Genomic DNA, 57671 nt, shown 5'->3' on the forward strand with positions numbered 1-57671 from the left:
GAGGTTGAACAGGAAGCCCACCGACTCCTCGCGGATCTGGCCCATCATGCTCTGGAACAGCGCGTAGCCCTCTCGCTGGTACTCGACCAGCGGGTCGCGCTGCGCCATCGCCCGCAGACCGATCCCGTCTTTCAGGTAGTCCATCTCGTAGAGGTGGTCGCGCCAGCGGCGATCGATCACCGAGAGCACGACACGACGCTCGAGCTCGCGCATGGCCGCCTCGCCGAGGGTCGCCTCGCGGTTCTGGTAGGCCACCTTGGCGTCGGAGAGGATCTCCTGACCGAGGAACTCGCGCGTCGCCTTGCCCTTCGAGCCGGCCTCGGTGATGACCTCGTCGATCGTGATCGAGATCGGGTAGAGGGTGCGGAGCTCGGTCCACAGGGCATCGAGATCCCAGTCGTCGGGTCCGCCCTCGCCCGTGTGCTGATCGATGACCTCATTCACGACGTCGTCGAGGAACTTCGAGGCGCGGTCCTGGAGATCGTCGCCCTCGAGGATGTGCCGACGGTCGCCGTAGATCGCCTCGCGCTGCCGGTTGAGGACGTCGTCGTATTTGAGGACGTTCTTCCGGATCTCGGCGTTGCGGGACTCGACCTGCGACTGAGCGGAACGGATCGCCCGACCGACGATCTTGTTCTCGATGGCGAGGTCGTCGGGGACGTTGCCGCGGCCCATGAGCGACTCGGCGGCACCGGAGTTGAACAGACGCATGAGATCGTCGGTGAGCGACAGGTAGAAGCGGCTCTCGCCCGGGTCACCCTGACGACCGCTGCGGCCGCGGAGCTGGTTGTCGATGCGACGGGACTCGTGGCGCTCCGTGCCGAGCACGTAGAGCCCGCCCGCCTCGACGACCGCGGCGGCCTCCTCGGCGACGGCCTCCTTGTGGGAGGCGAACACGGCATCCCAGGCCGCCTCGTACTCGTCGGGCGTCTCGACCGGGCTGAGCCCCTTGGCGTTCATCTCGGCGACCGCGAGGAACTCCGCGTTGCCTCCGAGCATGATGTCCGTCCCACGGCCGGCCATGTTGGTGGCGACCGTGACGGCCCCGGCCCGACCGGCCTGTGCGACGATGGCCGCCTCGCGGGCGTGGTTCTTCGCGTTCAGCACCTCGTGCTTGACGCCCTTCTTGGCCAGCAGACGCGAGAGGTACTCGCTCTTCTCGACGCTCGTGGTGCCCACCAGGACGGGCTGCTTCTTGGCGTGCCGTTCGACGATGTCCTCGACCACCTGGTCGAACTTCGCCGTCTCGTTCTTGTAGACCAGGTCCGTCTGGTCGATGCGCTGCATCGGCCGGTTCGTGGGGATCGGGACGACGCCGAGCTTGTAGGTGCTCATGAACTCGGCGGCCTCGGTCTCGGCCGTTCCCGTCATGCCCGAGAGCTTCTTGTACAGACGGAAGTAGTTCTGCAGCGTCACCGTCGCGAGGGTCTGGTTCTCGGCCTTGACCTCGACGCCCTCCTTCGCCTCGATGGCCTGGTGGATGCCCTCGTTGTAGCGGCGCCCGCTGAGGATGCGACCGGTGTGCTCGTCGACGATCAGCACCTCGCCGTTGATGACGACGTAGTCCTTGTCGCGCTTGAACAGAGCGTCGGCCTTGATGGCGTTGTTGAGGAACGAGATGAGCGGCGTGTTGGCGGACTCGTACAGGTTGTCGATGCCGAGGTAGTCCTCGACCTTCTCGATGCCCGGCTCGAGCACCCCGACCGTGCGCTTCTTCTCGTCGACCTCGAAATCGACCCCCGACACCAGGCGACGCGCGATGGTGGCGAACTCCGCGAACCAGCGGTTGGCCTCTCCGCTGGCGGGCCCCGAGATGATGAGGGGCGTGCGGGCCTCGTCGATCAGGATGGAGTCGACCTCGTCGACGACGGCGAAGAAGTGTCCGCGCTGGACCATGTCCTGCGACTGCCAGGCCATGTTGTCGCGGAGGTAGTCGAAGCCGAACTCGTTGTTCGTGCCGTAGGTGATGTCGGCGGCGTACTGCTCGCGGCGCTGCGCCGGGGTCTGGCCTGCGAGGATGCACCCCGTGGTCATGCCCAGGGCGCGGAAGACGCGACCCATCAGCTCGGACTGGTAGCTCGCGAGGAAGTCGTTGACCGTGATCACGTGCACGCCGCGCGAGGCGATGGCGTTGAGGTAGGCGGCCGTGGTCGCCACGAGGGTCTTGCCCTCGCCGGTCTTCATCTCGGCGATGTTGCCGAGGTGGAGCGCCGCGCCGCCCATCAGCTGCACGTCGAAGTGCCGGAGACCGAGGGTGCGCTTGGAGGCCTCGCGGACGGCGGCGAACGCCTCGGGCAGCAGATCGTCGAGCGACTCGCCGCCGGCGTAGCGCTCGCGCAGCTCGACGGTCTCGTTCTTCAGCTCGTCGTCGGTGAGGGTGGTGAAGTCGTCCTCGAGCTCGTTGACGGCTTTGGCGTACGCCTTCAGCCTGCGGAGGGTGCGACCCTCGCCGACGCGAAGGACCTTCTCGAGAACGTTGGCCACCGGTTACTCCCTGTGTTTCGGTCGAGCGCACGACGAGAGCCGCGCGCCCCGTGAGGCGGGCCCGTGGGCCACGCCGAGATCGGCTCGACCCGCGGACGGACGAGCACGGAATGGTAACAAGACTAGCGGCCACGGCCCTGTGAACCGGCAAGCGATCACCTCGCCGCCTTCTCAGGACCGTGGCCGCCGAGGGACCGCGAGGGCGCCCGACCGGCTGCGCCGGATCGGACGCCCCGACGGTCAGTCGACGAGGCCGGCCCGGAGCGCCGTGGCGACCTCCTGCAGCTCGGGGGCCGACTGGTCGAGACCGATGACGCCGTAGTCCCAGCCCTTCCGTCGGTACACGACGCTCGGCCGATCGGTCCCCGAGTCGATGAACAGGTAGAAGTCGTGACCGACGAGCTCCATGTAGTAGAGCGCGTCGTCGACCGTCATGGGCGTGGAGGCGAAGACCTTCGACCGGATGACCACCGGGCTGTAGTCCTCCTCCGTCTCCTCCGCGTCGATCGAGGCGTCGTCGTCGACGACCGCGATCGACCCCGTCCGGACGGCGTCGAGGGTCTCGGCGGCGGCCGGTGTGACGCCGTGCGTGCTGAAGTCGGAGGTCGAGGCCTCACGCAGCGATGTGGGCCGGTGCTGACCGCGATGCACCTTCTTGCGGTCCTTGGCCCGACGGACGCGTTCGAGCAGCCGCGCGATGGCGAGGTCGAAGGCGACGTACTTGTCGCCGCCGGTCGACTCGGCGCGGACGAGGGGCCCGGGCCCGATCAGGGTGAGCTCGACGCGGTCGTCTCCTGCCTGACCGCTCGACTTCTCGTGGTGCCTCGAGACCTTGATCTCGAGCGCGAGGGCTTTCGTGGCGAGCTGCGCCACCTTGTCGGCCTTGTCAGTGGCGTAGTCGCGGAAACGATCGGTGATGCCGACGTTTCGACCCGTGACGGAAATTTCCATGACGACCTCCTTTGGCTATGACGTGCCGCCTGTCAGCCAGGCGGATGTGCTTTCACGCCTTTTGCCCCACCGTAACCGTGACGGCACCTCGGCGTAACCCCGCGTCCACCGTGTCGCGAGTCGCTCAGGCACCTCGGATGCTCCTCCCGGTCTCCGGAGTGGACGCCAGGCACGCCGCGGCGACGACCGCCGCACCCCGTGCCGCGAGCGCCCGCTCGGCCTCGAGGAGCGTCGACCCCGTCGTCACGACGTCGTCGACGAGCAGCACCCGGCGGCCCGTCAGGTCGGTCGTCGCCCTCAGCGTCCCCTGCCGCGCCCGCTGGCGCTGCACCCGGTCGAGCCTCTTCTGCGGACCGCCGGCCCCGGCGACCGACACGAGGAGGCGCGGTGCGAGGACCAGCCCGGCCTCGCGGGCGAGCAGACCCACGGGGTCGTACCCGCGCCTCCTGAGTCCGGACCTCGACGCGGGCACGGCCACGAGGAGGGGCGGCGACGGTCCCGGCGGACACGCGCGGTCGAGGGCGGCCGCGAGTGCGGGGGCGAGCCGGCGGGCGAGCCGCAGACGCCCCTGCTGCTTGAACGCGATGACGGCGCGGCGCACCTCGAACTCGTAGTCGAGCCCCGACACGACGACGAGCCCCGTGAGGAGCTCGCGCGAGCGGACCGTGGGATCGAGTCGCCTGCGGCAGTCGGGGCAGAGCTCGACGTCGGGGCTGCCGCAGCCGGCGCACTCGACCGGGGAGACCACGGAGAGCGCCTCGCGGAGCGCGGATCGTGCGGACATGACGACAGCCTGCCGCGGCGGCGCGGGCCGGCGCGAGCGGGACCGGCGTCGTCCACGCCGACGACGGGGAGCGCTCTGCTGGGGAGGGGAGGATGGTCCGCGGGTCAGCGCTGGGTGGCCAGCAGATCCGCGCGGATGCCGCTGTCCTGCCAGCTGCTCCCCCGGGGCTCGAGGACCATCCCGTCGGCCGTGCGCACCTGCAGCCGGCCCACCCCGTTGCCGCCCACGATGGACTCGGGATCGCCCGGCGGACGACCGCGGGACGTCGCGGGGCCGCCGACCTCGGAGACGGTGACCTGGGGCTCGTCCCCCGCCCGGGTGAGGACGGCCACCGACGACTGGTCTGCCCAGGTGGCGTCGACGGGCACCCCCGTCGCCGTGGCGAGTTCGAGGGCCGGCCCGAGTGCCGTGGGGACCCCCTCCGCGTCGCGGACCACCGCGGCGACCGTCAGACGGGCGTCGCCGTCGTCGTCGAGGAGCGCGAGCACCCGGCTGCCGTCGCGCGAGACGCGCAGGGTGACGACGTCGGCTCCGTCGGGCAGCGAGGAGGACACGGCGTGCACGACGCCGTCGCCGCCGATGACGAGGAGGTCGCCGGGGTCGCTCTCGGGGACGCTCCAGACGTATCCGCGGTCGTCGAGCGATGGAGGCGCGAGTCCCGGCCGGGCGTCGAGGAGGCGGCTGCTGCCGTCGGCTCGGACGAGCACTGCCCCCTCGGGGGTCGCGACCGCCGCACGGGTCTGATCGCCGGAGAGCTCGAGGGCGGTGGCCCCGAGGTCCGTCACGGTCGGCGAGAGCCCGGCCAGCTCGCTGACGGCGCTCCTCGACGCGAAGCCGAGCACGCCGTCGGCGACGACGAGAGGCCGGGCGTCGACGGTCGGGTCGCGCAGGGGCGAGTCCTGGCCGAGCTCCGGCACGTCGAGCGCCGTCGACTCGACGCTCAGCTCGACCGCCGTGATCGCGGCCACGCTCGAGAAGCTCGCCAGAAGCTGGGCCTGCATGCGGGCCCGGGCCGTCGGGTCCGCGCCGAGCGCATCGGCCGTGAGGTCGACCCTCGCCGTGCCGTCGTCGACGGTGATGGCGGTGAGCGAGAGCCGGGTGCCGTCGGGGAACGCCGACACCACGGCGCCCTGGAGCCACGACGACGGGCCCGCGAGGACCGCGGACGCGATGCGCGTGCTCGTCGACGACCGGGCGAGGAACCAGCGCTCGTCGGGCACGAGGTACGTGAAGGTCGGGTCGTAGAAGTAGATGGCGTGCGAGCGGAACACCGACTGGAACGTCGCCGGGGTCAGCACGATGCCGTCGGGGGCGTCGCTGATCCGCCACTGGCCGTCCTCCTGGACGAACCGGTAGCCCAGCGTCGTCGGGACGGAGGACGTGGCGGGCGTGTAGCGACCGGTGTCGTCGACGGTGGCCGAGTCGACGAACGTGTAGTCGAGACGGGTGTCCGAGACGCGGGTCGTCGTCCCGGTGCCCGGACGGACCATGACGCTGTCCCTCGGGTTCCAGCCGTCGGCGAACCCCGTCGAGAGGAACTGCCTGGCGACCGCGTAGTCGTTCTGGGGCCCGGTGCCGGCGGCGAGGAACCCGTTCAGCAGCTGCTCCTGGGAGCTGCCGACCGAGGGGCCGTTCGGCGTGTACACGACGTCGCTGTCGACGACGTCGCTGGTGATCGGGTCGCCCTGCTGGACGGACCCGCTGTCGGGGATGCCCGCGCAGCCGGCGAGCGCCGCGAGGAGGGATATCGCGACGGCGACGGCGGGGAGTCGTCTCGGGGTGGTCATGCGTCCTCCTCGGGTCGGACCGGCAGCGGGCGGGAGCGGACCTCGGCGCCCACCACGCGGGGCAGCGTCACGACGAAGCGGCTGCCCGAGCCCGGCCGCGACCAGACGTCGATGCGACCACCGTGCAGGACGGCGTCCTCGAGGCTGATGGCCAGACCGAGCCCCGTCCCGCCGATCGTCCGCCGACGGGACGGGTCGGCCCGCCAGAACCGGTCGAAGACCCGTTCGGCGTCGGCCTCGGTCATACCGACGCCGTGGTCGCGAACGGCGATGGCGACGGCGTCCGGGTCCGAGTCGACCTCGACGACGATGGGTCGCCCCTCGCCGTGCTCGATGGCGTTGCCGAGCAGGTTGCGGAAGATGCGTCGCAGCCGACGCGCGTCGACCTCGCTCTCGAAGTAGCCCCCGCGGGCGACGATCTCGATGGCGCTGCCCGTCTCGGCGGCCAGCGGCTCGTACTCGGCCACGCCGTCCTCGACGAGCCGCACGAGCGTGATGCGCTCGAGCTCCAGCTCGACCGCGCCCGCGTCGAAGCGCGAGATCTCGAGGAGATCGGCGAGGAGGAGCTCGAACCGGTCGACCTGCGTGTGCAGCAGTTCGGTGGTCCGCGCCGCGGACGGGCTGAACCCCTCGCGCTGGTCGTACAGGACGTCGCCGGCGAGCCGGATGGTGGTCAGCGGGGTCCGCAGCTCGTGCGAGACGTCGCTGACGAACCGCTGCTGCACGCGAGACAGCTCCGCGAGCTGCGTGATCTGCCGCTGCATGGCGTCGGCCATGCCGTTGAAGGACCGCCCGAGGGTCGCGACGACGTCGTCGCCCTTCTCGGGGATGCGCTCCTCGAGGTGCCCCGCGGCGATCTTCTGACTCGTCTCGGCGGCGACGCGGACGGGTGCGACGACCAGACGCACGACGGTGTACGTGATGAGCGCGATCAGGACGACGAGGGCCAGCGACCCGATCGCCAGGGTGCGCTGCATCAGGGCGAGGGTCTCCTCCGCGTCGCCGAGGTCGTACACGAGGTAGAGCTCGTACTGACCGGCGGTGGGCACCTGCAGGGTCGAGCCGACGGCGATCCCCGGCGCCGCGCCTCCTGAGGGGGACGCGAGGGACACGGACTGCAGGGCCAGCGATCCGGTGTCGGCCGCCACCTGCTCGCGCAGCTCGGGGCTGATGACGTCGGCCGGGAAGTCGGGGCTCGCGATGTTCTGGATCGTGCGCGCCGTCGTCTGGCCCGGTGTGCGGAGGATGGCGATCCGGGTCCCGCCGGGGCTCGAGGTCGACCCCAGGATGGCGCTCTGCGCCTCGTTCTGGAGCGAGTCGAGCTCGACCTGGTCGGCGTCCTCCGTCGCCGTCGCCGAGTCGAAGATGCTCTGCGCGAGCAGCGTCGCCCGGAGCGACTCGGACTGCACCTGATCACGCCGCTGGTCGTAGAGGTTCGCGCCGATGCTCACGGAGATCGACGCGGCGATGATCGAGGCGCCCACCCCGGCGAGCACGACGGTCAGTGCGACCGTGCGGAGCTCGAGGGACGACCGCCAGCCGTCGGCGAGACGACGCCACACGACCGCGAGGCGGCGAGCCGTCGCCCCGGGGAGCGCCAGCCTCGGCGACGTCATCGGACCGCGACGCTCGACGGCCGGCCGATCGCGCCGGGCACGGGGTCAGGCGCTCGCGCCGGCACGGTACCCCACGCCGCGCACGGTCGTGACGATGCGCGGGTTGTCGGGGTCGTGCTCGACCTTCGCCCGCAGACGCTGCACGTGCACGTTGACGAGCCGGGTGTCGGCCTTGTAGTGGTATCCCCAGACCTGCTCGAGCAGCATCTCGCGGGTGAACACCTGCTGCGGCTTCGACGCGAGAGCCAGCAGCAGCTCGAACTCGAGCGGCGTGAGCGCGATCGCGGTCTCGCCACGGCGGACCTCGTGCGCGGCCACGTCGACGCGGAGGTCGCCGACGGTCAGGACGTCGTTCGTCGGCTCGGTCGCGGGGCGCAGCCGGGTGCGGATGCGCGCCACGAGCTCCTTCGGGTTGAACGGCTTGACGACGTAGTCGTCGGCGCCGCTCTCGAGGCCCTTGACGACGTCGACGGTGTCGCCCTTGGCCGTCAGCATGATGATCGGGACGCCGCTCTCGGCACGGATCGCGCGGCACACCTCGAGGCCGTCCATCCCGGGCAGCATGAGGTCGAGCAGCACGAGGTCGGGCGACGAGTTGTGGAAGGCGTCGAGGGCGGCGCTGCCGTCGCTGCAGAAGTGGGGCTCGAAGTCGTCGGCTCGGAGCACGATGCCGATCATCTCGGCGAGAGCGGGGTCGTCGTCGACCACGAGGATGCGCGGGGTCATGGTCTCCGTCTTCGGCTGGGCCGCTCGGGCGGCGGCACGTCGGACCAGATTAGTGCAGGAGGCGCGCTCGGCTGGCACCCCGACCCGCGCTGTGGAAACATGGCAGCACCTGCGAGGACGACCTCGCCGGCGGACGACCCGGGGGAACGCATGACCGATCCGAACGGCTGGGCCGCCCCGGGCGGCGGCGACGCCCCCCGCTGGGGCGAACGCGTCGACACCGGGATCGGGGTCCCTCAGGGCCAGCACGCCCCGGCGGCGCCGCCGCAGGGCGCCGAAGCACCCGGAACGCCGGGGCAGCACCCCGGGGGCTGGACCCCGCCGCCGCGACCGGGTCTCGTCCCGCTGCGTCCGCTGACGTTCGGCGAGATCCTCGCCGGCTCGTTCCAGGTCTTCCGCCGCAACCCGCGCACGACCTTCGGCACGGCCCTCCTGGCGCAGGTCGTCATCGCCATCGTGACGGCCGGCGCCGTCGGCGCCGCCACCTTCGCCGCGATCGGGCGCATCGACTCGGCCCTCCCGTCGGACCTCGAGACGGTGACGGCGGGCGCCGTGGCCGTCGTGCTCCTCTCGGCGCTCGTCCCCGCGGCCCTCTCGCTCGTCGTCGGTTCGATCCTGCAGGGTCTGTTCGTCCTCGAGACCTCCCGGCAGATCCGCGGCGAGCGCCTCCGTCTCGGCGGTCTGCTCGCCCTGGCCAGGGGTCGTCTCGGCGCCCTCGTCGGCTGGTCGGCCCTCGTCGCCCTCGCCACCGTCATCGCTCTCGCGGTCGTCGCCGCCATCGTCACCCTCGGCGTCGTCATCGGCACGGGCCCGAGCATCGCCATCGGCATCGGCGCGGGTCTGCTCGCAGGGCTCGGCGCCACGGCCCTCGGAGTGTGGCTCACCGTGAAGCTCTGCCTCGTGCCGAGCGTCCTCATGCTCGAACGGACCACGCTCACGACGGCCGTGACCCGGTCGTGGGCGCTCGTCCGAGGCGGGTTCTGGCGCACTCTCGGCATCGTCGCCCTGGTGTTCGCGATGATCCAGGTCGCCGCGCAGGTCGTCGCCACGCCGTTCTCCCTCCTCTTCGGCGTCCTCGGCGGGACCCTCGCCCCCACCGGCGACGCCCTCGACCCCACCGCCCTGGTCGTGACGGGGGTGGGGTACCTGCTGACGATCCTCGTGACCTCCGTGGTGACGGCCATCGGCTCGGTCGTCCAGGCGGCCTCGGTCGGGCTCGTCTACGTCGACCGGCGCATGCGACTCGAGGGTCTCGACCTCGAGCTCGCGCGCTCGGCCGACCTGCGCGCCGCCGGCGCCACCGGTCCCGACCCCTACCGGACGCCGGGCGACGACGCCTCCGACCGCCCGGCGGAGACACCGGCGCGGTGACGATGCCGACGGCGTGGGCGGCGACCCCGCTGACGCCCGACCCCGACGAGGCGCGCCGTGAGCTGATCCGCGAGCTCACCGGCGCCGACTACGCGGCCGCACGACCGACCTGGCTGGATCGCGCCGCCCAGGGGTTCTGGGACTGGATCGCCGGCATCCGGTTCGGCGGCGCCGAGGGGGCTCCCGCCGCCGCGCTGCTCGTGGCCCTGCTCCTCGTCGTGGCGCTCGTCGTCGTCGTCTTCGCCGTCTACGGCCGACCCCGTCTCGATCGCCGCTCCGCTGCGGTCGGCCGGGTGTTCGGAGTCGATGACGACCGCGACGCCGACTCGCTGCGCGCCGCTGCTCGGGCCGCCGCCGACCGCGGGGACCACTCGACCGCGGTGGCCGAGTCGTTCCGGGCGCTGACCCGCGCCCTCGTGGACCGCGGCGCCATCACGACCTCCCCGGGCACGACCGCGAACGGGGTCGGCGACCGCGCCGGCCGCGTGTTCCCCGATCGGGCGACGGAGCTCAGGGGCGTCGCGCGGATCTTCGACGAGGTCCGGTATCTCGGACGGCCCGGCTCCGACGCCGACTACCGCGCCGTCGCCGAGCTGGACCGAGCCCTGACCGTCGACCGATCATCGGGCGGGTCGGCAGGCGACGACGCTCGCGAGGGGGTCGCCTCGTGACCGTCGTCACCCCCACGCCGCGAGCCCGCCTGCGTGGCGCCCGCGTGTGGATCGCCCTCGCGGCCGTCGCCCTCGGCGGGGCCGTCGTCGTCACGGTGCTCGGGGCCGGCGGCGGGACGGGGGGTCGGCCCCTCGGGCCGTCGAACCCCGCGCCGACGGGGGCCAAGGCGGTGGTCGAGGTGCTGCGCGACCAGGGTGTCGACGTGACGGTGACGACCTCCCTCGCGGACACACTCGCCGCGACCGGCGACGCCGACCGGACGTCCCTCGTCGTCGACGACGCCGACGGGTTCCTCACCGACGACCAGTGGGCCGATCTGGCCGGGGCACGGACCCGGCTCGTGCTCCTCGCCCCGTCGCAGACGGCCCTCGACGTCGTCGCACCCGGCGTCGCGCTCGTCGGCGCGGCCGACGACGGCGTCGTGGCCCCCGCCTGCGACCTCGCGGCCCTGTCCCGCGTCGAGCGGGTCGACGCGGGCGGCCTCGCCTACTCGGCCGACGACGTCGACGGGGCGGGCGACGGCACGGCCGTCGGGTGCCTCGCAAGCGACGGAGGCGACGGCCTCGTCGAGGTCGTCGGCGCCGATGCCCCGGTGACGGTCGTCGGTGCCACGACGGCCCTGACGAACGCGGCGATCGCCTCCGACGACAACGCCGCCTACGCCCTCTCGGTGCTCGGTCAGGCCCCGGAGGTCGTCTGGTACCTCCCCGGCGCCGCCGACCTGCCGGAGGGCGAGGGCACCCTCGCGACCCTGACTCCCTCGTGGGTGACGCCCGCCCTCGTCCTGCTGGTCCTCACCGGTGTCGCCGCGATGGCGTGGCGGGGTCGGCGGCTGGGCCCCCTCGTCGTCGAGCGGCTGCCCGTCACGGTGAAGGCGTCCGAGACCACCGAGGGACGCGCCCGCCTCTACGAGAGATCGGGCGACCGGCTCCATGCCCTCGATCAGCTCAGGATCGGCGCCCTCGGCCGCCTCGCGCGCACCGCCGGGCTCCCGGTCGGAGCCTCGGTCGACGAGATCATCGAGCGGGTCGCCCCGCTCGTCTCCGCTCCCCCGGCCGCCCTGCGTCACGTGCTCGTCGACGCCCGCCCCTCCAGCGACCGCGAGCTGCTGTCGCTCAGCGACTCGCTCCTCGACCTCGAGCGGGTCCTCCGGGCGGCGACGGCCCCCTCGTGACCGGCGCCGCGCCTCCTCGGCTCCCCCGCCGGCCCCGAACGCGAACCCCGACCGACAGCCACCACGACACACCGGAGACGAGCAGCACATGACCTCAGACCTGCAGCAGACCTTCTCGCGAGTCCGCGCCGAAGTCGGCAAGGCCGTCGTCGCGCAGGACGGCGCGGTGACCGGTCTCATCGTCACCCTGCTCGCCCAGGGCCACGTGCTGCTCGAGGGGGTGCCGGGGGTCGCGAAGACGCTGCTCGTCCGCGCCCTCGGGCACTCGATGTCGCTCGACACCTCGCGCGTGCAGTTCACCCCGGACCTCATGCCCGGCGACATCACCGGATCGCTCGTCTACGACGCCAAGGCGGGCGACTTCGAGTTCCGGCCCGGGCCCGTGTTCACGAACGTCCTCCTCGCCGACGAGATCAACCGGACGCCGCCCAAGACGCAGTCCGCCCTGCTCGAGGCGATGGAGGAGCGCCAGGTCTCGGTCGACGGGCTCTCGCGTCCCCTCCCGACCCCGTTCCTGGTGGCGGCGACCATGAACCCGATCGAGTACGAGGGCACCTACACGCTGCCCGAGGCGCAGCTCGATCGATTCCTCATGAAGCTGACCCTCGACCTCCCGCCGCGGGATGCCGAGGTCGAGGTGCTCGGACGCCACGCCGCCGGGTTCTCACCGCGCGATCTGCGCGCCGCCGGCGTCACGCCCGTCCTCGGGCCCGACGACCTGGCCCGAGCCCAGGCGGAGGTCGGGCGGGTGGGGGCCTCGCCCGACGTGCTCGCGTACATCGTCGACCTGGCGCGGGCGACGCGCGAGAGCCCCTCCGTCGTCGTCGGCGTCAGCCCCCGCGGCTCCACCGCGCTGCTCGCCGCGGCGAAGGCGTGGGCCTGGCTGACCGGGTTCGACCGCATCACCCCCGACCACGTGCAGGCGATGGCGCTGCCCGTCCTCCGCCACCGGCTGAAGCTGCGCCCCGAGGCCGAGCTGGAGGGCGTCGACGCCGACAGCGTCGTGCGATCCGTCCTCCAGCAGGTCCGGGTCCCGCTCTGACCATGGCCGTCACCGGTCTGTTCGTCGCGCTCGTCGCGCTCGGGGTCGTCCCCGTCATCGCGACGGGCAGCCCCTGGGCGCTCGTCGTGTGGCTCGTGGTCGTCGCCGTGCTGACGGGCCTCGACGTCGCACTCGCGGGCTCGCCCCGACAGCTCACCCTGCGGAGGCGGCTGCCGGGGGCCATCCGTCTCGGCGAGACCGCGGAGGCGCGGCTCACGATCGTCAACGACGGCCGTCGGACGATCCGCGGCGTCGTCCGCGACGCCTGGCAGCCCTCCGCCGGAGCATGGCCCACCCGTCGGGCGCTGACACTGCCCCCGGGAGGCGCGACGACGAACACGACAACCCTCACGCCCTTCCGTCGGGGCGTGCGCTCGGCCGACGCCGTCACCGTCCGCACGATCGGCCCCCTGCGACTCGCCGGGCGTCAGGCGACGCACGCTCTCCCCGGTGCGGTGACGGTCCTGCCGCGGTTCTCGTCACGCAAGCACCTGCCCTCGCGGCTGGCTCGTCTGCGCGAGCTGGACGGCCGCACGAGCGTGATGATCCGCGGGCAGGGCACCGAGTTCGACAGTCTCCGGGAGTACGTCCGGGGTGACGACGTCCGCTCCATCGACTGGCGCGCCACCGCGCGCCGCGACGAGGCGGTCGTCCGCACCTGGCGGCCCGAGCGCGATCGCCGCGTGGTCGTCGTCGTCGACAGCGGCCGCACCTCCGCCGCGCGGATCGACGACGAGCCCCGCCTCGACACGGCCTTCGAATCGGCCCTCCTGCTGGCGGCCCTGGCGTCGCAGGCGGGCGACCGGGTCGACGTCGTCGTCGTCGACAGCCGCGTCAGGGCCCGCGTGCAGGGGACGTCGGGCCCCGCGCTGCTGTCGTCGATGGTCGACGCGATGGCGCCGCTCGACCCCGAGCTCGTCGAGACCGACTGGGCCGCCGTGCCCGGCGTGGTGCGCTCGGTGACGACGCGACGCGCCCTGGTCGTCCTCGCGACCACGGTCGACAGCCCGGGGGCCTCCAGAGCCCTCCTGGCCGCCGTCCCCCAGCTCGCCCGCCGGCACCTCGTGGTCGTGGCCTCCGTCACGGACCCGACCCTCGAGGCGCTGAGCGTCGAGCGCTCCTCGCGCGACGCCGTGTACCGGGCCGCCTCGGCCGAACGGGCTCGACTCGACGCCGCGCGGGTCCGGGCCGCGCTCGTCCAGTCGGGGGCGGAGGTCGTCACGGGCGCACCGGCGGACCTGCCGCCCGCCCTGGCCGACCGCTACCTCGCCTTGAAGGCGGCGGGCCGGCTCTAGCCCGCCGCGGGGTCAGCCCGCGACGAGCCGGGTCGCCCCCGCCTCGAACTCGTCGAGGTCGCCGGTCTGCCCGGCTCGGCGCGCCCGACCGCCCAGGATCCACTGGTACGCGAGGAAACCGGCCAGCGCGACCGTCCCAATGCCGATCTTCACGGGCCAGGGCCACGCCTGCCGCGTGACGAAGCCCTCGATCACGCCCGAGACGAGCAGTGCCAGGACCAGGCCGATCGCGATGGTGACGAGGGCGCGACCGTCCTCGGCGAGGGCCTGACCGCGGGTCCGCGGGCCGGGGGCGACCCACGACCAGAAGATCATCAGACCGGCCGCCGCCGCGACGAAGATGCTGTACAGCTCGAGCTGCCCGTGCGGGGCGATGTACAGGAAGAAGTAGTCGAGACGGCCCTGATCGGCCATGATCCCCGCCGACACCCCGAGGTTCACGGCGTTGCCCATGATCACATACGGCACCCACACCCCCGTGATGCCGAAGGCGACGCACTGCGCGGCGATGTAGGCGTTGTTCGTCCAGACCTGGCCGGTGAACGACCCGGACGCGCTCTCGGAGTAGTACGCCACGAAGTCCTGCTCGGCGAACTGCCGCCGGAACTCCTCGCTGCCGAACGACGCCAGCACCGCGGGCTCCTGCGCGGCCCACACGGCGAAGACCGTCGCGACGATCGCGGTCGCCAGCGCCACGACGATCGACACCCAGCGGACCCGATGCAGGGCGGCCGGCAGCTGCGCGCCGAAGAACGTCGGAAGCTGCCGCAGCACGTCCCGCCCCGCGCCCGTGAAGCGGAGCCGGGCCCGCGAGAGGGTCATCGACAGGCGATCCGCCGTCGGGGAGTCCCCGGTGGCCGTCGTGAGCGCCGACAGCTGCCCCGCACCCGACTGGTAGAGCGACACGAGACGATCCGCCTCGTCGCCGGTCAGGGCCCGCCGGCGGGCCAGGCGATCGAGCTCGGCCCAGTCCTGGGCGTTGGCGGCGGCGTAGGCGTCGATGTCCATTCTGATTAGATACTAGGCATGCCTCGTCGCGAGTCGCCCCGCGCCTCCCCGGCGGTCCTCCGCGCCGATCAGGTCGAGGCCTTCAGCGCGGGCGGCGACGAGCTCGTCACCGGCGAGGCCGTCGCTCTCGATCTGCGTCCGACCAGCATCGTCCTCCGCGGCGCCGGGGTCGTCATCGACTACCTCGTCTACGCCGCCGGGGTCGTCGCCCTCATCATCCTCGTCGGCCTGCTGAACGACGCCGGAGCCCTCGACGACGCCCTCGCGCAGGCCCTCGTGATCGGCTCGGTCGCCTTCGGCCTCATCGTCGTCCCGGCGATCGTCGAGACGGCGACGCACGGGCGCTCGCTCGGCCGCCTCGCCGTCGGGGCCCGCATCGTGCGGATCGACGGCGGCGCCATCGGATTCCGGCACGCCCTCACCCGGTCGCTGGTCGGGCTGCTCGAGATCGTGCTCACCACGGGCGGACTCGCGGTCGTCGTCGGCCTGCTGAACGGGTCGTCCCGCCGACTCGGCGATCTGATGGCGGGCACCTACAGCCGCAACGAACGACTGGCCCGAGACACCCGCGTCGTCGCCGTGCTGCCGCCGGGGCTCGAGGGCTGGGCCGGCGTGGCGGACGTCGCGCGACTGCCCGACGGCACCGCCCGCCGCGTCGCGGCGTTCGTCCAGCAGGAGGCGCGGCTCACCCCGGCGAGTCGGCGCCGGGTCGCCGAGCAGCTCGCCGACGAGGTCCGCCCCTTCGTGTCGCCGCTGCCCGACGTCGACGCTCCCCTGCTCCTGACGGCGGTGGCGGTCCTCCGGCGCGATCGCGAGTCGACGGCGCTCGCTCGGGAGGCGGCGACCCTCGCCCGGCTGCAGCCCGCTCTCACGGGGACCGTGCCCGGCTTCCCGAGGCGCTGAGCGCCTCCGAATCGACCGCCCTACGAGCGGACGAGCCGGGCGATCGCCGCCGAGGCCTCGCGCACCTTCTGCTCCGCGACGTCTCCGCCCTCTCGGGCCGCCTCGGCCACGCAGTGCGCCAGATGGTCGTCGAGGAGCTGGAGGGCGACGGTCTCGAGCGCCTTCGTCGCCGCGCTGACCTGCGTCAGCACGTCGATGCAGTACGTGTCGTCGTCGACCATGCGCTGGATGCCGCGCACCTGGCCCTCCGCACGCCGCAGGCGCTTGAGGATCTGCTCCTTGTCGCCGCTGTAGCCGACGTGCGTCGTCGGCTGCGGCTCGTCGTGGTCGGTCACCGCGCCTCCTCGTGACTCCGGATCGGGAGGGAGGGGCGTCACGCCCCACCCACCCGTGGATACCCCCAGGGGGTACAGTTTAGCCCCGGATGAGCCCCAGCACGGCATCGCGCACCTGCACCATCTCGGCCTCGGTGGCCGCCTCGGCGTTCAGGCGCAGCAGCGGCTCGGTGTTCGAGGGGCGGACGTTGAACCACCAGAAGCCGCCGTTCTCGGAGGTGCCGCTCACGGTGAGGCCGTCGAGCTCGTCGAAGTCGCCCTGCGACGCGTAGGCGTCGACGATGCGGGCGTAAGCCGCGGGCACGTCGGTGACCGTCGAGTTGATCTCGCCGCTCGCCGAATACGGCGTGTAGCGATCCGTCAGCGTCGAGAGCGGCTCGGCCTGCGACCCGAACTCGGCCAGCACGTGCATCGCGGCCAGCATGCCGTTGTCGGCTCCCCAGAAGTCGCGGAAGTAGTAATGCGCCGAGTGCTCGCCGCCGAAGATCGCACCGGTCTCGCGCATCTCGTCCTTGATGAGCGAGTGCCCGACCCGCGTGCGGACCGCGCGGGCACCCGACGCCTCGATCGCCTCGGGCACGGCGCGCGAGGTGATGAGATTGTGGATGACGGCGATGTCGGCGTCGGGCTCGAGCGCCCGGACCCTCGCGATCTCGCGGACGGCGACGATGGCCGCCACGGCCGACGGGGTGACGGCGTCGCCGTTCTCGTCGACGACGAAGCAGCGGTCGGCGTCGCCGTCGAACGCGAGCCCGAGATCGGCGCCGTGCTCGACGACGGCCTTCTGCAGGTCGACCAGGTTGGCGGGCTCGAGGGGGTTGGCCTCGTGGTTCGGGAACGTGCCGTCGAGCTCGAAGTACATCGGGATGATCTCGATCGGCAGCTCGGGCAGACCGGCCGCGGAGCCCAGCACGGCGGGCACGGTGAGGCCGCCCATGCCGTTGCCCGCATCGACGACGACCTTGATGGGCCTGATGCCGGACAGGTCGACGAGGTGGCGGAGGTAGGCGGCGTAGTCGCCGAGCGCGTCGTAGTCGCGCTGCCCGCCGGGCTCGGCGACGGCCTCGATGCCGTCGGCGAGATACGAGGAGGCGCGGTCGCGGATCGAGGCGAGCCCGGTGTCGAGGCTGATGCCCTGGGCGCCCGCCCGGCTCATCTTGATGCCGTTGTAGCTGGCCGGATTGTGGCTCGCGGTGAACATGGCCGCCGGCGCCGACAACGAGCCGGAGGCGAAGTACGACTCGTCGGTCGAGCAGAGGCCGAGGGACACCACGTGGGCGCCCCGGGCACGGGCCCCGCGAGCGAAGGCGGCGGCGAAGGCGGGCGACGAGTCGCGCATGTCGTGGCCGACGACGAGCTCGGAGCCCGCGCCCTCGATCTCGTCGGCGAAGGCCGCACCGAAGGCCTCGACGACCTCGCCGGTGAGTTGGCTGCCGACCAGCCCCCTGACGTCGTAGGTCTTCACGAAGGCGGTGAGGTCGGGGCTCTCAGATGTCATTCCCCAAAACTACCCGGCGGAGGACCTCCCACCCCTGCGGAACCGACAACGACGACGCGTGTCGCTCGCAGAGGTCGTACCCGTGGGGCTCGACGACGCCGCTCAACGGCCCGACGACGACCATCTGGTCGGAGTAGACGTACGTCAGCGTCGCGACGGCCTCCTGGTGGCAGGTGACCTTGCTGCAGGGACGTGCGTTCATCGAGGACGAGACTAGCCCGTCGCCCCGGGGCGGCCGCCCCGGGGCGACTAGCATGACGGGATGGCCAGGCCCCGTCACGTCCGCGTCACCGACCGCTCGCGTCACCGCGATCGGCACGGCCGGGGTCTGCGGTCATCCGCCGCCGGGCCGCACCTGCCGTTCCTCCGCACCCGCGTCGACCTCTTCGACGACATCGTCGCGTCGACCGCCGACTACCTCCGGGAGCTCTGGCCCGATGAGCTCGAGGGCGTCGTCTTCGAGGTCGCCGGATTGCCCGCCGAGCCCGACCGCACCCGCGTCGAGCGGTGGCTCGTGGATCGTCAGGCCCGCAAGGTCCTGTTCTACCGGCTCCCGATCGAGCGCCTCGCACCCGCGCTCGAGCACCGATCCTCGCCCGACGGAGAATGGGACCACCGCGTGCTCGTCGAAGGGCACGTCTTCCGGGCCGTGGCCGAGCTGCTCGGCAAGGACCCCTGGGATCTCGCACCCGATCGATGGCGCGACCGCTGACCTGCCATCGGCGTCCGACCGACCGGCCCCGCGCCTCCTGAGGCTCCGTCGCGGGTCGGCGGGTCAGGGGTAGACGGTGACCGGTGACGAGGCCGGCAGAGGTGAGACGACGGGCCAGGCGGCCACGGCGCCGTCCGCCGAGAAGCTCATCGCGGCCCTCAGCCCGTCGGCGCCCGACAACCGGACGGAGTCGCCCGACGACACGCGGACCGCGAGGTTCGCGCCGGCAGGGACCTCGACCTCGCGCTCGTCGTCGCCGTCGATGGCGACGGTGGCCGTGACGGGCGCGTCCGTCGGATTCGCCAGCGTCAGCCGTGCGCCGTCGCCGTCGGGCACGGACACCAGGGTGTCGCCCGAGAGCGCGGGAGCCGACGACGCCCACGACAGGTCGACGGCGCCGTCGGCCGACAACGCCGACGTGCGGACGGCGGCGACGACGGGCACGTCGGAGGTGATGGTCGCCGTGTAGAGGCCGTCGGCGAGACCGTCGACCGGGACGTCGGTGACGAGACCGGACTCGATCCGCGTGTCGAAGGTCGTCCCCGTCCCGTCGTCGGCGGCCAGCGAGATGGAGACGCGTGCGGGCGAGTCGCCCGGCGCCAGGAGCCGCAGAGCGCTCTGCAGGTCGCCCGCGTCGGGGTCGGCCAGAGCCGTCTCGAGGGTCTCGCCGCCACGGACGATGATGCCCGGGACGACCGTCGTCCTGCTCGGGGCCGCGCCGCCGCTGATGACGTCGACGCCGCCCGGATCGAGTGTGCGGACGATCGACTCCTGCAGGGTGGCGACGATCTGCCCCCCGCGGCTCGTCACATGCACGACGGGCGAGAGCAGGCCGGTCTCGAATCCCGAGAGGGGGACGACGCGCTGGCTCCGCGGGCCGACGACGATGCCCTCGATGCCGGGGCCCTGCACGCGGCCGGTCTCGGCCGTGATGCCCAGGTCGACCGTGGCGTTGACGTCGCTCGGGTTGACGAGCGTGATCAGGGACACGCGACCGGTCTCGGTCGAGCCGCCGACGAGCCAGGTCGAGCTGCTCGGCTCGGCGCAGGAGGAGCTGGCGAATCCGACGAGCTCGTCGGAGGCGACGCTCTGACTCTGCGACGCGGCGATCAGGGGGACCTCGTCGCCCTGCAGCCCCGCCGTGACGAGCTGCGGCGACGAGCTGCTGCCGTCGGCGCCGGCCAGGGCCTCGGCGGACTCGGAGCCCGTGCTCGACGAGGTCGCGATCCGCGCCTCGCCGACGGCGCTGGCCGTCGTCGCCTGCTGCCCCTCGGCATCGGACAGGCGCAGCACGCTGCCGGCGCAGACGCGCTGCGGGTCGAGCGGCACGGGCGTGACGACCTGCCCTGCCGGGGTGGTCTCGAGACTCGGCAGCGGCAGGACGGTGGCCGCCGCGACGACGGCGGCCCCCACGGCGATGCCCACGACTCCGACGATGATGCGTCCGGTCGTGGAGGCGACGGATCTCTCAGTCATCTCGCTCCTCGTCGAAGGTGGTGGCGGGCTGCTCGGCCTCGGGCGTCCCCGCCCGGCTGCGTCGGCGACGCGGCGTCGTCGGGATGGCGAGCAGGAGCGCGGAGCCGAGCACGAGCGCCCAGGTGACCAGGACGATCACGCCGAGGGGGCCGCCGTCCGGGTGGGGCTCGCGCTGATCGGTCGAGTCGATGTACCGCCACAGCAGCCCGTTGGTCGTGTCGCCGACCGCCAGGAACGCGGCGTCGGCGTCGAGGGCCTCGCCCGCACGCTGACCCAGCGCGGCGGCGGCGTCGTCACCGGAGCCCTCGGTGAGCAGCACGAAGCCGATGCCCTGACGCGCCAGGTCGTCCGCGGGGTCGAAGCCGCTGCGGCTGACGAGGTTGCCCGCCAGGACGGTGAGGTCGTCGGTGCTCGACGACAGCGTCTGCGCCGTCGAGTCGAGGGTCGACTGGTCGTCGAGGGTGGCGCCCTGGCCGTGCTCGAGCGACACGGCCAGCGAGCCGTCGGGCTGCGGGGTCAGCACGAGCGTGCCGATCTCGGGCGACGCCTCGGCCTCCGCCGCGACGTAGGCGGAGAGGATGCGGCCCGGGCTCGAGCGGATGTCGGCGGCTCCGGAGAGGGAGCCGATGACCACCGGGACGGCGGCGGCGACGGCGAACACGGCGACGACGACGCCCGACGCGGGGGCGACGCGGGGCAGACGGTCGAGGGTGACGGCCGCCGCGCCGATCATGCCGAGCAGGTACAGGCTGAGCGCGCCTCCCGCCCAGACGGTCGTGCTCTCGCTCCCGACGCCGATGATCGAGAGCTGGGTCGCGACGACCGCGGTCAGATAGCCGGCCAGGGCGATGACGAGGGCCGGGACGGCGCGCGTCCTCGAGCCGACGAACGGGGACGCGAGTGCGAGCAGGGCGAGGGGCACGAGCCCCACGGCGACGATAAGGGCCAGGGTGCCGCCCTGGACGCCGACGCCGGCGAGGAGGGAGGTCCAGCCGTTCAGCCCCGTCTCGGGCGAGCCGAGCAGCAGCTGCAGGGGCGAGGCGGGGTCGGTGCGCGTGGGCGCGCCGGGGTCGGCGAGGATCGCCCACCACGTGCCCCGGCCGATCTGGACGACGGCGAGCGGCGCGAACAGCGCGACGGCCGGCAGCGGGATCGCCAGCATGCGGTGGATGCCCCGTGGCCGGGTCGCGAGGGATCCCACCCACAGGACGAGGAGGGCGGGCAGCAGGACCGGCGACCCGGCCGCCACCAGGGCGAACAGCAGCGACGCGGCGGCCCCGGACGCCCAGGAGCGCGCCGAGCCGATGAGGGCCCAGACGAAGAACGGCAGTGCGACGTGCGCGACGACGGAGCCGAGGTGCCCCGTCTGCAGCGACGAGAACAGAGGCGACGAGACGGCGTAGAGCGCGGCGGCGACCGCCGGGACCCACGGCCGCGACGTGATCCGACGGGCCGCGAAGAAGGTGCCGATCGCCGACACCGGCGCGGCGAGCAGGTACACGACCAGGATGGACGTCGACGGCGACCAGAACGTGAGCGTGCCGAGCAGGGCCACCACGAGGGCGAACGGGTCGGACGGCCCGACGAACCCGGCGCCGATCTCGCGCCAGCCCCAGCCGACGGACTTCCAGAGCTCGCCGACGCTGGTGCTGAGCGGAAGCAGACCCCCGCCCGTGAGCGCCGGCTCACGGAGCAGACGGAGGAACGCCACGACGCTGAGGACCGTCGTGCCGACGACGACCCACAGCCCGCCCGAGCCGATGAAGCTGGCACGGGGATCGGCGCTGTCCTCGCCGCGGGCGACGAGGGCGTCGCGTTCGTTGACGCGTCGCTCGCGGACCTGGTTGTACGAGGCCCGGAGCGGCTCGATCGCCGACCACGACGTCGTCCGGCTGCGGTGCAGCGCCCGGCGCGCCGCCGGGACCCTGCCTCCGCCGAAGGCCACGCGCAGCGCCGTCGAGAACTCGCCGACGACGGCGCCGGGGTTCTTCGTCAGCAGATGCCAGACGGAGCGGACGAACGCCAGGGGGACGAGACTGAGCCAGTGCAGCGGCACGGCGGCGAGGGGGGCGTAGACGAGTCGGCGATGCAGCTGCGCGGCCCGCCGGAGTCTCGCGCGGCGCGCATGCCCGCCGTTCCGCTGCCCGAAGTCCTCGGGGTTGCCGGCGCTGCTCACCTGCGCGCTCGGCACGGCGACGACCCGGTGGCCGGCGAGACGAGCCCGCACCGAGAGGTCGAGTGAGGCGTCGACGTGCGGGAGCCCCGGGTCGAAGCCGCCGAGGGACTCCCAGACGCTCCGCCGGATGAGCATCCCGCCGGCTGCGACGCCCAGGACGTCGTCGTGGAAGTCGTGCTGCCCCTGATCCAGCTCGTTCTCGACGAGGGGCATCGAGGCGCCGTAGCGCGTCATCGTCTCGCCGAACTCGGCGATGGTCCCGGGCTCGTCCCACCGCATCAGCTTCGGACCGGCGATCGCCACGGACGGGGCCACCTCGACGGTGGACATCAGACGCTCGAGCGCGTCGACGGCCGGGGCGTTGTCGTGCCCGAGGAACCACAGCCACTCGTCGTCACCGGAGCGCTCGCTCGCCGCGTCGGCCGACACGCGCACGCCGTGGGACACGGCCTCGCCGAAGGTCCGGGCGGAGGGCACGCTGGTGAGCTGCGCCGCGCCGCTCAGAGACAGGCGCCCGGCCGGCGAGTCGGGGCCGCCCGTGTCGACGACGACGAGCGCCTCGGGAGGTCGCGTCTGACGCGACAGACCCTCGAGGGTCCGGTCGAGATAGGTCGCCCCACCGGGGGCGACGAGGATCGCTGTGACTCTCGGATGCATGACCTGAGCAGCCTAGGTCGACGGCCGCTTGCCGAGGGTCCGCCGCGCCGGACCGACCGCACCTGTGAGGCACCTATGCCTGCAGACGACGACGACGCGCGACCCGTATCGGGGAGCACGCCGGAAGGCCGAGGAGGCGCGGGTCACGCCTGCTTGCGGAGCTTGCGTCGTTCCCGCTCGGACAGGCCGCCCCAGATGCCGAATCGCTCGTCGTTCTGGAGGGCGTACTCGAGGCACTGGGTCTTGACGTCGCACGACGCGCAGATCTTCTTGGCGTCGCGGGTCGAGCCGCCCTTCTCGGGGAAGAACGCCTCGGGGTCGGTCTGAGCGCAGAGCGAGTCGGCCTGCCAGGCGAGCTGGTTCTCGTCGTCCGACTGAGCCCTGCGGACGCCGGGGACGCCGAGCAGGACCGGGTCGACGTGCCAGTCGTCGGGTACTCCGACACGGGTGTCGTTCATCGTCACAGCACATCTCCCCTCGTCGTCGTCGCCCCCTGAACGGCTGCGATGGGGTCAATTACACCGGTGTAATTCGGCCACGTCAAGTCAGGGCCCAATAAACCCTGAACCCCTCATCGAGGGTCAAGCGGGCCCCGGCGTGTCGCGATGGACTCCACAGCGCCGAGGGTCCCCCGGGGCGTCAGACGCGAGGAGCGGCCGCCCAGGCGCTCGTGACCATGTCGAGCAGGCTGTGGCGCATGGTCCAGTCGAGGTCGCGGGCCGCGAGGGTCCCGTCGGCCACGATCCGGTCGGGGTCGCCTGCCCGCCGCGGCGCGATCTCGGGGGTGAAGTCGATGCCGGTCCCCTGCCGCATGGCGTCCATGATCTCGCGGACCGACACCCCGCCGCCGGAGCCGAGGTTGTACGCGGGCTCGACGGACTCCCCCGCGTCGAGCCGACGGGCGGCCGCGACGTGCGACACGGCCAGGTCGGCGACGTGGACGTAGTCGCGGACGCAGGTTCCGTCGGGCGTGGCGTAGTCGTCGCCGTTGATGCGGGGCGTCCGTCCGGCGGCGAGCGCGTCGAAGACCAGCGGGAAGAGATTGTGGGGGCTCGCGTCGTACAGGTCGGTGTGACCGGACCCGACCACGTTGAAGTAGCGGAGGCTGGTGTGTCGGAGCCCCGTCGCGACGGCCTGATCACGCAGCAGCCATTCGCCGATGAGCTTGCTCTCGCCGTACGGCGACGCGGGCGCCTTGGGGGTCGATTCGGTGACCAGCTCGGTGGGCGGCGTGCCGTACACGGCGGCGCTGGAGGAGAAGACGATGCGATCGACCCCATGGCCCGCCATCGCCTCGAGGAGGCGCTGCGTCCCCGTCACGTTCTGGTCGTAGGTGTGCAGGGGGCGCTGGACGGAGACTCCCGCGTACTTGTATCCCGCCACGTGCACGACTCCGGTCACGTCGTGCCGGGCGATGGTCTCGGAGACGAGGTCGCGGTCGAGGATGGACCCCCGGACGAACGGCACGCCCTCGGGGACGAACGACTCGATGCCCGACGAGAGGTCGTCGAGCACGACCGCGTCGATACCCGCCGACCCGAATTCGCGGACGACATGGGATCCGATGTAGCCGGCGCCGCCGGTGACCAACCAAGACATGGGGCAACTCTAGCCAGACGCCCGGGCCCGGCCCGCCGCCCTAGGCGGGGGTCGCGACGTAGAGCGTGCCGCCGCCCGTCACGGCCAGTCGGACCTCGTCGGGGGTCACGAAGGCGGACTCCCCCGTCGCCAGGCGGATCACGCCGTCCTGACCCTTGACCTGCACCTCGCCCTCGGTGACGAGCATGATGCTCGGTCCGCCGATCTGCACGACCGCGCCCGTGCCTCCGGCGTCCACCCGGAGGAGGGCGAAGCCCACGCCCGTCGGGTCGAAGCGCTCGACCCCGCGGGCCGTCTCGACCGGCCGGAGGTACGGGACGGGCAGGGGCGCGAACTCCAGGACCTCGAGGAGGGCCGGCACGTCGACGTGCTTCGGGGTCAGCCCTCCGCGCAGGACGTTGTCGGACGGGGCCATCAGCTCGACGCCGAGGCCGCCGAGGTAGGCGTGCACGTTGCCCGCCGGCAGGAAGAGCGCCTCGCCGCGCCGGAGGGTCACGTGGTTGAGCAGCAGCGAGATGACCACTCCGGGGTCGCCCGGGTAGCGGGAGGCGAGGTCGGCGACGGTGGAGATCGACGCCGAGGGCCCCTCCACCCCGCGGGCGAGCTCCGACACGTCGGCCACGAGGCGCGACGACTCGTCGGAGCCGTCGAACAGACGGGCGAGGGTGGTCTCGAGGGACGTCTCGACGAGGACGCGGAGCGGCGCGAGACGGCCGCTGCCGCCATCGAGCCGGTCGATGTCGGTCAGCGTCTCGTCGAGGGTGCGGAACCCGCAGAGCGCGTCGAAGGTCTCGCTGAGGGCGACGATGATCTCGGGCTTCGGGAACGGGTCCTTGTAGTTGCGCGTCGGCGAGTCGATCGGGACGCCCGCCTCGTTCTCCGCGGCGAAGCCGGCCCGCGCCTGCTCGGGCGTCGGGTGGGCCTGGATCGACAGCGGGGCGTCCGCCGCCAGGACCTTGAGGAGGAACGGCAGCTCGGAGCGCCCGCGTCCGAGAGCGCGATCGGGCTCGGCGGCGAACCAGTCGGCCAGCGTGTCGGCGCCGTCCACGACGGCCGGATTCACCACGACGCTCGGCGAGCCGGGGTGCGCCCCCAGCCAGAGCTCCGCCTCGGGGCGACCCGAGGGCCGTCGTCCGAGCAGCGTGGAGATGGCGGTGGTCGAGCCCCAGGCGTAGTCGCGGGGGGTGTTGGTGATGGCCAGGAACATGCTTTACCTGCTTGTCGGAGGGGGAGCTTGGGCCCCCTCTACAAAGAGGCGGGGGCGCCAGCCGGGAGGCGTTGGTCAAAACTACCAAGGCCATTGCCGACGACGGGAGGTGTGCCTAGGCTCGCCGAGCCCGGCGGCCCGGCCGCCCGGAACCCCGACACAGAGCAATGGAGCACGGATGTCCGCGACGACCCTCACCCCGTTCAGCACGCTGGCCAGCGACTTCTTCGGATTCGAGGACCAGCTATCGGATCGGGAGAAGGGCGTCCTGACCGACCTGCGCGCCTACCTCGAGACCGAGGTCAAGCCCGTCGTCAACCGCCACTGGGCCGACGCGACGTTCCCCCACGAGATCGTCAAGGGCCTCGCCGGTCTCGGGCTCTTCGGGATGCCGTGGGAGGAGACCCGGCCGTTCGAGAACAGCGCGGTCTTCCGCGGCTGGGTCGCCCTCGAGCTGGCCCGCGTCGACGCCTCCGTCGCGACCTTCGTGGGCGTCCAGAACGGTCTCGCCATGGGCTCGATCGGCGTCGGCGGATCTCCGGAGCAGCGGGCCGAGTGGCTCCCCCGGATGGCCAGCGGCGAGATCGTCGGGGCGTTCGGACTCACCGAGCCCCTCTCGGGCAGCGACTCGGCGCAGGGCCTTCGGACCGTCGCGACCCGCGACGGCGACGACTGGGTGCTCAACGGGTCCAAGCGCTGGATCGGCAACGCCACGTTCAGCGACATCACCGTCATCTGGGCCAAGAGCGCCGAGGACGGACAGGTCAAGGGCTTCATCGTGCCCACCTCCACCCCGGGCTACACGGCGACCAAGATAGAGGACAAGCAGAGTCTGCGCATCGTCCAGAACGCCGACATCACCCTGACGGACGTCCGCGTCCCCGATCGGCTGCGCCTGCAGCACGCGACGTCGTTCCGCGACACGGCGGCCGTGCTCCGGCTGACCCGGGCGGAGGTCGCCTGGGCCGCCGTGGGCAACTCGATCGGCGCCTACGAGGCGGCTCTGGCCTACGCGAACGAGCGCGTCCAGTTCGGCAAGCCGATCGCGAAGCACCAGCTCGTCCAGGACCTCCTGGTGAAGTCGATCGGCAACATCACGGCGTCGATCGCGATGGTCATGCGCTGCTCGCAGATGCTCGACGAGGGCACGCAGCGAGACGAGCACTCGTCGCTGGCGAAGGCGTTCACGACGGCCCGGATGCGCGAGACCGTCGGCTACGCACGCGAGGTGCTCGGCGGCAACGGCATCGTGCTCGAGTACGACGTCGCCCGCTTCTTCGCCGACGCCGAGGCGCTCTACAGCTACGAGGGGACCCGCGAGATGAACACCCTCATCGTCGGGCGCGCCATCACCGGCGAGGCGGCGTTCGTCTGAGCGGACCCTCCCGGGCCGGGCGACGGGCCGCTCCGACCGGGGTGGCCGGTCGTCTAGCCTGGTGCCCATGACGACGACGACCGCCACCGCGCCCGCGGCCCTCGCACCGCGCCGTCAGGGCACGACCTTCGCCACCCTGGCGTTCCTGGTCCTCTTCGGCGGCGACGTCCTCCGCAACGGCACCACGTTCTGGGGCTGGGGGCTCGCCTGCGCGGTGATGGTCGTCGCCTCCGCGGTCGTCGTGGCGCGCAACCGCCCCGATCACCGTCGGCTCCCCCGCCTCCTCGCGCTGTTCGTCCTCTGGGCCGTCGTCTCGATCACCTGGTCGCAGTACGCCGCCGCCTCGGCCGTCGGCATCGGGGCGACCCTGGCGACCACGCTCGGCGCGCTGGCGGTCGCCTGGTCGCTGCCGTGGCCCCTCATCGTCACCGCCCTCGGACGGGCGCTCCGCCTCCACGTCGGGCTCTCGCTCCTGTTCGAGCTCGTCGTCGCGGTGTTCGTCCGGCGCCCCGTCTGCCCCGTCTACCTCGACTGCTCCGGCGGAGTCCCCGACGCCTTCTACTGGTCGCGCGACGTCCTCTTCGAGGGGGGCCGCATCCAGGGCCTGCAGGGCAACAGCAACATCCTCGGCGTCCTCGCCCTCCTGGCCCTGATCGTCACCGCCGCCCAGTGGTCGGCCGGCACCATCAGCTCGCGCATCGGCACCATCGGAGTCGGCCTCGCGATCGCCGCGCTGCTGCTGACCCGCTCGGCGACGACCGCGGCGAGCGCCCTGGCCGTCGCGGTCGTGCTCGCGCTGGTGGTGCTGGTGCGCCGCACCGCGCCTCCTCGGCGTCCTCGTCTCCACCTCGCGACGCTCCTCGTCGTGGTCGTCGCCGCGGTCGCCGTCGTCCTCGCCCGGACCCCGCTCCTGGGGCTGCTCGGGCGCAGCAGCGATCTCACGGGCCGCACCGACATCTGGGCGTCCGTCGTCGATCTCGGCGTGCAGCACCCGGTCGTCGGCTGGGGCTGGGTCAGCTACTGGATCCCCTGGGCCGCGCCCTTCACGGATCTCGCCGAGCGCAACGGCGTCGTCTACCTGCAGGCGCACGACGCGTACCTCGACGTGTGGTTCCAGCTCGGCTGGATCGGGCTCGCCCTCTTCGCCCTCGTCTGCCTCGGCGTCCTGGCGCGTTCCTGGTGGTGGGCGACCGACCGGCGGATGCTCGGCGTCGGACGCGAGGCTCCCTGGGCGACGCTCGACCTGCTGCCGCTGCTGCTCGTCGTGGCGCTGCTCGTGCACGGCGTCGCGGAGTCTCGCCTCATCGTCGAATGGGGGTGGGCGCTGCTCGTCGTGGTCGTCGTCGTGACCCGACGCGACGCCCACGGCTGGAGCGACCACGACCGGGTCGCCGAGCCCACGAGCGCTCTGCGGCCATGACCCGCTGGGCCGACGGCCGTGCTGCCATGATGGTGCGGTGAGGCCGACCCGAGACGAGCGCGACCCGATCCGCCGCTACGTGTCGGCGTGGGTCGGATTCTCGGCGGGGGGCCACTTCAGCCAGGCCCTCGCGGTCGCGATCGTGCTCTACGGCTTCACCACCGAGTCGGTGCGCTCGCTCATGGGCTGGCCCGGTTCCGTGGCCATCCTGGCGGCCCTCGTCGCGCTGGCCGGCGTCTCGCTCTTCGGGCAGCGCCATCACGTCGAGTGGCGCGGCCTCCTGCCCGTCTCGCTCATCGCCCTGTTCGGATTCATGGGTCTCAGCGTGTTCTGGAGCGAGTACACCTGGGTGACCGCAGGAGGCGCGGCGTACGCGGCCGCGTTCGGCGCCCTCGGTCTCTACCTCGCGCTCGGGCGCGATCTCGTCCAGGTGGTGCGCGCCGTGGGCGACGCGCTCCGCATCGTGCTCGTGACCTCGCTCGCCCTCGAGGTGTTCAGCGGGCTGCTGATCGACCAGCCGATCCCCTTCCTCGGCATCCAGGGGAACCTCGGCTACGGCGGGCCCATCCAGGGCATCGCCGGGACGCGCAACTACATCGGCTACCTGGCCGCGCTCGCCCTCATCACGTTCGCCGTCGAGTTCCTCACCCGCTCGGTCCCCCGACCCCAGGCCGTCGCCTCGGGGCTGGTCGCCGTCGCCACGCTGCTGTTGGCGCGATCACCCGTGACCGCCGTGGCGGTGCTCGCCCTCGTGGTCGCCGGGGTCGCGCTCAACGCGCTCCGACGGGCTCCCGAGCGTCGACGCCCCCTGCTCCAGGGCATCCTCGGGACGCTCGTCGTGATCGGCGGGACGATCGCCTACGCGGCCCGCGCGCGCCTCCTCGACTCGGTGGACGCCACCGCGGATCTCTCGACCCGCACGGCGCTCTGGTCTCGGATCCGCGACCTGACTGCCGTCCACGACGTGACCGGATGGGGCTTCGTCGGCCAGTGGCCCGGCGAGATCTTCCCGTTCTCGACCGTCATCTCGCCGAGCGGGAGGCCCTACGCCACCGGCCTCAACGCCTTCTACGACATGGGGCTGCAACTCGGGCTGGCCGGCGTCCTGCTGCTGGTCGTGGCCGGGACGCTCGCCTTCGTCCGCAGCTGGACGACCGCCTCCGGGCATCCGATCGTCGCCTACGTCTGGCCCGCCCTCGTCCTCGTGCTCATCGGGGTGACGGCCCTCGCCGAGAGCTACGTCCTCTTCGAGGGTTCCCTCATGCTCTTCGTGACGGTCGCGACCGTGGCGGCGCGCAAGCGCTCCTGGCGCTCCCGGCTGCCGAGCTGACCACGGCGCGGCGGGCGGATCCGGTGCCGGGACCGACCGCCTACTCGTCGCGCAGCGGCAGTCCGCGCAGTCGGCGCCAGGCGCGCTGGAGACCCCAGATCGTGACGTTGAGCATGGCCTCCTGCACGATCGACCCGCTCATCTTCGAGACGCCGGCCTCGCGTTCGCGGAACTCGATCGGGACCTCGACGACGGTGTGCCCGGCGTCGAGGGTGCGGAGCGTCATGTCGACCTGGAAGAAGTAGCCGCGGGACGCGACCCGCTCGAGCGGCATGGCCGCCAGGACGTCGGCTCGGTAGACCCGGAAGCCGGCCGTCGCATCGCGGACGGGGATGCGCAGGGCGAGTCTCGAGTAGAGGTTGCCGGCGCGACTGAGGAACAGCCGTCGACGGGGCCAGTCGACCACCGAGCCGCCGCGGACCCAGCGCGATCCGATGACGAGCCCGGGACGCTCCGGGCCGTCGAGGGCCTCGAGCATGACCGGGAGACGGTCGGCGGGGTGACTGCCGTCGGCGTCGATCTCGACGAGCACGCGGTAGCCGCGATCGAGTCCCCAGCGGAACCCGGCGACGTAGGCGGCCCCGAGGCCCTCCTTGGCCGTGCGGTGCACGACCGAGACCCGGTCGTCGGTCGCGGCGATCTCGTCGGCGATGCGCCCGGTGCCGTCGGGACTGGCGTCGTCCATGACGAGCACGTGCGCGGTCGGCACGGCCTCGAGGATGCGCGCCACGATGGGGCGGATGTTCTCGGCCTCGTCGTAGGTGGGCACGATGGCCAGACAGGCCGCATTCACTGGTTCGATCACGGTCGTCCTCGGTGGTTCGGGAAGGGTCGAGCACGAGACTAACGCCCGGCGCCCCGCCGGACGCCCAGCTCGGCCGGCGACGCCCCGCGCACTCCCCCGGGCGCGAACGGCCCCGTTGCTAGACTCGGGCCTTCCCGCTCTCGCCAGAAAGCTCTCGCCTGAAAGGCAGTCCGTGACTGAACGCCGCCCCGGAGTCGTCTCCGTCGTCCTCGTCAACTTCCGTGGTGCCGACGACACCATCACCTGCATCACCGAGCTGAAGGCCGTCGACTGGCCCGCCGAGCTGCTCGAGATCGTGGTGGTCGAGAACGGATCGGGAGACGACAGCGCCCGCCGCATCCGCGAGGCTCACGGCGACGTCCTGCTCGTGAAGTCGAAGAAGAACCTCGGCTTCACCGGAGGCAGCAACCTCGGGGTCGCGAAGTCGAGCGGCGAGTTCGTCGCCTTCCTGAACAACGACGCGCGGCCGCATCGTTCGTGGGTCCGCGAGGCCGTCGGCACGTTCCACCACGGGCGCGACATCGCGGCCGTCGCCTCGAAGGTGCTCGACTGGGAGGGCGAGAAGATCGACTTCGTCGACTCCGCCGTCGCGTGGTTCGGCATGGGCCACAAGCCCCACTACCTCGAGGCCGACGACGGCACCCACGACGAGGCCCGCGACATCCTCTTCGGCACCGGGGCGGCCCTGTTCGTCCGCGCCGAGGTCTTCGAGCAGGTGGGCGGCTTCGACGAGCGGCTGTTCATGTTCTACGACGACGTCGACCTGGGCTGGCGTCTCAACCTCCTCGGCTGGCGCGTCCGATACCAGCCGAAGAGCCTCGCGTACCACAAGCACCACGCCTCGATGAAGTCCTACGGGGACTTCCGAGAGCTCTACCTCCTCGAGCGCAACGCGCTCTACACGATCTACAAGAACCTCGACGACGAGACCCTCGCCACCGTTCTGCCCGGGGCCATGGCCCTCATCGCGCGCCGGTCGCTCGCGCGGGGCGGGGTCGACTCGGGCGTGCTCGATCTGCGCGTGCCCGGAGACGATTCGCAGCCCGATCTCGCGATGCCCAAGACGAGCGCCGCCGGCTTCTTCGCCCTCGACGCCTTCGTCGACGACCTCCCGTCGCTCACCGCGACCCGGCGCGAACTGCAGTCGCAGCGCACCCGCAGCGACCGCGAGCTGGCGCCCCTGTTCGGCACGACCGACACCCCGCTCGCCGACATGCCCCGTTACCTCGACGGCTACGACGCCGTCGTGAACTCGTTCGACATCCTCGCCGGCGCGTTCGCCCCAGGTGCCGGGTCCGCGGGCGAGCCCCGGGCGACGGGCGCCCGTCGGCGCATCCTCATCATCACGGGCGACTCGTTCGGCAAGAAGATGGCCGGGCCCGCGATCCGGGTGTGGAACATCGCGACGCTGCTGAGCGCCGAGCACGACGTGCGGGTCATCAGCCTCACCACGGCCGAGCCCCTCGACGCCCCCTTCGACATCCAGGTCGTCTCGCCGCACTTCCCCGCGCCGATGACCAAGCACGAGGCGTGGGCCGACGTCATCATCGTCCAGGGCTACGCCCTGCAGCAGTTCGAGGTGCTCGAGAGCACGTCGAAGGTGCTCGTCGTCGACATCTACGACCCCATGCACCTCGAGCAGCTCGAGCAGGGCCGCGAGAAGGCCCTCGACGACTGGGACGACCAGATCCTCGGCGCAGCCGACTCGCTGAACAAGCAGATCGGGCTCGGCGACTTCTTCCTCTGCGCCTCCGAGCGTCAGCGGATGTTCTGGCTCGGTCAGATGGCCGCCATGGGCCGCATCAACGCCTGGAACTACAGCCGCGACGAGTCGCTCGACTCGCTGCTCGCCATCGCGCCGTTCGGGCTTCCGAGCACACCGGCGGTCCACACCCGCAAGGCCCTCCGCGGCGTCGTGCCCGGCATCGGCGAGAACGACAAGATCGTCGTCTGGGCCGGAGGGCTCTACAACTGGTTCGACCCGAAGACGCTCGTCCGGGCCATCGCCGATCTGGCCACCCGCCATGACGACGTCCGGCTCTTCTTCATGGGCACGAAGCACCCGAACCCCGACGTGCCCGAGATGGCCATCGTCCGCGAGACCCGCGAGCTCGCCCGTGAGCTGGGTGTGCTCGACAAGAACGTCTTCCTCAACGACTCGTGGGTCGACTACGACGATCGCCAGAACTACCTCCTCGAGGCGGACGCCGGGGTCTCGACCCACTTCACCCACGTCGAGACGACCTTCTCGTTCCGCACGCGCATCCTCGACTACCTGTGGACGGGTCTGCCCATCGTCAGCACCGAGGGCGACAGCTTCGGCGACCTCGTCGCGTCGTCCGAACTCGGGGTCGCGGTGCCCGAGCTCGACGTGGACGCCCTGTCGGCCGCGCTCGAGAGCGTCCTCTACGACGACGCCGCCGCAGCGTCCGCGCGCGCGAACGTCGAGGCCGTGAGATCGCAGTTCGTCTGGGAGAACGCCCTCGCGCCCCTGGTCGAGTTCTGCCGCAACCCCGTCAAGGCGGCCGACAAGATGCACGTCGTCTCGGCCGTGGCCCCGGCCCCGCGCACCTCCGCCGCGAGCCTCATCACGCGCCGGCCCCCGCGTCGCCACGGGCTCGCTCACGACATCGAGCGCGCCGCGTTCTACCTCCGCCACGGCGGGGTGGACGCCGTGTGGTCGCGGGTGAAGCGCCGCGTCATCAAGCCGCGCTGACGACGACGCAGACGACGAGAGCCGCTCCCCTCGAGGGGAGCGGCTCTCGTCGTCTCGGTCGACGACCCGACGACGGGTGTCAGGCCACGAGCGTCAGGCGTCAGCCGACGGTCACCGTGGTCGGCGCGGAGTCGCCGACGGCGTCCGCCGACTCGTAGTGGACCCGCACCTGCCAGTCGCCCGCCACGAGTCGCTCGGACGACAGCGTGAGACCGCCGCAGACGGTCGACTGCGCGTCGGCCTGGGCCCTGAACGGCTCCGACTCGACGACCTCGCCGCCGCGCTCCGCGACGACGGTGCACGACCCGCCCTGCTCGACGATCGACCCCATGACGGCCGCGCCCTCGATGGCGCTGGTGCTGGGCTCCCAGACGAGACGAGGGGTGAAGACGTCGGTCGCAGTCTGCTGCCCTCCGGTCGGCGGCGGTGTGGATGCCGCCGGCTGCGTCGGCTCGCCGGTCGGCGTCGCACTCGGCTCGGCGGGTGCCGTGGCGGTGGGCGTCGCGGGGTCCGCGCCGCCCGCGCTCGGCGTCGAGGTGGCGGAGGCCACGGGCGGGGTCGTCGAAGCCGTCGGCGCCGCGTCGGGGCCGTCGTCGCTCCCGACCATGACCGCGACGAGGATCGCCACGGCGGCGACCAGCACCACACCCGAGACGACGGCCCAGATCCTGATCTGACGCCCCCGAGCGCGGTCCTCCGCGTCGTGGTCGTCGAGGCCCGTGCCCTCGCCCGATCCCCGACCGCTCATCGGACCGTCACCGTCCTGCAGTTGAGAGGCGTGTCTCCCCCGACGCCGCCGGCGCTCCGGGCGACCGCGCAGACCTCGTGAGAACCGGCCCGGACTCCGCGGACGTTCGCCGTGAAGCCGTGGTTCGCACCCGATGCGGGGAACGCCCTGGCGATGTCCGGTCGGGCGGTCGAGGCCGTGACGACGCCCCGGGAGACGCCGTCGATGCGGATGTCCACGGTGATGGGCTTCGTCTTCAGATCGGCGTCGAGAGCCCAGCCGCTGATGTCGACGCGTCCGGCCGTCGTGCTCGTGACGTTGTCGACGCGGCCCTGGGGCCAGGTCGTGCTGACGGTGGCCGTCCGGCACGAGGGCAGAGCGACGTCCTTCCCGTCGCCGGCGTTGACCGCCGTGGCGCAGATCGCGTACGTGCCGGGGTTCATGCCCGAGAGCACGGCCGTCCATCCGCGGTAGGGCCCGGCGCTCGGGTAGGCCCGGCCCACGTCGGGCCGGTTCGCCGTCGCGTTGACCGTGGCGACGGTCTTCCCGTCGACGCTCACCCGCACCTTCGTCGCAGCGGAGGTGGAGGGATCGAGCGCCCAGCCCTTGGCGTAGAGCAGGCCGGCCGAGCGGTGCTCGAGCAGTTCGAACCGACCCTTCGGCGACGCCTCGGAGGCCGAGGAGGCGCTGGCGACGGTGGCCGTCTTGCACGGGCCGAGACGGGCGCTCTGCCCTCCGCCGATGTTCATGCCGTAGGCGCAGAAGCTGTGCTTGCCCGGAGGCAGCGACACGGTCGCGCTGTACCCGCGAGCGGGTCCCCAGTCCGGGTAGGCGCGGCCGATGTCGGGGCGGGAGCGGTCGGCGGTCACGGTGGCGACCTTGCGACCGTCGGCGTAGATCTGCACGCCGATCGAGCGCGAGGCGTTGGGGTCGAGGGCCCACCCCGTCACGGTCGCCTTGCCCGCGGCGGGAGAGGTGACGGCGTCGAGACGGCCCTGCGGGTCGCTCGACATCGTGAACGTCCTGCATCCCAGCTGCGTGTTCGAGCCGAAGCCGACGTTGATGCCGTAGACGCAGAACTGATGCGACTTCGCCGTGGTCTTGGGGATGTCGATCGAGAACCCGTGAGCGGCCCCGTACCGCGGGTGCGCACGGCCGACGTCGGCTCGCGAGACGCTGGCCGTCGCGGCCTTCGAGTAGCGGCCGTCGACGTAGACGTGGACGGCGATCGGGTCGGCGGTGTCGGGGTCGATGGCCCAGCCCTTCACCCGCGCCGTCCCCGCCTTGACGAACGAGACGGCCTCGAGCTTGCCGAACGGCTTGACGTCGCCGGTCGTGCTGCCGAACCAGTCGGTGTAGAGACGGAAGAAGTTCCGGTTCCCGTAGGCGCTGCAGGAGTCGCCGGTGCCGTACATGTTGCGGAGGGCCGCCGCGTTCGGCTGATAGGGCGTGTAGTAGTACAGCGCCGCGGTCGCCTTGTTCTGGATGCGGACGGGGCTCGAGCCGCAGGCCGAGTTCGGGTTGTAGAGCACGTTGCTGACCTTGCCGACGGGATACCAGTTGAAGAAGCTGCTGGTGCCGTAGACCTTCATCTGGTGCGCCGACGAGTACAGCTGGTTGAAGAGGCCGTAGTAGGAGGCGTCGCAGGCGCCGTTCGTCGTGTCGGGGCAGGCGTAGCCCATCGCGCGTCCGAGGCGCTCGTTCGAGGGGTTGCCCGAGTACGTGACGAGCGACTGCTCCTTCTCGAGGATCACCAGCATCACCATGGCGCTGACGCCGCAGGCCGCGGAGACCTTCTGGATGATGGTCGCGGTCGACTCGCTCGACGCCCCCGCGTACCGCCCGCAGTACTTGTCGGCGGCCCGCGTGTTCGAGGCCACCTTCTTGACCTTGAGGCAGTTCGACCCGGTGCACGAGCCGCCCTTGCTGTTGAGGAACGACTGGATCTGCGTCCCGGTCATCGCGTTCGACGCGTAGAAGTTCGCGTCGCTGATGATGAAGCCCGGATCGAAGTCCGCCCCGGAGGCGCTCGTCGCCGATGCCGCGGAGGGAGCGGCGACCGCCGGTGCCGGCTGAGCGCCGACCACGAGACCGCCGGCGGCGACCGCGACGGCCGCGACCACCGCGGTCAGGCGGAGGAGCCGGGACCCGAGGGGTCGAGGCGCGCGCGCGAGCCCGGTGCGTGATGAAGACATGTCGTTACCTGATCTGTCGGACACGTCGTCGACGGCCGCGCACGAGGCGCCCGGGATGGCCGGTAGACGAGGTAGCTGCGTGGAGCACCGCCGATCGAAGGCACCCCTGTGTGACCAGGGTACAAAATTATCCCGCGGTGTCCAGCCGCCCGACCGTCAGAGCGTCGCGAGCAGCTCGTCCAGGTCGCCCCGGTTGCGAGCGAAGTCGAACTCCCAGGCGGACTTCGACGCTGCGGGATCCCAGCTCCCCTCGACCCGGGGGACGTCGGCGGCGCTCCAGAAGCAGTGGACCTGCGCGCCCGAGAGCAGCCCGAACAGCTGCTCGTCCTTGGCCAGGTACGACTCGTGGGCGAGCAGCAGCACGGCCCGCGGCGCGGCGGCGAAGAGGACGTTGAACATGGCGGCCCCTCCGAAGCCCGCGACGACCTCGGCTCCGGCGAAGAGGGTGGCCTGCTCGGCGAGGCTCAGCGTCTCGGGCCGCACGACGGTGAATCCGCGTCGGGCGAAGTGCTCCTCGACCTCGACGGCGTTCCGGCAGTTCCGCGCCTCGAGGTCGGCGGGACGCGTCACGAAGATCTTCGTCGTCTTCGACGCGCCGGGAGCGACGAGGGCTCCGCGCAGGGTCGCCCAGACGTCACGCAGCCCCGGGTGCGCGTAGTGCGGGTAGTCCTTCTCCCACATCGTGGTGGCCGCCACGAGCGTCTCGACCTCGACGTCGTCGCGGACCCACTCGACGTCGTCGTCGGCGATGCCGAAGGCGCGGAACAGGTCGCGCTCGAACCCGGGTTCCGTCGTCTTCGGCGCGAGCCGGTAGATCGCCTTCAGCCCGGGGACGGCGCGCTTCGCCTCGGCCCAGCCCCAGAGCTTGCCGACGGTGTCGGTGAGGACGTGCCCGTACTGACCCGGCCAGGCGCAGCGGAGGTCGTAGTAGGCGCCCTCCAGCCTGCGCGGCGACGACTCGCCGACCGCGGCGAAGTTCGGGGTGGGGTTGCGCCCGATCTCGGGTGCGACCTCCTTCTTGAACGGCGACTTGAAGGAACCGGGCAGGAGCGTCTGCCCGACGCGGGTCACGAGTCGCTGTCCGAGCACGACAGGGGCTCCGTAGTGCCGGAGCGGCAGCTCGGGCACCTCGTACTCGGCGCTCAGCACCGACTGGGGGGCGGTGCTGCGATGCGACACGACGGCCCCGCCGGTCGCCGTCACGACCGTCGACGGGAGCCGGTCGAGCTCGACCAGCCCGAGAGACGGGAGCCGCTGCGGCAGCACGTCGTCGGCTCGGTGCTCGCCCACCTTGAGCTGGTGCGAGCCGCTCTTCGTGAAGACGATGCCGTCGGGCGTCGCCGTCATGTCGCGTGTCGACCGGGCCGCCTCGGTCTCCTCGCGGCTGATGCCGTCGATCTCGCCGTCGCGGATGGTGGCGAGGCGGTCCAGCGCCGTCGTGGCCGAAGCGCTGGTGCCGTCGACGCTCGCCAGGACGAAGGTGCCCCCGTCCGCGAGGTGGAGGTACGAGCGGCCCCAGGTCGCGAGCGCGGCCTCGACCCGGACGCGGCGCAGGAACACGAAGGCGTCGAGCGTCCCGATCCGCTCGAGCAGGGGGCCGAGCGCGTCGTTGCCCGGGGCGGAGTGCCAGACGACCCGGCCGATGTCGGGTCGGGGCACGTCGGGGCCGGGGAGGACGACGTGGACGTCGGCCGTCGGGAACAGATCGACGACATCCGACACGAGACGGGTCTGGTCGGCGTCGACGACGACGACGACCACGGCGTCCGGGCCGAGCTCGGGGACTCGCGAGCGCCACGTCGTCCGCTCGGGGAGAGCCGACGACGCGTCGGCGGTCTCGGTCTTCGTGCGGGTCTTCAGCTTCGCCATGGTGTCGTCTCCCTCTCGTCGGCGGGGAGCCGACGTGCTGCCGGGCGGAGGGACGACCTCGCCCGGGCCGTCGGCCACCGTAGCAGTCGGGGCTGCGCGGGCACCGTCGCGCCACGGCCGTCGCGCTCGTCGGCCGCCCCCGGCCGCGCACGAGCGCCCGGTATCGTGGATCCGCCGCGCCCCGCGGCCGAGGAGAGGCGCGCGCATGACGACGGTCGACGTGGTGGTCGTGAACTGGAACGGGGCCGAGGTCGTCGGGGACTGCCTCCGGTCGGTCGTCGCGCATCGGAGCGAGCACGAGGTCCGCATCGTCCTCGTCGACAACGACTCCCGGGACGACTCCCTCGTCGTCGCCCGCGACGCCGCCCCGGGGGCGTCGGTCGTCCGCACCGGCGAGAACCTCGGCTTCGCCGGCGGGGTGCAGGCCGGCATCGCCGCCTCCGACGGCGACGTCGTCGTGCTGCTCAACAACGATGCGACCCTGGTGGCCGGGTTCGTCGACGCCGCCGTCGCGCGCCTCCTCGGCTCCCCCTCTCTGGGCGCCGTCACGGGGCGTCTCCTCCTGCTCGAGCCGCGGGCGGACGGGGTCCGGCTCATCAATTCGACCGGCGTCGAGATCACGGCGTCGGGGAACGGACGCGACCGGGACTGGCTCCGCGCGGAGGACGAGGGATCCGGCTCGCCCCGGGAGGTCTTCGGACTCTGCGGCGGAGCGGCCGCCCTGCGGCGGACGGCGCTCGACGACGTCGGCGGGTTCGACCCGACGCTGTTCCTCTACTACGAGGACACCGACCTCAGCTGGCGGCTCCGACTCGCCGGATGGGCGATCGAGTACGAGCGCGAGGCGACCGTCCTGCATCGGCACGCCCACAGCACGGTCGAGGGGAGCCCGCTGTTCGTCCGGCAGAACACCCGGAACCGGCTCGTCGTCGCGACCCGCTACGCCCCTCCGAGCGTGGTTCTCCGGGCCTGGGCGGCCACCATCGTCCGCACGGCGCGTCTCGGCGTCTCGGCTTCGCTGGGCCGCGGCTCGAGAGACACTGCCCGCGCGGTCCGTCGAGGGCTGGCCTCCGCCGTGGGAGCGCTCCCCCGCGACCTCGCGACCCGGCGGCGGTGGAACCGGCGGTCCGCGCTGTCGTCATCGGCGCGCCGGAGCCTCATCAGCCGCTGACAGAACGACGATGCGGGCGGCCTCCCGGCCGCCCGCATCGTCGGAGCAGGTGACGCGCCGTCGGCGGGTCAGCGGCTCTTCATGAAGTCCTCGTAAGCGGGCGCGACCTCGTCGACCGCGCCGGCGTGGACGAGCTGGCCCTTGTCGATCCACGCGACCTGGTCGCACATGCGCCTGATGTTCGCCATCGAGTGGGTCACGAGGATGACCGTGCGCCCACCGTCGCGGAGCTCGTTGAACTTGTCCTGGCTCTTGCGCTGGAACGCGCTGTCTCCGACGGCGAGCACCTCGTCGACCACGAGGATGTCCGGTCGGACCGTGATGGCCACCGAGAAGCCGAGGCGCACGTACATGCCCGACGAGTAGTTCTTCACGGGCTGATCGATGAAGTCGCCGATCTCGGAGAAGTCGACGATCTCGTCGAAGCGGGCGGCGACCTCCTTGCGGCTGAGCCCGAGGATCGACCCGTTGAGGTAGACGTTCTCACGTCCCGTGAGCTCGGGGTGGAAACCGGAGCCGACCTCCAGCATGGCGGCCAGGCGACCGTTGTACTCGATGGAGCCCTCGTTGGGCGAGAGGATCTTGGCCAGGCACTTCAGCAGCGTCGACTTGCCCGAGCCGTTGCGGCCGATGAGTCCGAAGGTGGACCCCTTCGGCACGTCGAAGCTCACGTCGCGCACGGCCCAGAAGTCCTCGCCGACGACGCGGCGACCGCGCATGACGGTCGACTTGAGGGTCCGGTTGTTCTCTTTGAACAGTCGGAACTTCTTCGACACGTTGTTGACGGTGACGGCGGGTTCGCTCACAGCAGTTCTGCCAATTTCTTCTCGTTCTTCCGGAAGATCCACAGGCCCAGGACGATGAAGACCGCCGCGTAGCCGAGGCAGAAGAGGGTGTCGTCGAGCTCGGGCAGCCGCTGATCGTAGAGCAGCGTGCGGAACGCCGAGATGAAGCGCTCGACGGGGTTGAGGCGGTACAGGTCGAACAACGTCACCGAGCCGAACAGCGGCCCGAGGTTGTCGCTCGCGTTCATGACCAGGGTCAGGGGGTAGACGACCGGGCTCAGGTACATGAGGAGTCGGAGGGCGATGCCGATGAGGTGCTGCGTGTCCTGGAAGTAGACGTTGACGACGGCGAGCATGAGCCCGAGACCCGTCGCGAAGATCAGCATGAGCGCCATGAAGAGCAGGACGACGGGGAGGAACACGAGGACGCCCGGACCGCCGACGATCAGGAGGGCGATCACCAGGATCCCCATCTCGACGCTCCAGTTGAAGCCCGAGGCGGCGCTCGAGGAGAGCACCAGCGTCGTCCGGGGGAAGTACACCTTCTTGACCAGCGCCGAGTTCGACCAGATGGCCCCCATGCCGCTGTTCACGGCGTTGGAGAAGAACTGATAGGGCAGCAGACCGCAGAGCAGCCAGATGAAGTAGGCGTCGATCCCGCTCGGATCGCCCGGCCCGGGATCGTTCCGGAAGATGATGCTGAACACGAACGTGTAGACGAGCATCGAGGCGAGCGGGTTCAGCAACGACCAGAGCTGCCCCAGGACGGTCCTCTTGTAGCGCCCCGTGATCTCACGCTTGGTGAGATTGAAGAGGAGCTCTCTGGAGGACCAGAGTTCCTGGAAGTACGTCATGGAGATCCTTGCGAGACGGGAGGCGAAGTTCACGCCTGCAAAACTCGGCTAGCTTAGACTGGCCGAATCAGATCGCAATCCTAGCCGGAGCACCTTCGACCTTTTGTCCACTCACATCCGTGCCCTGGTCGACGCGACGGCGGTCCCCGACGACCTCGGCGGCGTCGGTCGCTACGTCACGGGATTCGTCGGATCGTTCCGCTCCGGCAGCATCGAACTGCACGTCGTGGTCAAGCCCGGGCCGCAGGCCGACTGGTTCGAGGCGCATGCTCCGCACGCGGTCGTCCATCGCGCGCCCGCCGCGCTCCGACGCACCGCAGTCCGTCTCGCCTGGGAGCAGCTCGGCCTCCCCCTCCTGGCCCGCCGACTCCGCGTCGACGTCATCCACTCGCCGCACTACACGCTGCCGCTGCTGAGCGGTCGTCGCCGCGTGGTGACCCTCCACGACGCCACGTTCTTCAGCGACCCCCAGTGGCACATCCCCATGAAGGCCCGGTTCTTCCGGCTCTGGACCCGGCTGGCGCTCCGTCTGGCCGACGCCGTCATCACCCCGAGTCAGGCGACCGCCGACGAGCTCGCGCGGCTGGTCGGGCGCGCCCCGCGCCTCCTCAGGGTCGCGCCCCTCGGCGTCGATCGGGACGTCTTCCGCGAACCCGCCGCGGCCGAGGTCGATCGACTGCGCGCCGATCTCGGGCTCGGCGACGAGCCGTACGTCGCGTTCCTCGGCACGATCGAACCGCGCAAGAACGTCCCGGCGCTGATGGAGGCCGTCTCGCGGTTCTCGACGAGCCGGGTCGCCCGCGGCGAGCGCCCCTGGACTCTCGTCGTGGCCGGCGCCAGGGGCTGGGACTCCGAGACCGACGGAGCCGTCGCCGCCGCCCCGAGCCTGCAGCGCATCGTCGTGCCCGGCTACCTGCCGCTCGAGCAGCTCGCCGCCTACCTCGGCGGTTCGGAGTGCGTCGCCTACCCGAGCCTCGGCGAGGGATTCGGCCTGCCGGTCATCGAGGCCCTCGCCTGCGGCGCGCCCGTCGTCACCACCGAGCGCCTGTCGTTGGCCGAGGTCGGCGGCGACGCCGTCGACTACACCGGTGTCTCGGCCTCGGAGATCGCGGCTACCCTGGAGCGCGTCGCCGCTCCGGGAGTCGACCGGGCCGCCCGTCGGTCACGGGGCCTCGCGAGGGCAGCCGAGTTCACCTGGACGCGGTGCGCCGCCGTGCACGACGACGTCTATCAGGCCGCCGCGAAGGGAACACCGTGAACGAGACACCCCGCGTGGCCGTGGTCACCGTGTCGTACGAGTCGGGCGACTACCTCGAACGGTTCGCCGCCAGCATCGCCGCGTCGTCCGCCGATCCGCTGACGCTCGTGGTCGCCGACAACGGCTCGACCGACGGCGCTCCCGAGCTGCTCCGCGAGCGGCGACCCGACGCCACCGTGCTGCTGCTCGACGACAACAAGGGGTACGGAGGCGCGGTGAACGCCGCCTGCGCCCGTCTCGCTCCCGAGATCGAGTGGATCCTCGTCGCCAACCCGGACGTCGAGCTCGGCCGGGGGTCCGTCGACGAGCTGCTCGACGAGCTGCACCGCCATGACGACGTCGCCGCCGTCGGGCCGCACATCGCGGACGCCGCCGGCAGCACGTACCCCTCCGCCCGCAAGTTCCCGTCGTTCACGGACGGGATCGGCCACGCCCTGCTCGTCCGCCTCTGGCCGGGCAACCCGTGGTCGCGTCACTACCTGCAGACGAGCACGGCCGTCGAGCCCCGCGACGTCGACTGGCTGAGCGGGGCCTGCCTGCTCCTGCGCCGTTCGGCCTTCGAGCAGGTCGGCGGCTTCGACGAGCGCTACTTCATGTACTTCGAGGACGTCGACCTCTGCTTCCGCCTCGGTCAGGCCGGATGGCGACGGCGGTACCGGCCGTCGGCCGAGATCATGCACGTCGGCGCCCACTCGACCACGACGCGCCAGGCGGCGATGGTCCGGGCGCACCACGAGAGCGCGGCCCGCTTCGTGGCGACGCGCTACCCGGGCCCGCTCTGGGCCCCCGTCCGAGGTCTCGTGCGCATCGGTCTGCGCGTCCGGGCGACCCTCAGCACCCGCCTGGGCTGACGACGACGGCGTCCGCCGGGTCGGGGCGGGCGCGAGTCGACGGCCGCACCGCCGTCGGTACCATCGAGCGAGAACACTGACCGACGTCGGCCACGGCCGCGGGAGGCGAGAAGATCATCGGAACACGGACATCCGCCCTGGACCGCCTGACCGGCGCGCTCCGGCGCTCGTCGGCCGCCGCTCTCGCCCGCCGCGAATCCTGGGCCCGCCGCCTCGACCGGGCCGGCGTTCTCGACCGCGGCTACTACGAGCTGCAGACCGGCCGGACCTTCTCCTCCGATCTCGACGCGCTCCGCCACCACCTCGAGCGTCCCGAGGGCGCCGACGTCTCCCTCAACCCGTTCGTCGAGCCCGAGTGGCTCCTCGCCGCGCACGACGACGGGTCGCCCTTCGACGCTCAGCTGCTCGACCCGCGGGGTCAGCGCTCACCGGGACCGTTCTGGGAGGTCGCACCCGACGCCTCCCCCGTCGAGGCCGTCCGCGCGGCGACCGACGAGGCCCTGGCCGATCCGTCGTCGCGCGCGGCCCGACACCGCGACGCCGTCCTGGCCGCCACCGGCCGGCTCCGGGACCTCGCCGACGCGGCCGCCATGACCGAGACCCCGTCGCCCACGGCCGCGCCCGGCGCAGCCCCCGACCAGCCCCTCGACGTCGTCGTCCCGTCCGGTGACGACCCCGCCGACCTCACGCACCGCCTCGATCTCCTCGTCGCGCAGACGCACCCGTCGTGGCGAGCCGTCGTGGTCGCCGATCCGCACCCCGGCGAGACCCTGGCCACCGCCGGGGCGTTCGCGGAACGCGACGCGCGCATCACCGTCCTCGACATCGACAGCGGCAGCCACGGCGAGACCCTCGACGCCGGCGCGGCGGCGGGCTCGGCGGCGCTCGTGGCCTTCCTGCCCGTCGGCACCCGCTGGGCCCCACCCCACCTGCGCCTCATGGCGACGGCGCTCGGCGCCGCTCCCGGTTCGCTGGCGGTCTCCCGGTCGACCAACACGATCAGCGGACCCGGCGTCGACCGCTCCGCCGGAGCCTCGGTCGAGTCGTCCCTCGTGCTCGGCGACGTCGTGCCGCTGGGCGCCCTGCTGATCCCCCGCACGACCCTCGGCTCCATCGGCCCCGTCGACACGACCCTGGGCGGAGGGCACGCGTTCGACCTCGTCCTGCGCCTGCTCGCGGCCGCGCCCGTGGTCCCGGTCGCCGGTTCGCAGGTGCGCCACCGGGCCCCCGCGCGACCGGGCCTGCCGACGACGCCCGACGACCCCCGCGTCTGGGACAAGCACGTCATCGAGCGCCGCCTCGTCGACTGGCCCGCCCAGCGCGCCGCTCTCGGCGATCGGGTCGCCGACCGCCTCTCGGTCTGCATGCCCACCTACGAGGACTGGTCGATGACCATCCGGGCCGTCGACGCCGTCCTCGCCACGGCCGGAAGGCGCGACGTCGAGGTCGTCGTGGTCGACAACGGGTCCCGGCGCTCGGTCTCGACCATCCTCACGTCCCGGTACGTCGACGACGACCGGGTCGTCGTGATCCGCGCCCCGCAGAATCTCAACTTCGCCCTCGGCTCGAATCTGGCCTTCGCGCGCTCGACGGGGGCGGACGTCCTGTTCCTCAACAACGACACCGTCGTCCAGCCGGAGGCGCTCGACCGGCTGGTGGCGCGCCTCCGGTCGGATCCGACCACGGTGGCCGTTCAGCCGCTCCTGCTGTACCCCGACGGGACCGTGCAGACGGCGGGGACGTTCTTCGGCGGCGACCGCATCCTGCCCTGGCATCTGCTGGCCGGGCACCCCCGCGAGGACGCTCTGCGCGGAGGCGTCACGCGGTTCAGCGCGGTGACGGCGGCCGCCATGCTGCTGAGGGCCTCCGACGTCGTCGAGCTCGAGGGCTTCGACACGCGCTTCACCAACGGACTCGAGGACGTCGACCTGTGCCTGCGGGCCGGCGCCCTCCGCCCCGGCGCGCACCACGAGGTCGAGCTCGCCGCCGTCGTCGAGCACCACGAGAGCAAGAGCACGGGTCGCAAGGTGACGAACACCGTCAACCGCGCGCTCTTCGACGAGAGGTGGCAGGGCGCCTACCCCGACTCCGATCTGCATCGGTACGCGGCCTACGGCTTCGCGGCGCCCCACCTCGAGTCGACGCCGCCCGCCGAGCACCGGCAGCTCCGACGCGCGTATCCGATCGTCGTGCGCCCGCGCCGCCTCGTCGCCACGGGCCCGGACACCGGTGCGCCGTGCCTGCGCTGGGCCATCAAGACGCACGCCCCGACGACCGCGGCGGATCCGGGGCGCGACGCCCTGGTGACCCGACTCGTCGCGGCACTCGAGCGGCGGGGGCAGGAGGTCGTGGTCGACGGTCGAGGCGACCACTACCGCCCGTCGGGTCACCTCGACGACGTGACCCTCACCATCGAGGGCGACGTCGTCGTCAGCCCGCAGCCGGGTGCGCTCGCCATCCTCTGGCGCAGCCGGAGCACCCCGCTCGACGCCATCGTCACCCGCATCAACCACATCGTCGTCCCGGTGACCGCCGGCGCCGACGTCGAGACCGAGACAGACCGCCTCGTCGAGCTCGCGCTCGACCGGGCCCGGAAGGACGCCCTGTGACCCTCGCCATGACCATGATGGTCCGAGACGAAGCCGACATCGTCGAGTCGATGCTCGAGTTCCACCTCGCACAGGGGGTCGACGTCGTCATCGTGACCGACAACGGCTCACTCGACGGCACCGCCGAGATCCTCCAGCGGTACGCCGACGACGGGCGCATCGTGCTGCACCACGACCCGGTGCAGAAGAAGCAGCAGGGCGAGGTCGTCACGAAGATGGCCCGTGAGGCCCACACGCGGTACGGGGCCGACTGGGTCGTCAACGCCGACGCCGACGAGTTCCTCCGCCCGCTCGACCCGGAGCTGACCCTGCGCGAGGTCTTCGCCCGGATGCCCGTCGCCCTCCAGTCGTTCCCCGTGCCGGTCACGAACATGGTCGGGCACCCCGCCCGGAGCGGCGCCGGCATCGACCGGCTCGTCTACCGCGACCACCGCAGCGAGGCCGCTCTCAAGGCGGTCGGGGTCCACGCGCAGCCCACGCCGAACGCCATCCACGTCGGATCCCCCGACGTCGTCGTGCGCCAGGGGAACCACTACGTGTCGATCACGAGCACGGGGCGCCCGCCGGCCGGTCTCGAACTCGAGGTGCTGCATCTCCCCTGGCGCTCGTGGGCGCAGTTCGAGCACAAGGTCCGCATCGCCGGCCTGTCGTACCGGGCCAACCCCGATCTGAAACCGAGCCCGAACCACCACGGCATGCGCGACTTCGCCCGTCTCGAACAGGACCGTCTGCTGCCGGCGTATCTGATCCGTCAGCCCGACCCGCGCCTCCTCGACTCCGACTCGGACGAGTTCGTCCGAGACGACTCGCTGGCCACCGCGCTGGCCTCCCTGCCCCGCCCCACGAGCCCCGCGGCACTCGCCGCCGACGACGTCATCCCCGACGACGAGGTCGCCGAGCTGCGCGCCGTGGGTCTGCACAACCTCATGATCGAGCTCGACGGCCAGGCGGTGCTGGAGGCGAGCAAGGTGCGCTGGGCGGAGGAGCGGCGGCGTCTGCAGGGCGCCCTCGCCGCGAAGGACGCCGAGCTGGCGGCCTTCCGTGATCGCCGCATCGTCAGGATCGCCGACCGTCTCGGCTCGGCGGTCCGCCGAGGCTGACCCGGGTCGGCCCGGTCAGCGCCCGCGGACGGCGACGGCGGCCTCGAGGAGGGTCCGCGCGCGATGGGCGAACGAGTGCTCCGCGGCCACGGCCGCAGCCCTCGCGTGCCGCTCGGCGTCGGTCGGCCACGGCCACGTCGGGTCGAGTGCCTCCGTCAGGTCGGCGTCGGCGCCGATCTGCACGACGCTGTCGCCGAACAGCTCGGAGATCCCGTCGACGGAGTCCGAGACGACGCGGGCTCCCGAGGCGACGGCGTCGAAGAGCCTGTTGCTGATGAATCCGCCGGCGGCCATGTCGGCCCAGTGATCGTTCAGGACGACACGGGCACTGCGGTAGGCCGCCGACAGGCGGTCGTTGGGCAGGAACGGCCCGCGGACGTACCGGGGGTCGACGTGGTCGGCCCAGCCCCCGCCGTAGAGGGCGAGGTCGGCACCGGCGGCGACCGCGCCTCTCACGAGAGGGCGGAACTCCCCGCGCGTCGAGCCCACGAAGAGCACGTCGGAGGTCAGCTGCGGGTCGGGCTCCCCCGGGTGGAAGCGGGCCGGATCGGTGGCCTGCAGGAGGGGCTCGACCGGGATCCCGGTGCGACCGGCGGTCGCCGCGGCCCAGGCCGAGGACGCCGCGAAGACGCGGTCGTACGGCGCCATCTCGTCGGCGGTCACCTGGTCGGGGTGGCTGATCACCCAGAGGAGGCTCGTCGTGTCGGGGCGCGGCTCCGGCGCACCGAGCCCGCGGATCACGAGCGAGACGTCGTCGAGGCCCTCGGAGACCGGGCGGCGGTGCGAGTGCCGGCGGTCGACGACCACACGCTGACCGAGCGCCCGCAGCTCGTCGGCCAGATCGTCGGCGAAGTACACGTCACCCCAGGTGTCGCCCAGGGGACCGGCGCTGGCCGCGATCTTGATCGACCAGCGGAGACGCGGAAGACCCTCGACGACCTCGAAGCGAGGGTCGATGCGTCCTCCCCCGACCGTCGTGGCGCCGTCGTCCGCGCGCAGCGGGAGGGCGGGGTCGACGACGAGGCCGGCGCTCTCGAGCACCCGCGCGGCCCGGCCGTCGGCGACGAGGAACGACATCGCCTCGGCGTCGTCCGGCGACTCGACGCCGCGCTGCACCTTGCCGACGTGGTTGAGCCGGCCCGCCGCCACGAACGTCGTGCCCCCGGCGACGCGACCCGTCACGGCCGCGACGGCCGTCGCCTCGTGCCGCGTGCGGGGAGCCGGGCGGAGCTCGGCCGTCGCGACGGCGAAGACTGGCTGGTCGGCCGCCGACACCCGCACGTCGGTGGCGAGGAGCACGTCCTCGAGCGGGAATCCCCGGAAGAGCGACTCGACCGCGTCGTCGGCCCGGTGCCGGACGGCTCCCGCGCTGACCACGACGTCGTCCTTGCTCTGCACGACCGCCTGGACGACCCCGCCCCGCTCGGCGTGAGCCGTGAGCAGCCCGCGGACGACCGCCGGCTCGATCTCCATCGCGGCGTCGACGACGAGAGCGGTGACCCCGCCGAGCACGGGGATCCCCCTCGTGTAGGCCGCGTCCCACGTCGGCGCGAGCGTCGGCGCCACCCACCGGGCGCCGACGAGCGCCGGTGCGCGCCAGCGCACGAGCGGGGCCCTCTCGGGCACCAGGTAGGGCGAGACGACGATCTCGGTCGCACCCTCGGGGAACGCCCGCCGGAGCCGGTCGATGCGATCCTGGGTGACGTGCAGATGATCCTGCCGCACCGTGAGGAGGACGCTGACGACACCGGGGTCGAGCTCGTCGCGGGGCACGGCGAGCTCGTCGGCGAGCCGGTTGCGCTCCGCCGCCCGACGGGTCAGAGGCGAGGCGATCCTCACCAGGGCCGTGCGCGGACGACGCGCCATGCCGAGAACGCCCTTGACCCTCGTGGTGACGCTCATCGGTGCTCCTCGTGGTCGTTCGTCGCTCGGGCGGGCGCTCCCGCGCCGACGGGCGCTTCAGCCCGTCGGGCCGGCGAGTCGCCTCAGGCCAGCAGTCGCCTCAGGTACACGCCGTAGCCGCTCTTGGCCAGCGGCGCGGCGAGGGCCTCGAGCTGGGCGTCGTCGATCCACCCGGCGCGCCAGGCGATCTCCTCGACGCATCCGATCTTGAAGCCCTGGCGGTCCTCGATGACGCGGACGTACTCGCTCGCCTGCATCATCGACTCGAAGGTCCCGGTGTCGAGCCAGGCGGTGCCGCGGTCGAGCACCTGCACCCGCAGGCGGCCCGCCTCGAGGTAGCGCTCGTTGACGGTCGAGATCTCGAGCTCGCCGCGCGCGCTCGGCTCGATCGTCTTCGCGATGCCGACGACGTCGTTGTCGTAGAAGTACAGACCGGGCACGGCGTAGTTGCTCTTCGGCGCCGCGGGCTTCTCTTCGATCGACACGGCCGTGAAGTCGTCGTCGAACTCGACGACGCCGTAGGCGGTCGGGTCGGACACGTGGTACGCGAAGATCGTCGCCCCGTCGACCTGGGCGTTCTGGCGGAGGCTCGAGCCGAGACCCGTCCCGTGGAAGATGTTGTCGCCGAGCACGAGCGCGACGCTGTCGTCGCCGATGAAGTCCTCGCCGATGACGAAGGCCTGCGCCAGACCGTCGGGCGACGGCTGGACCGCGTACTCGATGGTCATGCCGAGGTGCGACCCGTCGCCGAGCAGCGCCCGGAACTGGTCGTTGTACTCGGGGGTCGTGATGACGAGCACCTCGTTGATCCCGGCCATCATCAGCGTCGAGAGGGGGTAGTACACCATCGGCTTGTCGTAGATCGGCATCAGCTGCTTCGAGATGCCCTTGGTGATCGGCCAGAGGCGCGTCCCGCTGCCGCCGGCGAGGATGATGCCCTTCATCGTCCGGCTCCCGTCCGCAGGGTGTCGTAGTAGGCGCGCGCGGCGTCCCAGGTCGGCAGCAGCCCGGCTGCGGCGGCCTCGGCGAGCGTCGGGGCGTCGGTGTCCTTCGGCGACAGCAGGAGCTCGCCTGCCTCGTCGGGGAACGCCAGGGCGACGGCCTCGTCGAGCGGGTCGATGCCGTGCTCGCGGGTCGGCTGGTACACGTCGGTCACGAGGTAGCTGACGGTGGCGCCCTCGGTCAGGGCGACGAAGCAGTGACCGAGCCCCTCGGAGACGAAGATCGCGCGACGGTCGACGTCGTCGAGCCGCACCGAGTCCCACTGCCCGAACGTCGGCGAGCCGACCCGGATGTCGACGACGAAGTCGAGCACGGCGCCGTGCGTGGCCGTGACGTACTTGGCCTGGCTCGGCGGGACGTCCGCGAAGTGGACGCCGCGCACCGTGCCGCGCTTGGACACCGAGGTGTTGGCCTGACGCAGGTCGATGGAGCGGCCCGTCGCCTCCTCCAGCTGGTCGAACCGGTACCACTCGAGGAACGTCCCGCGGTCGTCGTCGAACTGGCGGGGGGTCACTTCGTACGCGTCGGGGACGCTCAACTCACGGATCTGCACGGCTCAGAGTCTAGACGAAGCGGTCCAGGCGGCCGCCAGGTCGCCGGGCGGCCGGTCGGGCCGTCGCGACTAGCATGGCGGGCGGCCCACCGGCTCGGGGAGCGCCTCCCGGCCGTCGACGAAAGGACCGCGCCGTGTCGACCGAGACGCCAGCCGAATCGCCCAGCCCCCTGCTCTCCGTCGTCGTCCCCGTGCACGACGTCGGGACCTGGCTGCCCGAGTGCCTCGACACGATCGCGGCTCAGCGGGTCGACCTCGAGGTCATCGTCGTCGACGACCACTCGCAGGACGACTCGCTCGACGTCGCCCTCCGCCACGCCGCCGCCGACCCGCGCTTCCGGGTGCTCGAGGCCGTCGAGCGCGGCGGGGCGGCCGCCCGCGACCTCGGCGTCTCCCACGCCAGAGGGCGGTACCTCGTCTTCGCCGACGGGGACGACCTCGTGCCCCGGGGCGCCTACGCCGCCCTCGTCGGAGCCCTCGAGTCGTCGGGCGACGACCTCGCCGTCGGCGACTTCCTGAAGTTCGACGCCCGGAGCACCTGGCGTCCCTCGGCGGGCTTCGCCGCCTTCGGCGCCGATCGGAACGGGGCGACCCTCGGCGACGTGCCGTCGCTGCTGAGGTTCCGGGCCATCTGGCACAAGATGTTCCGCCTCGACCAGTGGCGCGCGCTCGACATGCGGTTCCCGGCCGTGCCGCGGTCGAACGACATCGTGCCGATGACGACCATGCTGACCCGCGCCTCCTCGATCTCCGTCGTCACCGACGTCGTGTACGCGTACCGCGACCGCCCCGGACACGGCTCGATGACCCGTCAGGCGGGCCAGCTGACGGGGACCCTCAGCTACTTCGCCCAGGAGGCGCGGTGCGCTGCCCTGGTGACGGCCGACGGACGCGATGCGGTCGTGGACGAGTACTTCTCGATGGTGCTCGTCAACGACGGCTGGGTCCACCTGAAGAAGCTCATGACGCAGGGCCCCCTCGACATCGACGTCGAGAGCGGCCGTTCGCTCGGCGACTCGGTGGGCGCCATCGTGGACGCGGCGCCCCGGGCGCTCGTGGAACGGCTCGGGCGCACCCAGCGTCTGCTCTACCGCATCGTCTCGGCCGGTCGGGCGGACCTGCTCTGGTCGGTCCCCGACGTGCCGGGGTCGACGGACGCCGTGCCCGACGAGGCTGCCGAGGCGGCCGCCTCGCTCGACCGCGCCCTCGATCTCGTCGCCCTGCTCGACGCCCCGGCGGACGACGCGACGCGAGCCGCCGTGATCGACCGTCGCGTGGTGCCGCATCTCGTCCGCCTCGCGGGGACGCCGTCGCCCGAGGCACGGGAGGCCGCGGTCGCCGCGAGCGGGCGACTGCCGACCGAGCGGGTGTCGCCGCAGTCGGCCGCGGTGCTCCGTCTCGCCCGCGACGGACGATGGGACGACCTCGCCGAGCTGGCGACGACGCTGCGCGAACGACGCGTGGACGTCGTGGAGTTCGAGGGGGCCGACCCGGTCGTCCGAGCGAGCGGCGCCGGTGCTCTCAGCCTCGTGCTCCGCCACGACGGGGGCGAGATCGCCGCGTGGGTCGACCTCGAGGCCGGACGCCCGGTCACGGCGCCGCTCCCCCGTCGCGTCCGCCGCACGCCCGGCCGGTGGAGCGCGCAGATCCGGGTGCCCCTCGGCGACGCCGGCGTCGACGTGCCGGCCCTGGTCTCGCAGGGTGCCGTGCAGCGGCCGGACGGCGCGCTCGTGCCCGTCGTGGTGTCCCAGGCCGACGGCGCGGACTCCGAGCTCGCGTTCATCACGAGGTCACGCCTCGCCCGCCGCGTCGCGGGGGCGCTCGTGCGTCGCGGCCGTGCGCAGGCGGCGCGCCTCAGACGCTGAGCGAGTCGTACAGGTCGAGCATGTCGGTCGACATGGCGTACGGCGTGTAGCGCAGGGCGTACCGGCGCGCGGCGGCGCGGACGTCGTCGGACGGGACGAAGTCGTCGATCGCCGCGGCGAGCGCCCGCTCTCCGCCGTCGGGGTCGGAGAACCGCACCCAGGGCTCGTCGCGGAACTGCTCGACGAGGTGCGGGAACCCGGGCACGATGACGGGGAGCCCGAAGGTCGCCGCGAGGTGCATGCTGCCCGAGTTGAGGATCGCGGCGTACGGCACGACGAGCACGTCGGCGGCGGCGAACCACCGCCCCGCGTCGTCGTCGGGCACGTAGCCGTACCGCGCATGGACCCTCGCCCCCTCGGGGACGAGCCCCTCGGTCGTCACCCGGTCGGCGTGCGACGCGTGACCGGCCAGCAGCAGCGTCGCACCGGTCGAGCCGATGACCGAGAGCAGCGTCGAGACGCCCTTGTACGGCTTGATGTGCCCGAAGAACAGGACGGTCTTCTCGTCCGGCTCGAGGGAGAAGGAGGCCCTCGACTCCGCACGCGTCCACGCCTGGTCGTAGAGGCCCTCGTAGCTCGGGTGCGCGATGACGGCCTGCTTGTCGAGGGGGATGTCGTAGACGTCGGAGACGACCTCGCGGGTCTGCGGCGACATCACGTGGACGGCGCCGGCGAGACCGACGAGGGCGCGGCTGAGCTCGATCTCGTGCCGAGGCCACGGGCAGTCGTGCGGGAGGCGGTTGTGGACCGTCCAGATCAGCCGGACGCCGCGCGCGGTCGCCTCGGTCAGCGCATCGACGACCGTGGCGAGTCGGCGATCGGCCTCGCGCTCGTCGGCGGCGTTCTGCACGAGCAGCGACGTCCAGTGCAGATGGACGACGTCGCCGGCACGGCCCGCGGCGACGGCGTCGAGGAACGAGCCGAGCTCGCGCTGCTCGTCGATCGTCCACCCGTCGGCCCGGAGCGCCAGGTAGGCGATGTTCAGGAAGGGGTTCTCGGGCCAGTAGGGGAACACCACGGCGGTGCCGGTCGATCGGTCGCTCACGGGTCCTCCTCGGGCGTCGGCTCACGATTCTAAGGCAGGGGCCGCCCCCGGCCACGGCGCGGCCCCCTGGTATCGTCGATCCGGATCATCCGCGCGCGACCGAGCGCGGTCCGGAAGGACATCTCCCGTGACAACCGCCGAGACCGGGCCCGACGTCGTCGAGCTGTCGGTCGTCGTCCCCGTGCACAACGTCGGACCCTGGATCGAGCAGTGCCTGAAGAGCATCCTCGACCAGGACGTCGACTCGATGGAGGTCATCGTCGTCGACGACCACTCCACCGACGACACCGTCGAGCGCATCCTCTCCGTCGCCCAGGGCGACCCGCGCCTCCGGCTCATCACGGCGCCGCCGCGGCGGGGCGGCGCGCACGCCCGCAACCGCGGCGTCGATCTCGCCGTCGGGGAGTTCCTCGTCTTCGCCGACGGCGACGACCTCGTGCCCCGCGGTTCTTACCGGCGGATGGTCGAGGCCCTCCGCGAGTCCGGCGACGACATGGCGGTCGGCGACTTCCTGAAGTTCCGCTCGGGCGCCACGGTCTCGCACACGAAGCGGTCGAGGCTGTTCGTCCGGCCCCGGTCCGGCGTCACGCTCGTCGACCTGCCCGCCCTGCTCCGGAACCGCGCCATCTGGCACAAGATGTTCCGCCTCGACTTCTGGCTCGAGACCGGCATCACCTTCCCTCAGGCGGCCCGCTCGAACGACATCGTGCCCATGACCCGCGCCGTGACGAGCGCCCGCGGCGTCTCGATCGTCCCGAAGGTCGTCTACCTCTACCGCGACCGCCCCGGGACCCAGTCGATGACCCGGCAGGCCACCCGCCTCACCGGCGTGCTCAGCTACTTCGAGCAGGAGCTCGAGTGCGCCCGCATCGTCGTCGGAACGCGATATCTGCACGTGATCCAGGAGTACTTCGACGTGTTCCTGTTCGCCGACGGCTGGGTCCATCTGCGGGGCTATCTCCAGACCCGCGACGTGGACGCCGACCCCGACGACCTCGAACGGCTCGCCGCGGCGCTGCGGGGCCTGCTCTCGCTGGCGACGCGCCAGCAGCTCGATCGTCTGGGCGACTCGGCGAGGCGCGCGTTCCTGCTGATGGCGAACGGCCGTCTCGATCTGGCGCTGCGCCTCCCCGAGTACTCCGGTCGCACCGACGGCGGCGAGCACGTCGACTCCGCGGCCCTGGCCGAGGCCCTCGATCTCAGCAACGAGATGTACATGAGGGTCCCCGACGACACCGAGATCGTCGCCCGGATCTTCCTCGATCACGTCGCGCATCCGCTCTCGCGTGCGCTGCCCACCTCGAGCGACGACGAGATCACCGCCCTGACCGACTTCTTCCACCGTCTCGGGCGACGCCACGGACGGCCCATCCGACAGCACACCGACTGGCGGAGCGTCGAGCCGCTGCTCCGTCTCGGCACGAAGGGGCGTCCCGAGGCCCTGCGCGTCTGGGCCGCCTTCGTCGCATCCGTCCGAGGCGACGTGCGCGTGGACGGCGACCGTCTCGTCGTCGAGACGGTCCGGGGGCCGGTCGGCGACGCCGTCGATCTCGGCTCGACCCGCCTCCTGTTCGTGCACACCGTCACGGGCGCCCAGGTCGAGGGTCCCGTCCTCGCTCTGCCCGTGGGCAGCGGTCGCACGGTCGTCGACCTGCCGGCCGAGGTCGCCGGCGGTCCCGGCTCGTGGCGGCTCTACCTCGCGGCCCGGATCGACGACGAGCACGTGCAGTACCGGCTGGCTCGCGAGGCCCTGCCGGGCGAGCGATCGACGAACGGATTCATCCCGACTCCGGTCGAGACCCCCGTGGTCCTCCCGGCCACGACGACGGCCACGACGACGGCCACGACGACGATCGACCCGGCGGGCGCCGAGGCCGTCGATGCCGAGAGCACCGACGAGCCCGTCGACGACCCCTCCGAGCTGACCGCGCCGCTCCCCGCCACGGGCGACGAGGCGTGGACGATCGTCGTCCCCGCCCCCGAGGTCCGCCGCGTCGACCAGGCCCTGGCCCGCGTGCGCCGCCGACTCGGCGCGCTCAAGCCCCGCTGACGCTCCGTGCCCGACCACCACAGCGTCGTCCGGGGCGTGTCGGTGGTCCGCTGGGATCCGGTTCGACCCGGCCCGTCCGGGTCCCGGCGGGTCGGGAACTTCGGCGACCTGCTCGGGCCGCTCATCGTGCGGGCGCTGGTGGGGAGCGTCCCGGTCGTCGCACGTCGCCGGGCCCGTCTGGTCGCCGTCGGCTCGATCCTGCATCTCTCCCGCCCCGGTGACGTCGTCTGGGGCGCCGGCGTCAACGGGAAGATGCCGCTCCGGCTGATCGACCCCACGAGCCTCGACGTGCGCGCCGTCCGCGGACCGCTGACCAAGGCCGTCCTGGAGGGGCTCGGCGTGCCGGTCGGTCCTGCGCTCGGCGACCCGGGCCTCCTCGTCTCCGATGCGTTCCCCGATCTCCCGGATCGCGCGGCCATGCGTCCGCGGCGGGACGTCACGATCGTCCCGAACCTGAACGACCGGTCGGCGTTCCGCGACGACCCCCGGGCGGTCGATCCGACGGGGCCGGTCTCCGAGGTGGTCGCGGCCATCGCCGGGAGTCGCGTCGTCGTCGCCTCGTCGCTGCATGCGCTGGTGGTCGCCGACGCGCTCGGAGTCGATGCCCGCCCCCTGGTCTCGGACGCCGAGCATCCGTTCAAGTACGCCGATCACTACGCGGGCACCGGTCGACCGGGCGCCCTCCCCTCAGGCGACGTCTCCGCGGCGCTGGCGTCCGACGGTCCCGGCCCCGCCGTCGTCGACCTCGGCGCGCTCAGAGCGTGCTTCCCCTTCGACCTCTGGTCGACGGGCGGAGCCCCAGCCGAGGAGGCGCGGGTCCCGTCGCCGAGACCCCCCGCGGCAGCCGTCGACCCGGCACCACGACGGCCTGAGGACGCGGCCGCCGTGCTCGGCGCCTGGCTCGCCCGGTCCGGGCGCCCGCCGGAGCCGCATCGCTTCGCGCCGGAGCGCGACGAGGACGACCGCCCGATCAGCTCGAGGTCGTGACCGCCTCGGCGCGGGGCCGCAGCCGCCGGTAGAGGTCGAGGAACCTGTTCGCCATGTCCCAGGGCGTGTAGGCGCGGGCGTACTCGCGGGCGGCGCGACGATCGTCGTCGGACGCCCGGAAGACGCTCAGCGCCTCGGCGAGCGCCTCGGCACCGCCGTCGGCGTCGTAGAAGTGCACCCACGCCTGATCGCCGTACCCCGCGACGAGGTGCGGGAACGACGGGAGCAGCACGGGCAGACCGAACGTCGACGCGAGGTGCATGCTGCCCGAGTTGAGGATGCTCGAGTACGGCAGGACCATCACATCCGCGCCGACGAGCCAGTCGGCCACCGCGCCGTCGGCCACGAAGCCGAAGTGCGTGATGGCTCGGACTCCGTCGGAGAGCAGCGGCTCGACGATGGCGCGGTCCTCTTCCCTCGTGCGTCCGGCGACGAGCAGCGTGAGGTCGTCGCGCCGAGCCGACGCCTGCGCGAAGGCGTCGATCAGGACGTCGACGCCCTTGTAGGCGCGGACCTGCCCGAAGAAGAGCACGGCGGTCTCGTCCGGCCCCACGCCGAGCTTCTCGCGGGCGTCGACCCGTTCGACACCCGAGTCGTAGAAGCCGTCGTAGCTGCTGTGCTCGATCAGCTCGACCTTGGCCGGGTCGATGGGCGACACGTCGGCCACCTCGTCGAGCGTGGCCAGGGAGAGGACGTGCACGACGTCGGCCCGATCGGCCAGGAACCGGACGAGCGCGCGCTCGGACTCCGGGTGGGCGAGCTCATGGGGCAGCTTGTTGTGGACCGTCCAGAGGAGCAGGACGCCCCGCGCCTGCGCCGCCTCGATGGTCTTCTCGAACCGCTCGAGGCGTTCGCGCGCCTCCTGCTCGTCACGTGCCGCCTCGAGCAGCACGCCCGTCCAGTGCAGGTGGACCAGGTCGCCGTCGACCCTCCGGTCGATGCTGTCGAGCAGCTCGTCGTAGTCGCGTTGACGGGCGACGACGAATCCGTCGGCGGCGATGGCGAGGTACGCCATGTTGAGGTACGGGTTCTGCTCCCAGAAGGGGAACACGGTGACGACGGGTCGGGGTTCGAGGGTGCTCACCACAGGACGAGCGTACCCGGCGTCGGCGGTCATGCCGAGACCAGGGCCTGCACGCGCTGCACCAGGTACGGGGCGAGCGTCTTGCTGAAGGTCGCCGTGATGTGGTGCTGGTCGCGGTAGACGATGACGTTGCCGACGACGATCGGGCACGAACCGTCACGGCAGAAGTACGCGCCGAGGTCGACGACGTCCGCCCCCGTGGCCTCCGCGGCGCGGACGAGGTCGTCGGTGCCGGCGTAGCCGTCCTGCTGCGTCACCGCGCACGAGCCCGTGTCGGAGCCTGCGGGGGCCTGCGTCACGCAGTCGAGCGCGTCCTGGGTGATCGTCGGGTTGTCCCGCACCACGACGACGCGGGTCCCCGAGTCGCGCGCCTGGCGGAACACCGTCTCGGTCGCCGCGACCCGGCGCTCGGTGGTCGAGGCCGACTCGGCGGGGTCGCGCCGCGCCGTGGCGAGCACCACGTCGTAGTCACCGCCCTGCAGAGCCGTGTCGACGGCGGAGGAGTACTCGCGCTGCGGACCGGGGCCCACCGTCGACGGGTCGACCCAGGAGCCGCCCCAGCCCACGTAGACGTCGAGACTCCAGCCGAGCTCGTCGACCTGCTCGGCGAGACCCGGGACGAGCATCGCGGCATGCGAGTCGCCG

The 57671-nt window shown here is 72.3% G+C and carries 46 protein-coding genes (2 of these 46 cut by a window edge); 19 read left to right on the forward strand and 27 right to left on the reverse strand.

Features of this window, described 5'->3' with window-relative positions:
* The 6 genes from secA to mtrA all read right to left on the reverse strand — a co-directional run.
* A protein-coding gene (secA, locus tag ASF89_RS10280; protein ID WP_055814326.1) for a preprotein translocase subunit SecA crosses the window boundary here: on the reverse strand, nt 1-2484 show its 5' portion. 342 nt of this gene lie to the left of the window's left edge; the window shows 2484 of its 2826 coding nt (coding positions 1-2484); its start codon is at nt 2482-2484; its stop codon lies beyond the left edge, outside the window.
* Nucleotides 2485-2724: 240 nt separating this feature from the next.
* Nucleotides 2725-3435 carry a ribosome hibernation-promoting factor, HPF/YfiA family gene (hpf, locus tag ASF89_RS10285; protein WP_055814329.1) on the reverse strand — a complete coding sequence of 237 codons (711 nt, stop codon included), beginning with the start codon at nt 3433-3435 and terminating at the stop codon, nt 2725-2727.
* Between the two features lie 124 nt (nt 3436-3559).
* A complete protein-coding gene (locus ASF89_RS10290; protein ID WP_055814331.1) occupies nt 3560-4219 on the reverse strand; it encodes a ComF family protein in 660 nt (219 codons plus the stop codon).
* A gap of 104 nt (nt 4220-4323) precedes the next feature.
* Nucleotides 4324-6006, reverse strand: coding sequence for an LpqB family beta-propeller domain-containing protein (locus ASF89_RS10295; RefSeq protein WP_055814334.1), 1683 nt, complete (start codon nt 6004-6006; stop codon nt 4324-4326).
* Nucleotides 6003-7622, reverse strand: a complete 1620-nt coding sequence (gene mtrB, locus ASF89_RS10300; RefSeq protein ID WP_055814337.1) for an MtrAB system histidine kinase MtrB — start codon at nt 7620-7622, stop codon at nt 6003-6005. Before mtrB ends, ASF89_RS10295 begins: the two co-directional genes overlap by 4 nt.
* Nucleotides 7623-7667: 45 nt before the next feature.
* Nucleotides 7668-8348 carry an MtrAB system response regulator MtrA gene (mtrA, locus tag ASF89_RS10305; protein WP_055814340.1) on the reverse strand — a complete coding sequence of 227 codons (681 nt, stop codon included), beginning with the start codon at nt 8346-8348 and terminating at the stop codon, nt 7668-7670.
* A 150-nt stretch (nt 8349-8498) separates the two neighbouring features.
* Between mtrA and ASF89_RS10310 the strand changes: the two genes are divergently transcribed.
* The 5 genes from ASF89_RS10310 to ASF89_RS10330 all read left to right on the forward strand — a co-directional run bounded on the left by ASF89_RS10310 (nt 8499) and on the right by ASF89_RS10330 (nt 13902).
* Nucleotides 8499-9719, forward strand: a complete 1221-nt coding sequence (locus ASF89_RS10310) for a hypothetical protein (protein WP_055814342.1) — start codon at nt 8499-8501, stop codon at nt 9717-9719.
* Nucleotides 9716-10390, forward strand: coding sequence for a DUF4129 domain-containing protein (locus ASF89_RS10315; protein ID WP_055814345.1), 675 nt, complete (start codon nt 9716-9718; stop codon nt 10388-10390). The genes ASF89_RS10310 and ASF89_RS10315 overlap by 4 nt, the downstream gene beginning before the upstream one ends.
* Nucleotides 10387-11565, forward strand: a complete 1179-nt coding sequence (locus ASF89_RS10320; protein ID WP_082489922.1) for a DUF4350 domain-containing protein — start codon at nt 10387-10389, stop codon at nt 11563-11565. The genes ASF89_RS10315 and ASF89_RS10320 overlap by 4 nt, the downstream gene beginning before the upstream one ends.
* Nucleotides 11566-11653: 88 nt before the next feature.
* Entirely contained in the window at nt 11654-12607 is a 954-nt protein-coding gene (locus ASF89_RS10325; protein ID WP_055796200.1) for a MoxR family ATPase, read from the forward strand.
* A 2-nt stretch (nt 12608-12609) separates the two neighbouring features.
* A complete protein-coding gene (locus ASF89_RS10330) occupies nt 12610-13902 on the forward strand; it encodes a DUF58 domain-containing protein (protein WP_055814351.1) in 1293 nt (430 codons plus the stop codon).
* 12 nt (nt 13903-13914) lie between these two features.
* Here ASF89_RS10330 and ASF89_RS10335 read toward each other — a convergent pair whose 3' ends face one another.
* The gene (locus ASF89_RS10335) at nt 13915-14910 is read right to left on the reverse strand and encodes a stage II sporulation protein M (protein WP_055796193.1); all 996 of its coding nucleotides are present in this window, start codon (nt 14908-14910) and stop codon (nt 13915-13917) included.
* Nucleotides 14911-14928: 18 nt separating this feature from the next.
* Here ASF89_RS10335 and ASF89_RS10340 point away from each other — a divergent pair, with 18 nt between their 5' ends.
* Entirely contained in the window at nt 14929-15813 is an 885-nt protein-coding gene (locus tag ASF89_RS10340; RefSeq protein ID WP_082489923.1) for an RDD family protein, read from the forward strand.
* A gap of 20 nt (nt 15814-15833) precedes the next feature.
* Here ASF89_RS10340 and ASF89_RS10345 read toward each other — a convergent pair whose 3' ends face one another.
* The 3 genes from ASF89_RS10345 to ASF89_RS10355 all read right to left on the reverse strand — a co-directional run bounded on the left by ASF89_RS10345 (nt 15834) and on the right by ASF89_RS10355 (nt 17848).
* A complete protein-coding gene (locus tag ASF89_RS10345; RefSeq protein WP_369814557.1) occupies nt 15834-16085 on the reverse strand; it encodes a metal-sensitive transcriptional regulator in 252 nt (83 codons plus the stop codon).
* Nucleotides 16086-16227: 142 nt separating this feature from the next.
* The gene (locus tag ASF89_RS10350; protein ID WP_055814355.1) at nt 16228-17646 is read right to left on the reverse strand and encodes a phosphomannomutase/phosphoglucomutase; all 1419 of its coding nucleotides are present in this window, start codon (nt 17644-17646) and stop codon (nt 16228-16230) included.
* The gene (locus ASF89_RS10355) at nt 17636-17848 is read right to left on the reverse strand and encodes a DUF3499 family protein (RefSeq protein ID WP_055798266.1); all 213 of its coding nucleotides are present in this window, start codon (nt 17846-17848) and stop codon (nt 17636-17638) included. Before ASF89_RS10355 ends, ASF89_RS10350 begins: the two co-directional genes overlap by 11 nt.
* Before the next feature lie 60 nt (nt 17849-17908).
* Between ASF89_RS10355 and ASF89_RS10360 the strand changes: the two genes are divergently transcribed.
* Nucleotides 17909-18358 (forward strand): metallopeptidase family protein, encoded by a 450-nt coding sequence (locus ASF89_RS10360; RefSeq protein ID WP_055796182.1) that lies wholly within the window; start codon nt 17909-17911, stop codon nt 18356-18358.
* Nucleotides 18359-18421: 63 nt separating this feature from the next.
* Here the strand turns inward: ASF89_RS10360 and ASF89_RS10365 are convergent, their stop codons facing one another.
* The 5 genes from ASF89_RS10365 to manA form a co-directional block, all read right to left on the reverse strand.
* A complete protein-coding gene (locus ASF89_RS10365) occupies nt 18422-19834 on the reverse strand; it encodes a DUF5719 family protein (RefSeq protein ID WP_055814357.1) in 1413 nt (470 codons plus the stop codon).
* Complete coding sequence (locus ASF89_RS10370) at nt 19827-22667, reverse strand: glycosyltransferase (protein WP_055814360.1); 2841 nt, start codon at nt 22665-22667, stop codon at nt 19827-19829. The genes ASF89_RS10365 and ASF89_RS10370 overlap by 8 nt, the downstream gene beginning before the upstream one ends.
* A 143-nt stretch (nt 22668-22810) precedes the next feature.
* Complete coding sequence (locus ASF89_RS10375; RefSeq protein WP_055798263.1) at nt 22811-23125, reverse strand: WhiB family transcriptional regulator; 315 nt, start codon at nt 23123-23125, stop codon at nt 22811-22813.
* A gap of 181 nt (nt 23126-23306) precedes the next feature.
* On the reverse strand, nt 23307-24266 hold the full coding sequence (gene galE, locus ASF89_RS10380) for a UDP-glucose 4-epimerase GalE (RefSeq protein ID WP_055814363.1): 960 nt from the start codon (nt 24264-24266) through the stop codon (nt 23307-23309).
* Nucleotides 24267-24306: 40 nt separating this feature from the next.
* Complete coding sequence (manA, locus tag ASF89_RS10385) at nt 24307-25473, reverse strand: mannose-6-phosphate isomerase, class I (RefSeq protein ID WP_055814366.1); 1167 nt, start codon at nt 25471-25473, stop codon at nt 24307-24309.
* A 178-nt stretch (nt 25474-25651) separates the two neighbouring features.
* On the opposite strand from manA, the gene ASF89_RS10390 reads away from it, so the two are divergent.
* The 3 genes from ASF89_RS10390 to ASF89_RS10400 all read left to right on the forward strand — a co-directional run bounded on the left by ASF89_RS10390 (nt 25652) and on the right by ASF89_RS10400 (nt 29598).
* Nucleotides 25652-26848, forward strand: a complete 1197-nt coding sequence (locus tag ASF89_RS10390) for an acyl-CoA dehydrogenase family protein (RefSeq protein WP_055796166.1) — start codon at nt 25652-25654, stop codon at nt 26846-26848.
* A gap of 67 nt (nt 26849-26915) precedes the next feature.
* On the forward strand, nt 26916-28268 hold the full coding sequence (locus tag ASF89_RS10395) for an O-antigen ligase (protein ID WP_055814369.1): 1353 nt from the start codon (nt 26916-26918) through the stop codon (nt 28266-28268).
* Between the two features lie 37 nt (nt 28269-28305).
* Entirely contained in the window at nt 28306-29598 is a 1293-nt protein-coding gene (locus ASF89_RS10400; protein WP_055796159.1) for a hypothetical protein, read from the forward strand.
* Between the two features lie 40 nt (nt 29599-29638).
* Here ASF89_RS10400 and ASF89_RS10405 read toward each other — a convergent pair whose 3' ends face one another.
* Complete coding sequence (locus tag ASF89_RS10405) at nt 29639-30400, reverse strand: polyprenol monophosphomannose synthase (protein WP_055798260.1); 762 nt, start codon at nt 30398-30400, stop codon at nt 29639-29641.
* 175 nt (nt 30401-30575) lie between these two features.
* Between ASF89_RS10405 and ASF89_RS10410 the strand changes: the two genes are divergently transcribed.
* Complete coding sequence (locus ASF89_RS10410; protein WP_055814372.1) at nt 30576-33119, forward strand: glycosyltransferase; 2544 nt, start codon at nt 30576-30578, stop codon at nt 33117-33119.
* Between the two features lie 100 nt (nt 33120-33219).
* On the opposite strand, the gene ASF89_RS10415 is transcribed toward ASF89_RS10410, so the two are convergent.
* From ASF89_RS10415 to ASF89_RS10425, 3 genes are all read right to left on the reverse strand, one after another.
* The gene (locus tag ASF89_RS10415) at nt 33220-33867 is read right to left on the reverse strand and encodes a hypothetical protein (RefSeq protein WP_055796153.1); all 648 of its coding nucleotides are present in this window, start codon (nt 33865-33867) and stop codon (nt 33220-33222) included.
* On the reverse strand, nt 33864-36041 hold the full coding sequence (locus tag ASF89_RS10420; protein WP_156463368.1) for a hypothetical protein: 2178 nt from the start codon (nt 36039-36041) through the stop codon (nt 33864-33866). The genes ASF89_RS10415 and ASF89_RS10420 overlap by 4 nt, the downstream gene beginning before the upstream one ends.
* A 156-nt stretch (nt 36042-36197) precedes the next feature.
* Complete coding sequence (locus tag ASF89_RS10425; RefSeq protein ID WP_162240690.1) at nt 36198-37910, reverse strand: DUF563 domain-containing protein; 1713 nt, start codon at nt 37908-37910, stop codon at nt 36198-36200.
* Nucleotides 37911-38115: 205 nt separating this feature from the next.
* On the opposite strand from ASF89_RS10425, the gene ASF89_RS10430 reads away from it, so the two are divergent.
* Nucleotides 38116-39081 (forward strand): glycosyltransferase family 2 protein, encoded by a 966-nt coding sequence (locus ASF89_RS10430; protein WP_055814381.1) that lies wholly within the window; start codon nt 38116-38118, stop codon nt 39079-39081.
* A 68-nt stretch (nt 39082-39149) separates the two neighbouring features.
* Here ASF89_RS10430 and ASF89_RS10435 read toward each other — a convergent pair whose 3' ends face one another.
* Together ASF89_RS10435 and ASF89_RS10440 are read right to left on the reverse strand one after the other, a co-directional pair.
* Nucleotides 39150-39887, reverse strand: a complete 738-nt coding sequence (locus ASF89_RS10435; protein ID WP_055796141.1) for an ABC transporter ATP-binding protein — start codon at nt 39885-39887, stop codon at nt 39150-39152.
* A complete protein-coding gene (locus tag ASF89_RS10440; protein WP_055814383.1) occupies nt 39884-40720 on the reverse strand; it encodes an ABC transporter permease in 837 nt (278 codons plus the stop codon). The genes ASF89_RS10435 and ASF89_RS10440 overlap by 4 nt, the downstream gene beginning before the upstream one ends.
* Before the next feature lie 103 nt (nt 40721-40823).
* Between ASF89_RS10440 and ASF89_RS10445 the strand changes: the two genes are divergently transcribed.
* The 4 genes from ASF89_RS10445 (at nt 40824) to ASF89_RS10460 (ending at nt 46538) form a co-directional block, all read left to right on the forward strand.
* Nucleotides 40824-41978, forward strand: a complete 1155-nt coding sequence (locus ASF89_RS10445; protein ID WP_055814386.1) for a glycosyltransferase family 1 protein — start codon at nt 40824-40826, stop codon at nt 41976-41978.
* The gene (locus tag ASF89_RS10450) at nt 41975-42829 is read left to right on the forward strand and encodes a glycosyltransferase family 2 protein (RefSeq protein ID WP_055796134.1); all 855 of its coding nucleotides are present in this window, start codon (nt 41975-41977) and stop codon (nt 42827-42829) included. Before ASF89_RS10445 ends, ASF89_RS10450 begins: the two co-directional genes overlap by 4 nt.
* 590 nt (nt 42830-43419) lie before the next feature.
* Nucleotides 43420-45438 carry a glycosyltransferase gene (locus ASF89_RS10455; protein ID WP_055814389.1) on the forward strand — a complete coding sequence of 673 codons (2019 nt, stop codon included), beginning with the start codon at nt 43420-43422 and terminating at the stop codon, nt 45436-45438.
* Nucleotides 45435-46538 carry a glycosyltransferase family 2 protein gene (locus ASF89_RS10460; protein ID WP_055814393.1) on the forward strand — a complete coding sequence of 368 codons (1104 nt, stop codon included), beginning with the start codon at nt 45435-45437 and terminating at the stop codon, nt 46536-46538. Before ASF89_RS10455 ends, ASF89_RS10460 begins: the two co-directional genes overlap by 4 nt.
* Nucleotides 46539-46553: 15 nt before the next feature.
* On the opposite strand, the gene ASF89_RS10465 is transcribed toward ASF89_RS10460, so the two are convergent.
* From ASF89_RS10465 to ASF89_RS10475, 3 genes are all read right to left on the reverse strand, one after another.
* Nucleotides 46554-48440, reverse strand: coding sequence for a glycosyltransferase (locus ASF89_RS10465; RefSeq protein WP_055814396.1), 1887 nt, complete (start codon nt 48438-48440; stop codon nt 46554-46556).
* Between the two features lie 83 nt (nt 48441-48523).
* Complete coding sequence (gene rfbA, locus ASF89_RS10470) at nt 48524-49384, reverse strand: glucose-1-phosphate thymidylyltransferase RfbA (RefSeq protein WP_055796118.1); 861 nt, start codon at nt 49382-49384, stop codon at nt 48524-48526.
* Entirely contained in the window at nt 49381-49995 is a 615-nt protein-coding gene (locus ASF89_RS10475; protein WP_055796114.1) for a dTDP-4-dehydrorhamnose 3,5-epimerase family protein, read from the reverse strand. Before ASF89_RS10475 ends, rfbA begins: the two co-directional genes overlap by 4 nt.
* A 134-nt stretch (nt 49996-50129) precedes the next feature.
* Between ASF89_RS10475 and ASF89_RS10480 the strand changes: the two genes are divergently transcribed.
* A complete protein-coding gene (locus ASF89_RS10480) occupies nt 50130-51860 on the forward strand; it encodes a glycosyltransferase family 2 protein (RefSeq protein WP_055814398.1) in 1731 nt (576 codons plus the stop codon).
* Here ASF89_RS10480 and ASF89_RS10485 read toward each other — a convergent pair.
* Entirely contained in the window at nt 51850-52905 is a 1056-nt protein-coding gene (locus ASF89_RS10485) for a glycosyltransferase (RefSeq protein WP_055814403.1), read from the reverse strand. The genes ASF89_RS10480 and ASF89_RS10485 overlap by 11 nt on opposite strands.
* Nucleotides 52906-53032: 127 nt before the next feature.
* Here ASF89_RS10485 and ASF89_RS10490 point away from each other — a divergent pair, with 127 nt between their 5' ends.
* Together ASF89_RS10490 and ASF89_RS10495 are read left to right on the forward strand one after the other, a co-directional pair.
* Nucleotides 53033-54955, forward strand: coding sequence for a glycosyltransferase family A protein (locus tag ASF89_RS10490; protein ID WP_055796105.1), 1923 nt, complete (start codon nt 53033-53035; stop codon nt 54953-54955).
* Between the two features lie 6 nt (nt 54956-54961).
* Complete coding sequence (locus ASF89_RS10495; protein WP_055814406.1) at nt 54962-55942, forward strand: polysaccharide pyruvyl transferase family protein; 981 nt, start codon at nt 54962-54964, stop codon at nt 55940-55942.
* On the opposite strand, the gene ASF89_RS10500 is transcribed toward ASF89_RS10495, so the two are convergent.
* Both ASF89_RS10500 and ASF89_RS10505 read right to left on the reverse strand, forming a co-directional pair.
* Nucleotides 55926-57029 carry a glycosyltransferase gene (locus ASF89_RS10500; protein ID WP_235484073.1) on the reverse strand — a complete coding sequence of 368 codons (1104 nt, stop codon included), beginning with the start codon at nt 57027-57029 and terminating at the stop codon, nt 55926-55928. The genes ASF89_RS10495 and ASF89_RS10500 overlap by 17 nt on opposite strands.
* A gap of 26 nt (nt 57030-57055) precedes the next feature.
* On the reverse strand, nt 57056-57671 hold the final stretch of the coding sequence (locus tag ASF89_RS10505) for an acyltransferase family protein (protein ID WP_055814412.1). The gene runs 1487 nt beyond the window's last position; 616 of the gene's 2103 nt are visible here — the last part of the coding sequence; its start codon lies off the right edge, out of view; it ends in the stop codon at nt 57056-57058.

Origin of the sequence: Frigoribacterium sp. Leaf172 (assembly GCF_001424285.1) — a bacterium.
Taxonomy (GTDB): Bacteria; Actinomycetota; Actinomycetes; order Actinomycetales; family Microbacteriaceae; genus Frigoribacterium.

Coding starts and splice junctions, on each gene's coding strand:
- ASF89_RS10350 (WP_055814355.1), bottom strand. CDS start 17,646: ATGACATCTGAGAGCCCCGACCTCACCGCCTTCGTGAAGACCTACGAC.
- ASF89_RS10415 (WP_055796153.1), bottom strand. CDS start 33,867: ATGAGCGGTCGGGGATCGGGCGAGGGCACGGGCCTCGACGACCACGAC.
- ASF89_RS10365 (WP_055814357.1), bottom strand. CDS start 19,834: ATGACTGAGAGATCCGTCGCCTCCACGACCGGACGCATCATCGTCGGA.
- ASF89_RS10465 (WP_055814396.1), bottom strand. CDS start 48,440: ATGAGCGTCACCACGAGGGTCAAGGGCGTTCTCGGCATGGCGCGTCGT.
- ASF89_RS10425 (WP_162240690.1), bottom strand. CDS start 37,910: ATGGCGAAGCTGAAGACCCGCACGAAGACCGAGACCGCCGACGCGTCG.
- ASF89_RS10310 (WP_055814342.1), top strand. CDS start 8,499: ATGACCGATCCGAACGGCTGGGCCGCCCCGGGCGGCGGCGACGCCCCC.
- ASF89_RS10335 (WP_055796193.1), bottom strand. CDS start 14,910: ATGGACATCGACGCCTACGCCGCCGCCAACGCCCAGGACTGGGCCGAG.
- ASF89_RS10360 (WP_055796182.1), top strand. CDS start 17,909: ATGGCCAGGCCCCGTCACGTCCGCGTCACCGACCGCTCGCGTCACCGC.
- ASF89_RS10455 (WP_055814389.1), top strand. CDS start 43,420: ATGACCGAGACCCCGTCGCCCACGGCCGCGCCCGGCGCAGCCCCCGAC.
- ASF89_RS10420 (WP_156463368.1), bottom strand. CDS start 36,041: ATGTCTTCATCACGCACCGGGCTCGCGCGCGCGCCTCGACCCCTCGGG.
- ASF89_RS10290 (WP_055814331.1), bottom strand. CDS start 4,219: ATGTCCGCACGATCCGCGCTCCGCGAGGCGCTCTCCGTGGTCTCCCCG.
- ASF89_RS10325 (WP_055796200.1), top strand. CDS start 11,654: ATGACCTCAGACCTGCAGCAGACCTTCTCGCGAGTCCGCGCCGAAGTC.
- ASF89_RS10430 (WP_055814381.1), top strand. CDS start 38,116: ATGACGACGGTCGACGTGGTGGTCGTGAACTGGAACGGGGCCGAGGTC.
- ASF89_RS10330 (WP_055814351.1), top strand. CDS start 12,610: ATGGCCGTCACCGGTCTGTTCGTCGCGCTCGTCGCGCTCGGGGTCGTC.
- ASF89_RS10370 (WP_055814360.1), bottom strand. CDS start 22,667: ATGCATCCGAGAGTCACAGCGATCCTCGTCGCCCCCGGTGGGGCGACC.
- ASF89_RS10375 (WP_055798263.1), bottom strand. CDS start 23,125: ATGAACGACACCCGTGTCGGAGTACCCGACGACTGGCACGTCGACCCG.
- ASF89_RS10355 (WP_055798266.1), bottom strand. CDS start 17,848: ATGAACGCACGTCCCTGCAGCAAGGTCACCTGCCACCAGGAGGCCGTC.
- ASF89_RS10395 (WP_055814369.1), top strand. CDS start 26,916: ATGACGACGACGACCGCCACCGCGCCCGCGGCCCTCGCACCGCGCCGT.
- ASF89_RS10440 (WP_055814383.1), bottom strand. CDS start 40,720: ATGACGTACTTCCAGGAACTCTGGTCCTCCAGAGAGCTCCTCTTCAAT.
- hpf (WP_055814329.1), bottom strand. CDS start 3,435: ATGGAAATTTCCGTCACGGGTCGAAACGTCGGCATCACCGATCGTTTC.
- ASF89_RS10295 (WP_055814334.1), bottom strand. CDS start 6,006: ATGACCACCCCGAGACGACTCCCCGCCGTCGCCGTCGCGATATCCCTC.
- mtrA (WP_055814340.1), bottom strand. CDS start 8,348: ATGACCCCGCGCATCCTCGTGGTCGACGACGACCCCGCTCTCGCCGAG.
- galE (WP_055814363.1), bottom strand. CDS start 24,266: ATGTCTTGGTTGGTCACCGGCGGCGCCGGCTACATCGGATCCCATGTC.
- ASF89_RS10390 (WP_055796166.1), top strand. CDS start 25,652: ATGTCCGCGACGACCCTCACCCCGTTCAGCACGCTGGCCAGCGACTTC.
- manA (WP_055814366.1), bottom strand. CDS start 25,473: ATGTTCCTGGCCATCACCAACACCCCCCGCGACTACGCCTGGGGCTCG.
- rfbA (WP_055796118.1), bottom strand. CDS start 49,384: ATGAAGGGCATCATCCTCGCCGGCGGCAGCGGGACGCGCCTCTGGCCG.
- mtrB (WP_055814337.1), bottom strand. CDS start 7,622: ATGACGTCGCCGAGGCTGGCGCTCCCCGGGGCGACGGCTCGCCGCCTC.
- ASF89_RS10340 (WP_082489923.1), top strand. CDS start 14,929: ATGCCTCGTCGCGAGTCGCCCCGCGCCTCCCCGGCGGTCCTCCGCGCC.